The sequence below is a fragment of the Sphingomonas sp. JUb134 genome (genome assembly GCF_004341505.2).
Classification (GTDB): domain Bacteria; phylum Pseudomonadota; class Alphaproteobacteria; order Sphingomonadales; family Sphingomonadaceae; genus Sphingomonas.
Window position 1 is genome coordinate 57,672 of record NZ_SLYP02000003.1, and the last position, 55,820, is coordinate 113,491.

General features: G+C 66.8%; 57 protein-coding genes (2 of these 57 cut by a window edge). 36 read left to right on the top strand and 21 right to left on the bottom strand.

The window, feature by feature from the left end; genetic code table 11:
* A protein-coding gene (locus tag EDF69_RS18535; RefSeq protein WP_132883653.1) for a tryptophan halogenase family protein crosses the window boundary here: on the top strand, positions 1-921 show its 3' portion. It extends 606 nt beyond the left edge of the window; 921 of the gene's 1,527 nt are visible here — the last part of the coding sequence; its start codon lies off the left edge, out of view; it ends in the stop codon at positions 919-921.
* Here the strand turns inward: EDF69_RS18535 and EDF69_RS18540 are convergent.
* The 10 genes from EDF69_RS18540 to aroQ all read right to left on the bottom strand — a co-directional run bounded on the left by EDF69_RS18540 (position 918) and on the right by aroQ (position 12,010).
* Positions 918-2,378, bottom strand: coding sequence for a carboxylesterase/lipase family protein (locus EDF69_RS18540; protein ID WP_132883652.1), 1,461 nt, complete (start codon positions 2,376-2,378; stop codon positions 918-920). The two genes, EDF69_RS18535 and EDF69_RS18540, sit on opposite strands and share 4 nt — an antisense overlap.
* Complete coding sequence (locus tag EDF69_RS18545) at positions 2,375-5,785, bottom strand: glycosyl hydrolase 2 galactose-binding domain-containing protein (protein ID WP_132883651.1); 3,411 nt, start codon at positions 5,783-5,785, stop codon at positions 2,375-2,377. Before EDF69_RS18545 ends, EDF69_RS18540 begins: the two co-directional genes overlap by 4 nt.
* 211 nt (positions 5,786-5,996) lie before the next feature.
* Entirely contained in the window at positions 5,997-6,437 is a 441-nt protein-coding gene (locus tag EDF69_RS18550; RefSeq protein ID WP_339539007.1) for a YbaN family protein, read from the bottom strand.
* 70 nt (positions 6,438-6,507) lie between these two features.
* Positions 6,508-7,206 (bottom strand): LrgB family protein, encoded by a 699-nt coding sequence (locus EDF69_RS18555; RefSeq protein WP_132883649.1) that lies wholly within the window; start codon positions 7,204-7,206, stop codon positions 6,508-6,510.
* Positions 7,203-7,553, bottom strand: coding sequence for a CidA/LrgA family protein (locus tag EDF69_RS18560; protein ID WP_132883648.1), 351 nt, complete (start codon positions 7,551-7,553; stop codon positions 7,203-7,205). The genes EDF69_RS18555 and EDF69_RS18560 overlap by 4 nt, the downstream gene beginning before the upstream one ends.
* Before the next feature lie 113 nt (positions 7,554-7,666).
* Positions 7,667-9,235: a phospholipase D-like domain-containing protein gene (locus EDF69_RS18565; protein WP_132883647.1), complete on the bottom strand. Its 1,569-nt coding sequence runs from the start codon at positions 9,233-9,235 to the stop codon at positions 7,667-7,669.
* 3 nt (positions 9,236-9,238) lie between these two features.
* Positions 9,239-9,583 (bottom strand): arsenate reductase (glutaredoxin), encoded by a 345-nt coding sequence (gene arsC / locus EDF69_RS18570; protein ID WP_132883646.1) that lies wholly within the window; start codon positions 9,581-9,583, stop codon positions 9,239-9,241.
* Between the two features lie 86 nt (positions 9,584-9,669).
* Positions 9,670-11,025 carry an acetyl-CoA carboxylase biotin carboxylase subunit gene (gene accC / locus EDF69_RS18575; protein WP_132883645.1) on the bottom strand — a complete coding sequence of 452 codons (1,356 nt, stop codon included), beginning with the start codon at positions 11,023-11,025 and terminating at the stop codon, positions 9,670-9,672.
* A 4-nt stretch (positions 11,026-11,029) separates the two neighbouring features.
* Positions 11,030-11,533, bottom strand: coding sequence for an acetyl-CoA carboxylase biotin carboxyl carrier protein (accB, locus tag EDF69_RS18580; RefSeq protein ID WP_132883644.1), 504 nt, complete (start codon positions 11,531-11,533; stop codon positions 11,030-11,032).
* Between the two features lie 30 nt (positions 11,534-11,563).
* The gene (aroQ, locus tag EDF69_RS18585; protein ID WP_132883643.1) at positions 11,564-12,010 is read right to left on the bottom strand and encodes a type II 3-dehydroquinate dehydratase; all 447 of its coding nucleotides are present in this window, start codon (positions 12,008-12,010) and stop codon (positions 11,564-11,566) included.
* A 116-nt stretch (positions 12,011-12,126) separates the two neighbouring features.
* Between aroQ and thiS the strand changes: the two genes are divergently transcribed.
* Together thiS and EDF69_RS18595 are read left to right on the top strand one after the other, a co-directional pair.
* Positions 12,127-13,131 carry a sulfur carrier protein ThiS gene (gene thiS / locus EDF69_RS18590; protein WP_132883642.1) on the top strand — a complete coding sequence of 335 codons (1,005 nt, stop codon included), beginning with the start codon at positions 12,127-12,129 and terminating at the stop codon, positions 13,129-13,131.
* Positions 13,132-13,242: 111 nt separating this feature from the next.
* On the top strand, positions 13,243-13,413 hold the full coding sequence (locus tag EDF69_RS18595; protein ID WP_125961144.1) for a CsbD family protein: 171 nt from the start codon (positions 13,243-13,245) through the stop codon (positions 13,411-13,413).
* 73 nt (positions 13,414-13,486) lie between these two features.
* On the opposite strand, the gene EDF69_RS18600 is transcribed toward EDF69_RS18595, so the two are convergent.
* Entirely contained in the window at positions 13,487-15,298 is a 1,812-nt protein-coding gene (locus EDF69_RS18600) for a sensor domain-containing diguanylate cyclase (protein ID WP_132883641.1), read from the bottom strand.
* A gap of 140 nt (positions 15,299-15,438) precedes the next feature.
* On the opposite strand from EDF69_RS18600, the gene EDF69_RS18605 reads away from it, so the two are divergent.
* From EDF69_RS18605 to EDF69_RS18650, 11 genes are all read left to right on the top strand, one after another.
* A complete protein-coding gene (locus EDF69_RS18605; protein WP_125961142.1) occupies positions 15,439-16,146 on the top strand; it encodes a CoA transferase subunit A in 708 nt (235 codons plus the stop codon).
* Complete coding sequence (locus tag EDF69_RS18610; protein ID WP_239556270.1) at positions 16,143-17,285, top strand: HAD family acid phosphatase; 1,143 nt, start codon at positions 16,143-16,145, stop codon at positions 17,283-17,285. Before EDF69_RS18605 ends, EDF69_RS18610 begins: the two co-directional genes overlap by 4 nt.
* 4 nt (positions 17,286-17,289) lie before the next feature.
* Positions 17,290-17,925, top strand: coding sequence for a CoA transferase subunit B (locus tag EDF69_RS18615; protein WP_132883640.1), 636 nt, complete (start codon positions 17,290-17,292; stop codon positions 17,923-17,925).
* Positions 17,926-18,083: 158 nt separating this feature from the next.
* Positions 18,084-19,520, top strand: coding sequence for a 3-isopropylmalate dehydratase large subunit (leuC, locus tag EDF69_RS18620; RefSeq protein WP_132883639.1), 1,437 nt, complete (start codon positions 18,084-18,086; stop codon positions 19,518-19,520).
* A 3-nt stretch (positions 19,521-19,523) separates the two neighbouring features.
* On the top strand, positions 19,524-19,652 hold the full coding sequence (locus tag EDF69_RS19845; RefSeq protein ID WP_260154230.1) for a hypothetical protein: 129 nt from the start codon (positions 19,524-19,526) through the stop codon (positions 19,650-19,652).
* A gap of 25 nt (positions 19,653-19,677) precedes the next feature.
* Positions 19,678-20,298, top strand: a complete 621-nt coding sequence (leuD, locus tag EDF69_RS18625) for a 3-isopropylmalate dehydratase small subunit (RefSeq protein ID WP_132883638.1) — start codon at positions 19,678-19,680, stop codon at positions 20,296-20,298.
* 173 nt (positions 20,299-20,471) lie between these two features.
* Positions 20,472-20,795 carry a DUF1476 domain-containing protein gene (locus EDF69_RS18630; RefSeq protein ID WP_125961138.1) on the top strand — a complete coding sequence of 108 codons (324 nt, stop codon included), beginning with the start codon at positions 20,472-20,474 and terminating at the stop codon, positions 20,793-20,795.
* A 3-nt stretch (positions 20,796-20,798) separates the two neighbouring features.
* Positions 20,799-21,038, top strand: a complete 240-nt coding sequence (locus EDF69_RS18635) for a BolA/IbaG family iron-sulfur metabolism protein (protein WP_132883637.1) — start codon at positions 20,799-20,801, stop codon at positions 21,036-21,038.
* A 5-nt stretch (positions 21,039-21,043) separates the two neighbouring features.
* A complete protein-coding gene (grxD, locus tag EDF69_RS18640) occupies positions 21,044-21,373 on the top strand; it encodes a Grx4 family monothiol glutaredoxin (RefSeq protein ID WP_132883636.1) in 330 nt (109 codons plus the stop codon).
* A gap of 570 nt (positions 21,374-21,943) precedes the next feature.
* A complete protein-coding gene (locus EDF69_RS18645) occupies positions 21,944-22,312 on the top strand; it encodes a BlaI/MecI/CopY family transcriptional regulator (protein ID WP_132883635.1) in 369 nt (122 codons plus the stop codon).
* On the top strand, positions 22,309-23,820 hold the full coding sequence (locus tag EDF69_RS18650; RefSeq protein WP_132883634.1) for a M56 family metallopeptidase: 1,512 nt from the start codon (positions 22,309-22,311) through the stop codon (positions 23,818-23,820). Before EDF69_RS18645 ends, EDF69_RS18650 begins: the two co-directional genes overlap by 4 nt.
* A 186-nt stretch (positions 23,821-24,006) precedes the next feature.
* Here EDF69_RS18650 and EDF69_RS18655 read toward each other — a convergent pair whose 3' ends face one another.
* Positions 24,007-24,840 carry a phytanoyl-CoA dioxygenase family protein gene (locus EDF69_RS18655; RefSeq protein WP_204991469.1) on the bottom strand — a complete coding sequence of 278 codons (834 nt, stop codon included), beginning with the start codon at positions 24,838-24,840 and terminating at the stop codon, positions 24,007-24,009.
* A gap of 169 nt (positions 24,841-25,009) precedes the next feature.
* Here EDF69_RS18655 and EDF69_RS18660 point away from each other — a divergent pair, with 169 nt between their 5' ends.
* The 9 genes from EDF69_RS18660 to EDF69_RS18700 all read left to right on the top strand — a co-directional run bounded on the left by EDF69_RS18660 (position 25,010) and on the right by EDF69_RS18700 (position 35,463).
* Positions 25,010-25,864: an MBL fold metallo-hydrolase gene (locus EDF69_RS18660; protein ID WP_132883632.1), complete on the top strand. Its 855-nt coding sequence runs from the start codon at positions 25,010-25,012 to the stop codon at positions 25,862-25,864.
* The gene (locus EDF69_RS18665) at positions 25,849-26,562 is read left to right on the top strand and encodes a DUF4230 domain-containing protein (protein ID WP_132883631.1); all 714 of its coding nucleotides are present in this window, start codon (positions 25,849-25,851) and stop codon (positions 26,560-26,562) included. The genes EDF69_RS18660 and EDF69_RS18665 overlap by 16 nt, the downstream gene beginning before the upstream one ends.
* 153 nt (positions 26,563-26,715) lie before the next feature.
* Positions 26,716-27,579: a TorF family putative porin gene (locus tag EDF69_RS18670; RefSeq protein ID WP_132883630.1), complete on the top strand. Its 864-nt coding sequence runs from the start codon at positions 26,716-26,718 to the stop codon at positions 27,577-27,579.
* 106 nt (positions 27,580-27,685) lie between these two features.
* Positions 27,686-27,775 carry a K(+)-transporting ATPase subunit F gene (gene kdpF, locus EDF69_RS18675; protein WP_125961129.1) on the top strand — a complete coding sequence of 30 codons (90 nt, stop codon included), beginning with the start codon at positions 27,686-27,688 and terminating at the stop codon, positions 27,773-27,775.
* A 14-nt stretch (positions 27,776-27,789) separates the two neighbouring features.
* Positions 27,790-29,493 carry a potassium-transporting ATPase subunit KdpA gene (kdpA, locus tag EDF69_RS18680; protein WP_132883629.1) on the top strand — a complete coding sequence of 568 codons (1,704 nt, stop codon included), beginning with the start codon at positions 27,790-27,792 and terminating at the stop codon, positions 29,491-29,493.
* Positions 29,494-29,507: 14 nt separating this feature from the next.
* Entirely contained in the window at positions 29,508-31,541 is a 2,034-nt protein-coding gene (gene kdpB, locus EDF69_RS18685; RefSeq protein ID WP_132883628.1) for a potassium-transporting ATPase subunit KdpB, read from the top strand.
* 12 nt (positions 31,542-31,553) lie between these two features.
* Positions 31,554-32,129, top strand: a complete 576-nt coding sequence (gene kdpC, locus EDF69_RS18690; RefSeq protein WP_132883627.1) for a potassium-transporting ATPase subunit KdpC — start codon at positions 31,554-31,556, stop codon at positions 32,127-32,129.
* Positions 32,129-34,819, top strand: a complete 2,691-nt coding sequence (locus EDF69_RS18695; RefSeq protein ID WP_132883626.1) for a DUF4118 domain-containing protein — start codon at positions 32,129-32,131, stop codon at positions 34,817-34,819. Before kdpC ends, EDF69_RS18695 begins: the two co-directional genes overlap by 1 nt.
* A complete protein-coding gene (locus tag EDF69_RS18700; RefSeq protein WP_132883625.1) occupies positions 34,819-35,463 on the top strand; it encodes a response regulator transcription factor in 645 nt (214 codons plus the stop codon). The genes EDF69_RS18695 and EDF69_RS18700 overlap by 1 nt, the downstream gene beginning before the upstream one ends.
* Before the next feature lie 403 nt (positions 35,464-35,866).
* On the opposite strand, the gene EDF69_RS18705 is transcribed toward EDF69_RS18700, so the two are convergent.
* Positions 35,867-36,424, bottom strand: coding sequence for a hypothetical protein (locus tag EDF69_RS18705; RefSeq protein WP_004213004.1), 558 nt, complete (start codon positions 36,422-36,424; stop codon positions 35,867-35,869).
* Positions 36,421-37,050, bottom strand: a complete 630-nt coding sequence (locus EDF69_RS18710; protein ID WP_004213007.1) for a recombinase family protein — start codon at positions 37,048-37,050, stop codon at positions 36,421-36,423. Before EDF69_RS18710 ends, EDF69_RS18705 begins: the two co-directional genes overlap by 4 nt.
* Positions 37,051-37,145: 95 nt before the next feature.
* On the opposite strand from EDF69_RS18710, the gene EDF69_RS18715 reads away from it, so the two are divergent.
* From EDF69_RS18715 to EDF69_RS18735, 5 genes are all read left to right on the top strand, one after another.
* Entirely contained in the window at positions 37,146-40,043 is a 2,898-nt protein-coding gene (locus EDF69_RS18715) for a Tn3 family transposase (protein WP_132884621.1), read from the top strand.
* Positions 39,986-40,522 carry a type IV toxin-antitoxin system AbiEi family antitoxin domain-containing protein gene (locus EDF69_RS18720; RefSeq protein ID WP_274611284.1) on the top strand — a complete coding sequence of 179 codons (537 nt, stop codon included), beginning with the start codon at positions 39,986-39,988 and terminating at the stop codon, positions 40,520-40,522. The genes EDF69_RS18715 and EDF69_RS18720 overlap by 58 nt, the downstream gene beginning before the upstream one ends.
* Positions 40,512-41,438 (top strand): nucleotidyl transferase AbiEii/AbiGii toxin family protein, encoded by a 927-nt coding sequence (locus tag EDF69_RS18725; protein WP_100239920.1) that lies wholly within the window; start codon positions 40,512-40,514, stop codon positions 41,436-41,438. Before EDF69_RS18720 ends, EDF69_RS18725 begins: the two co-directional genes overlap by 11 nt.
* Positions 41,439-41,570: 132 nt before the next feature.
* The gene (locus EDF69_RS18730; protein WP_132884467.1) at positions 41,571-42,152 is read left to right on the top strand and encodes a hypothetical protein; all 582 of its coding nucleotides are present in this window, start codon (positions 41,571-41,573) and stop codon (positions 42,150-42,152) included.
* 30 nt (positions 42,153-42,182) lie between these two features.
* Positions 42,183-42,746, top strand: coding sequence for an RES family NAD+ phosphorylase (locus EDF69_RS18735; protein WP_237364581.1), 564 nt, complete (start codon positions 42,183-42,185; stop codon positions 42,744-42,746).
* Positions 42,747-42,769: 23 nt separating this feature from the next.
* On the opposite strand, the gene EDF69_RS18740 is transcribed toward EDF69_RS18735, so the two are convergent.
* The 6 genes from EDF69_RS18740 to EDF69_RS18765 all read right to left on the bottom strand — a co-directional run bounded on the left by EDF69_RS18740 (position 42,770) and on the right by EDF69_RS18765 (position 48,295).
* The gene (locus tag EDF69_RS18740) at positions 42,770-43,453 is read right to left on the bottom strand and encodes a Fic family protein (protein ID WP_237364580.1); all 684 of its coding nucleotides are present in this window, start codon (positions 43,451-43,453) and stop codon (positions 42,770-42,772) included.
* Complete coding sequence (locus tag EDF69_RS18745) at positions 43,450-44,451, bottom strand: site-specific integrase (RefSeq protein WP_100239917.1); 1,002 nt, start codon at positions 44,449-44,451, stop codon at positions 43,450-43,452. The genes EDF69_RS18740 and EDF69_RS18745 overlap by 4 nt, the downstream gene beginning before the upstream one ends.
* A 230-nt stretch (positions 44,452-44,681) precedes the next feature.
* Positions 44,682-46,085, bottom strand: coding sequence for a hypothetical protein (locus EDF69_RS18750; protein WP_204991470.1), 1,404 nt, complete (start codon positions 46,083-46,085; stop codon positions 44,682-44,684).
* Positions 46,086-46,212: 127 nt separating this feature from the next.
* Positions 46,213-47,607, bottom strand: coding sequence for a toll/interleukin-1 receptor domain-containing protein (locus EDF69_RS18755; RefSeq protein WP_132884465.1), 1,395 nt, complete (start codon positions 47,605-47,607; stop codon positions 46,213-46,215).
* 51 nt (positions 47,608-47,658) lie between these two features.
* Positions 47,659-48,054, bottom strand: a complete 396-nt coding sequence (locus EDF69_RS18760) for a type II toxin-antitoxin system VapC family toxin (RefSeq protein WP_046408755.1) — start codon at positions 48,052-48,054, stop codon at positions 47,659-47,661.
* On the bottom strand, positions 48,047-48,295 hold the full coding sequence (locus EDF69_RS18765; protein WP_046408754.1) for an AbrB/MazE/SpoVT family DNA-binding domain-containing protein: 249 nt from the start codon (positions 48,293-48,295) through the stop codon (positions 48,047-48,049). The genes EDF69_RS18760 and EDF69_RS18765 overlap by 8 nt, the downstream gene beginning before the upstream one ends.
* A 249-nt stretch (positions 48,296-48,544) precedes the next feature.
* On the opposite strand from EDF69_RS18765, the gene EDF69_RS18770 reads away from it, so the two are divergent.
* The gene (locus tag EDF69_RS18770) at positions 48,545-49,198 is read left to right on the top strand and encodes a recombinase family protein (protein WP_165890084.1); all 654 of its coding nucleotides are present in this window, start codon (positions 48,545-48,547) and stop codon (positions 49,196-49,198) included.
* Positions 49,199-49,322: 124 nt separating this feature from the next.
* Here EDF69_RS18770 and EDF69_RS18775 read toward each other — a convergent pair whose 3' ends face one another.
* The gene (locus tag EDF69_RS18775) at positions 49,323-49,874 is read right to left on the bottom strand and encodes a hypothetical protein (RefSeq protein WP_425336700.1); all 552 of its coding nucleotides are present in this window, start codon (positions 49,872-49,874) and stop codon (positions 49,323-49,325) included.
* Between EDF69_RS18775 and EDF69_RS19750 the strand changes: the two genes are divergently transcribed.
* The 7 genes from EDF69_RS19750 to EDF69_RS18805 form a co-directional block, all read left to right on the top strand.
* Entirely contained in the window at positions 49,806-49,964 is a 159-nt protein-coding gene (locus tag EDF69_RS19750; protein ID WP_239556280.1) for a hypothetical protein, read from the top strand. The two genes, EDF69_RS18775 and EDF69_RS19750, sit on opposite strands and share 69 nt — an antisense overlap.
* Before the next feature lie 53 nt (positions 49,965-50,017).
* Positions 50,018-50,434, top strand: coding sequence for an acyl-CoA thioesterase (locus EDF69_RS18780; RefSeq protein WP_132884463.1), 417 nt, complete (start codon positions 50,018-50,020; stop codon positions 50,432-50,434).
* Positions 50,431-51,927 carry a TolC family protein gene (locus EDF69_RS18785; RefSeq protein ID WP_239556283.1) on the top strand — a complete coding sequence of 499 codons (1,497 nt, stop codon included), beginning with the start codon at positions 50,431-50,433 and terminating at the stop codon, positions 51,925-51,927. Before EDF69_RS18780 ends, EDF69_RS18785 begins: the two co-directional genes overlap by 4 nt.
* Entirely contained in the window at positions 51,924-52,928 is a 1,005-nt protein-coding gene (locus EDF69_RS18790) for an HlyD family secretion protein (RefSeq protein ID WP_339539020.1), read from the top strand. Before EDF69_RS18785 ends, EDF69_RS18790 begins: the two co-directional genes overlap by 4 nt.
* Positions 52,925-54,058 carry an ABC transporter permease gene (locus tag EDF69_RS18795; RefSeq protein WP_132884462.1) on the top strand — a complete coding sequence of 378 codons (1,134 nt, stop codon included), beginning with the start codon at positions 52,925-52,927 and terminating at the stop codon, positions 54,056-54,058. Before EDF69_RS18790 ends, EDF69_RS18795 begins: the two co-directional genes overlap by 4 nt.
* Entirely contained in the window at positions 54,055-55,179 is a 1,125-nt protein-coding gene (locus EDF69_RS18800; protein ID WP_132884461.1) for an ABC transporter permease, read from the top strand. Before EDF69_RS18795 ends, EDF69_RS18800 begins: the two co-directional genes overlap by 4 nt.
* Before the next feature lie 416 nt (positions 55,180-55,595).
* Positions 55,596-55,820, top strand: the 5' end (the start) of a protein-coding gene (locus EDF69_RS18805; RefSeq protein ID WP_239556286.1) for a PAS domain-containing protein. The gene runs 1,539 nt beyond the window's last position; 225 of the gene's 1,764 nt are visible here — the first part of the coding sequence; the start codon lies at positions 55,596-55,598; its stop codon lies beyond the right edge, outside the window.

Sequence of the window (55,820 nt, forward strand, 5' to 3'; positions counted from 1 at the left end):
GAGGATGGGCGACGGATCGGGGGGGATCTCTGGATCGATTGCTCGGGCTTTCGCAGCCTGTTGCTGGGGGAGGCGCTGGAGGTCCCCTATGTCGACTGGCGCCGCTGGCTGCCGGTCGACCGCGCGATTGCCATTCCCTGCCGCCCGCGGGATGCCGCGCAAGAGCCATTCACCGTCGCCACCGCGCGCCGCGCCGGCTGGCAGTGGCGCATCCCGCTACGCCACCGCATCGGCAACGGACATGTCTATTGCTCGGACTTCCTCGACGATGGGTCCGCGGAAACGATGCTGCTGGAGCAGTTGGAGGGAGAACCGCTGGGACAGCCGAACCGCCTACGCTTCACCACCGGACATCGGGCACGCTTCTGGGAGCGCAATGTCGTCGGACTGGGGCTCGCCTCGGGCTTCCTTGAGCCGCTGGAATCGACCAGCATTTCGCTGATCCAGACGGGCCTGGAGCGGCTGGTGCGCTTCCTTCCGGACCGCGCCTGTGATCCCCGCCTGGCTGCGATCTACAACTATCAATCCGTGCTGGAGTTCGAGCGGCTCCGCGACTTCCTGCTGCTGCATTATTGGGCGAACGGTCGCCACGGCGAGCCGTTCTGGGACCGAATGCGGGCGATGCCGCCGACCGAGGGGCTGCAGCTCAAGCTCGATACCTGGCGCGCGAGTGGCGAGTTCGTCCGTCGCGAGTGGGAGACCTTTCAAGACCCCAGCTGGCTGAGCCTCTACGCCGGGTTCGAGGATCTGCCCGAGCATTCGTCACCGCTGGCTGACCGGTTCAGCATCGCCGAGCTCACCGACACCTTCGCGCGGATGCGCGCGGCGATCGCCGCAACGGTAGCACAGGCCGAACCGCACGCCGCCTTTCTGGCCCGGACGGTCGGTGGTGATGGCGGAGGGCGCGCAGCCGCCCGCTAAATCTCGTTCCTCAGCGCGCAGATTTCCATCCGCAGCTTCTCCGCAGCCTCCACGCCCTTCGGCGTGATCGCGAGATAGCGACGCGTGTCCGCGGAAAAGGCCGGCCAGCGCGGGAGAGCGCCGCCGTTCGGATCGCCGCGTAGCGCGAAATTCACCCAATAGTCCTGAAGCGACGCTCCGTCACCGATCGGCCGCGCGTCCATTACATAGGGAATTTCGATCGCATGGCTGGTGAGGCCGCCATCGGGTGCAAGGTCGAACTCGTAGCTCCACACGGGCCAGCCCTGACGGGCGAGCTGGGTGGCGAGCGTGATGGCGGGGCAGCGAAACACCCAGTCGCTCTCGATTTCCAGCGCCGGGTGGCCGAGCCGCGGATCGCGCCCGGGCGTGCCGAAAGCATACAGCCGCTGTGCCTCTGCCGCGCGCGGACCGTAGACGCGTTGCAGCGTCTCGGTGATGTCCGTCGCGCCGTCCTTGGGCCCGAACTCGGCGCGGTTCGTCCCGATGATCACGGGTTTACGAGGCGCCTTAGCGAGCAGGCGCCGCGGGGACTCCGGCAGCACACGACCGTCGATCGTCGTCTTGAGCCACAGGAAGCCGTTGGTGTGCAGCGACGGGTCGGACAGTTTGGTGTCGATCTCGAGCAGCTGCTTCACCGGCGCCGCACGGAGCCCGGCAAGGCCTGCTCCCCCGGCCAGCCGTTCCGCCTGGTCGGCGATCGCGAAGGCGTCCCGCAGGGGACGGAAAGGCTGGCCGAAGCCCGGCGTGCCGCTCTGCAGGATGGCGCGCTTGAACAGATCCCGTGCGTCCGGCGCAGCCAGCATCAGCGAGACGTCCTGCGACCCCGCCGACTCGCCGAACAGCGTCACCTGGTCCGCGTCGCCGCCGAAGCGGGCGATGTTCGCGCGCACCCAGCGCAGTGCTGCGATCTGGTCCATCAGCCCGTAGTTACCCGCGGTGCCGTTGACCGCCGCCTGCCGGGGGGCGAGGAAGCCGAGCACACCCAGGCGATACTGGATGGCCACCAGCACGACGCCCTTTCGGGTGATGCGGGACGCCACCATGCCGCCGGCCGATCCCGCGCGATTGCTGCCGCCGTGGATCCACACCATCACCGGCCGCTTGCCCGTGAGGCCGGGCGTGCGGATGTCGAGCGTCAGGCAATCTTCGCTGTAGTGCGCGGCGTCGGTGCGGTTCCAGCCATCGTCGTTCTGTGGGCAGGCAGGCGCCCGAACCTTGGCTGGGCGCACGCCCTGCCAGGCGCGCACCGGCTGGGGCGCGGCCCAGCGCAACTGGGCAAGCGGTGGTGCGGCGTAGGGGATGCCCTGGAAGACCAAGGCGCCATCCTCCGCACTGGCGCCCTCCACCGTCCCGCCGGGAACCGTGACGCGTGGCGGAGCCGGAGCTGCACCCAGGAGCAGCAGCGCTGCGATCGACGCGAGGAGGCGTGCGCTCATTTCGCGACCGCCACCGGCTGCTGGGCGACGTTCCACCCGCGCAAGGTGAGCGACGGCGTGGCCGAAATGCTCGCCGGATAGCGGACCTCGATGCGCTTGCGCTCGCCGGGCAGCAGCGCGACGTAGTTGTCGCTGTAATAGGCCGGCAGGATGCGCTCGCCGTGCGCGTCCACCAGCGTCAGCTTGGCGTTGAGCACCGGCACCTGGCCTGGGTTGGCCAACGTCACCGCGATCATCCGGTCCTCGCCGTCCGCGACGGGTGCCGCAGCGGTGGCATCGAGCGACACCTGCGCCAGGTCGTTCAGCGCCCGATAGGAAGCGGGGTCACGGCCGCGCCAATAGAAGTTCTCCGCGACCACGCGGTTCTGCCCGTCCAGCAGCTGGAGGCTCACCAGCACCATCGGGGCCTGCGCAAAGATGCGGTCGAGCGGGACTGGCTCCAGCTTCATCGCCTGGTTCGCGGCGGCGTCCACCCGATCGGTCCTCGTGAACAGCTCGCGATTGTCGAGGCTCACCACGCGCGTCCGCGCCGTGAGGCCGGGTACCGCCGCTTGCGTGGTGTTGAGCACGACCAGCTCGTTGCCGGGCAGGTTCAGCTGCACGTGCAGCGGCTCGGCGGCCTTCTTCGCCCCATAATAAGCGGCGTGGGTGTCATAGTCCCAGCTGTAGATCTGCCACGCGTTCGACGGCCAGGCGGGGTGCGTCATCCACAGCAGCCGGCCGGAATTCTTGGTCCACAGATGCCCCAGAAACCCCTCGTACATCGCCTTGTGCGTCTCGAGGTTCATCATCTGCGCCTTGCGCTCGAAGTCGGGGAAGCTGCTGGCCCCGCCGAACATCGTGCCCAGCGTCTGCATGAACGTCTTGGTGTCCCCGTTCCCTGCGAAGTGCCAGTCATGATAGGCGAGTGTGTCGCTAAGCGGCCACAGCTCGCTCTCCGGCACCGACGCCTTCACCGACTCCAGCGTGGAAAGCGACGGGGTACCCGTCTCGACGGAGAAGCCGGTGGCGAGATCGGTGAAATAGCCGACCGGCGGGCGATAGTTGTACGGGCCCGACCCCTGCAGGTTCACCACGTTGGAGCTGCCGGTGAACCAGCGCGTGCCGTCATGTTCGGCGATCACGTCGTCCAGCCCCTCGTTCAAGGCAGGGTAGGGCACGCCCTCGTTGCGGCCGAACCAGAGGATGATCGACGGGTGATTGCGATAGCGCTTCACCGTGTCCACCGCATTGGCGAGGAACAGCTGCGGATCCTGGGGCTCGACCTGGAAATTCTGGGTCGATTGCCAGAAGTCGTTCAGGATCATCATGCCGTTCTCGTCGGCAAGCTCGAAGAACTCCTCCTCGTTGTTGTTGCCCATCCAGTTGCGGATGACGTTCATGTGTGCCTCCTTCTGGAGGCGGAAATAGGGGGCGAGGCGCTCGCGGCTGACCTGCTTCATCGCATCGTCCATGCCCCAGTTGCCGCCGCGCGCGGCGATCGGCACGCCGTTCACGCGGATCGTGAGGTGGGGCTCCGGCATCTGCTGCGGCACAGGCGTAACGGCGGGGGACCGCTCGCCGGCCGCTGTCAGCGACTCCGCCCAGCCGCGCGGGCTCTGCTTGATCCCCTCATGCGTCACGTCGATCAGCTTCGTGCCGGAAAGCTTGCCGTCGGTGGTCTGCACGTTGACGCGGCGCAGCGCCCCCGCGCTGTCGAACAGCGACAGGTCGTAGCTCACCTCGCGAATCCCGAAGCGCTGGGTCTTGGTGTCCGAAAGCTGCCCGTCAGCGAGCGCCTCCAGCGAAAGCTGATAGAGGGCCGCCGCGCCATAACCGTTCGGCCACCACAGGCGCGGGTTGCGCACCCGCAGCGCCGGGAACTCGGCCGGCGTGAAGACGACCCGGCTCTCCCCCGGCGGCGCCGACACGGTCTTTTCCACCCGCACGTCGCCAAAGGCTGCGCGCACCGTCACCTGCCGCGGGACGGTGCCGCCGTTCTCCACCGGCACGGTCACATGGACATCGGCGACGTCGGTACGGGGCAGCGGCAGGTCGGTGATCACCTGCGGGTCGAGGATCCGGACGTCGCCGTGCGCCAACAGTTCGACCGGACGCCACAGGCCCGTGTTGCGATCGCGAATGCCGGGGATCCAGTCCCACCCCTCGGTCGCGATGAAGGTCGGACCGTCGATGGCGAGCTGACCGCCGTTTTCACCGACGCCGGCCGCAATGGACTGTTCGTGCGGAATGCCGGGATGCGGGGGCGGAGACACCCGGATCGCCAGCCGGTTCTCACCCGCGACCGGGACGAAGTCGACCTGGCCACGGATGAACGCGCCCTTGGTGGTTCCGAGCCGTTGACCGTTGGCCCAGATCTCCGACGCATAGTTGATGCCGCCGAAGATCAGCGTCAGCCGCTTGCCCGCCGCCTCGGGCGGCACGGTGAAGCTGGTGCGGTACCAATAATCCTGGCGCGCCAGCTTCTCGGGGATCGCGAGGTTGTTGAGCCCGTAATAGGGGTGCGGATAGACGCCGCGATCGACCAGCGTGGTCAGCACGGTGCCGGGTACCGTCGCCGCATGCCAGGTGCCGCTTGCCCGCGTCGATCGCGACAGGGCGGCCCCATCCTCCTTTACCTCGGGGGCGGCTGCCAGCTGCCAACCGTGGATCGTCCACCGCCCGTCGGCATTGCGAGCGAGCGGCCCGGTCCGTTCCGCGGGCCGTGCTCTGGGTGCGGTGATCGCCTTGCCGCGTGCCTGGGGCAGGGTCCACGGGTCCTGCTGGCGCCAAAGCCCGGTGTTCGCCTGCTTCTGCCACTCCCAGCCAACGCCTACGCGCCAGATCTGCACCAGGTCGAAGTCGGGGCGGTCGCGGACCGCAGTCGCGACCCGCTCCGGGGTGAGTGCCGTGCCGGTGAAGGCGGCGTGTACGAGCGTGCCACCGAAGTGACGCCCATCGACGACCGGGGCGATCCCCAGCCGCGGGGCGACGGCAGTGGAAGGCGCGGCCCCCCGCCCGACGCGCCGGCCGTCGACATAGAGGGTGAGGGTACGCCCGTCCGACACAGCCGCCAGATGCGTCCACTTGCCTGGCGCAAGAACAACGCGGCCCGAGACCGTCTGCCCGCCATCGACTGCTTCTGGCCTGCCCTCACGCAATTGCAGTCTTCGAGTTTCGCCTCCCGGATCGCCGACCGCCACTAGCGTGGCGTCTGCCCGGGCTTTGTCCGGCCGCACCCAGGTCGAGATCGACCAGGGTGCGCCTGCCGCCAGTGCCGCATCGCTGCCTTGCAACGGGCGCTCGATGCCGATCCCGCCCTTCAGGAATGCCGCATTGTAGGGGCCTGTGTTGCCGGGAGCCTGCGCCATGGTCGAGGTGGCCGTGCTCGCAAGCAACAGCATGGCGGCAAAGGACAGCGCACGCATTCAGATCTCCCCCCGGATAGACGCGACTCCTGCTGTGCCGCTGTCGACAGTTGACGTGTGCGATTTGTTACATCAATTTCTGTTTGGCGATAGCTCCCGAAAGCACGCGCCGAACAATTCGCGTCCTCTGCGAAGTCGAGACAACTTCGGCGCTAGGCGACGCAACCACCGGCGTCGCGCGCCCTCTCGGGCACGCAGCGTGGCGCAGACGCTAGGAAGGACGCCGCAGCACCCATGTGCCGCAAGCGACCAGCACCGCCGCGACCATCAGTGCGACGATCCAGCCCGGCTGCACGGCCCAGCAGAACAGTCCGAACCCGATGACCATGCCCAGGCAGGAGGCGAGTTTGGCATGCCGGGGCACCGCGCCTCGTTCACGCCAGGCGAGCAGGGCCGGGCCAAACCGCGGGTGCCGCAGCAGCCATAGCTCCAGCCGCGGTGACGAGCGCGCAAAACAAGGCAGCGCCAGGATGAGGAAATCGGTCGTCGGCAGCAGCGGCACGAACATGCCCACGAAGCCGATCCCCACCAGCAGGAGGCCGAGGCACAGCCATGCCAGCCGGGCGCTTCGCCCCCGCCGCAGAAGTGCCGCCTCAGGGGTCGGCGCTTGTTCAGCCATCGATCCTGCCGGCTCGCCGCGGGCTTGTTTCATGCGGCTGTCCTCCAGCGACGTGTCGTGCCGGTGCTAACCGGTACCGAATGGCCGGGAAAGCGTGGTGCCTTCAAAGCAGCGCCACGACCGACAGCAGCAGGGCAGTCATCGCCGCGTTCAGTGCCATGGCCATGCCCGCGAAGGTGCCGGCGGTCTCGCTTACCTGGAACGCGCGGGCGGTGCCGAGGCCGTGGGCGGTGACGCCGATCGCAAAGCCGCGCGCTCGAGGATCGGTGATCCCCAGCCGGTTGAGCAGCGGCGTCGCCACCATTGCGCCGAGGATGCCGGTCGTCAGGATCGTCACCGCGGCCAGCGCAGCTATGCCGCCGATGCTCTCGGCGATCGCCATGCCGACCGGCGTTGTCGCCGAATGCGTCGCCAGCGTCGCCAGCACCTCGGGCGAGGCGCCCAGCGCCCAGCCGATCGCGACCGCGCTCAGGATCGCCGTCAGCGACCCGGCGAGCAGGGCTGCGAGCACCGCCTTGCCCGACCGGCGCACCAGCGGCCAGTTGCGCCACAGCGGCACGGCCAGCGCCACCGTCGCCGGCCCCAGCAGGAAGGTCAGCGTCGCTGTGCCTTGCGCATAGGTCCTATAGGGCGTGCCGGTTGCGAACAGGATCGCCGCCAGCACCGGAACGGACATCAGCACCGGATGCGCGAGCGGATGGCGGTTGCTCCGGCGGGAGATGGTGTCGGCGCCCTCGAACACCAGCAGGGTGACGGCGATCCACAGCAGCGGCGTGTGGAGGAGCGAGCCGAGCGCGGTCATGCGGCGGTTTCGTCCCGATCGGAGACCCAGCGAAACACGAGCGCCGTTACCGCGATCGTCAGCAGCGTGGCGCCCACACAGGCGACGAGGATGGCGATGCCGTCGCGCGCCAGCGCCGGTCCTTCGTCGATCAGGCCCATGGTTGCCGGCACGAACAGCACGGCGAAGTGGCCGATCAGCCAGGTCGCCACCGCCTTCAGCTCGACCCGCTCGGCGGGGCGGATCTTCAGCCAGACGAACAGGAGGAACATGCCCAGCACGGGACCGGGGAGCGGGATGCCTGCGCCGCGGTTCAGGGCTTCGCCGATCAGTTGGCAGAACAGCAGTTGGGCGATAGCGGCGATCATCGTGCGTCCAGGTTAAAGCGGGACCGGCCGGAGGTGAAGCAGCGTGAAGGGGGGCACCCTCGGTTCCCGCCTGCTCGGAACCGCTCGCCGGAGGAGGCGCCGGCCCGAAGAACTTACCCGCCCTTCCTCCGGCGTCGCCACAGCGCCGCACCGATCGTGCCGCCGACTGCGGCAAGCGTCACCGCGCCCGCTGCATAGAGCGACTTGGGCACCGGCGCCGCATGTCCCGGCCGCAGGCGGCGCAGCAGGCCGGCGCGGTTCGACAGCGCCTCGAACATCTCCTCCGGCCCCTCCGGATCGAGCACCTCATTGTCGGCGAGCCACTTTTCGACGCTGGAGAGGTCCGGCTCCTCATAGGCGCGCAGACGCCGCCCGCTGGTCGGGCTCAGCGCGTCGATCGCCGCGATCAGCGAGCCGGTGTCGGCCATGTGGCGTGCGACGGTTCCAGGCTCCGTGCCGCAATGCTCGGCGATCAGCGCATGGGCGACATTGGCGATCGCCGGTGCCGCATGGGCGTTCGCGGGTCGGGTCGCGTCGATCGTCACGTCGCATTCGGTGTCGAGCCGCATGGATCGGTTGTTGAAGTTGGACGATCCCACCCGCAGGATCTCGCCGTCGATCACCGTCACCTTGGCATGGATGTAGATCGGCTCGCCCGCCTCGTTTTCGGCATGATAGACGCGGAACCGTCCGTGCTTGTCGCGCCGGCGCAGCGCCTCGACCAGCCGCGCGCGCGCCGTGTCCATCGCAATCGGCTCCAGCCACCCTTGCGCGCTCACCGGGTTGACGATCACGATCTCTGGCCCGTCCGGCTCGTCGAGCCGGCGGGCGATGGCCTCGGCGATCTTGCGCGACGCGAAATACTGGCTCTCGGCATAGATCCAGCGTTCGGCGCGCGCGATCAGGTCCAGGTACAGCGCTTCGATCTCGCGCACCGGCGGCTGGTCCGGCATCTCGGGCGAGGAGCGCGAGATCGCGACCTCGACGTCGGTGAAGGTCGCGTCCAGTCCCTCCGGCCAGGGCGGGGTCGCATCCTCGCTCGGCACCGGCAGAGGCTGCCCGCCCGCCAGTTCCCAGCGCGTCCGGCAGAGTTCGCCCAGTGCCTTTGCGACTGGCCCTGCGAGTGCGGTGGTGGCGTCGTGCCAGGGGCCATAAGGGGTGCCGTTCGGCTCCACGCGCGCCGGCTCGTCGCTGCGGTGCTCGCGCGTGTCCCAACGGTCGGCCGTCATGTCGATACCGCCGCAAAAGGCGAGGCAGTCGTCGATCACCACGATCTTCTGGTGGTGTGACGCTGCGGGGGGGTGGAAGGCGTCGAGCTTCGCGGTGATGCGCGGGTGCGCCTTCCAGCGCAGCAGCGTCAGGATGGTGGTGCCGCGAAACATCGACTTCACCGCGCCGGTGTCCCAGCGCAGGATGTGGACGTGCAGTCGCTTGCGTGCGCCCACCAGCCATTCGAGGAATGCGCCGACGCGCGCCGGCGCGTCGTCCTCGTCGTTCTGCACCAGCTTGATGCGGCCGTCGAAGTCCCAGCCGATCAGCAGCAGCTGTTGCTCCGCCCTCCGCATCGCGGCGCGGGCGAGCCGGAAATAGGCGTCGGCATCGATGATGACGGCGGCGCGACTCGCCGGTTCGATCCGCCAGCAGTTGCGGCCGGGCTCGAGCGGGGGCTTGGTCTTGGCCATGGTTCAGAGGATTTCGCGGATCGTCTCGGGCGGACGACCGAGCCGTACCCCTTTTTCGGTCTCGACCAGCGGTCGCTCGATCAGGATCGGGTGCGCGGCCATGGCGTCGAGGATCGCGTTGTCGGAGGCAGCCCCCAGTCCCTGCTCCTTGGCGATCGTCTCGCTTCGACGAAGGCCCTGGGCGGGTGTCATGCCGGCACGCGCGTAGAGCGCCGCCAACTCTGCGCGGGAAGGCGGCAGCTTCTGATAGTCGCGAACCGTCACCTCCACGCCGGGTGTCGCCTCCAGGATGGCCAGCGCTTCACGGGATTTCGAACAGCGGGGATTGTGCCAGATGGTCGCCTTCAACGCGTTCTTCCCTGCTGTTTGGTGGAGGAGGTGGAGGAAAGCGGGAGCGGCGCGCGGCGTGTCGCATGCGCCGATCCCGCCTGCACTCAGGCCGCCGGCTGCCTTGCCAGCCACTCCTCCAGCCACTTGATCGTGTACGCTCCCTCGCGGAACTCGGGGTCGTCGAGCAGCGCCTGGTGGAGCGGGATCGTGGTCTTCATCCCCTCGATCACGAACTCGTCGAGCGCGCGCTGCAGGCGCAGGAGGCAGCCCTCGCGCGTGCGGCCATAGACGATCAGCTTGGCGATCATGCTGTCATAATAGGGCGGCACCTTGTAGCCGGCATAGAGGCCGCTATCGACGCGGACATGCATGCCGCCCGGCACGTGATAGGCCGCGACCTTGCCGGGCGACGGCGTGAAGGTGCGCGGATCCTCGGCATTGATGCGGCACTCGATCGCGTGGCCACGGAACTCGATTTCGTCCTGCTGGACCGACAGCGGATGCCCTTCGGCGACGCGGATCTGCTCACGCACCAGGTCGACGCCAGTGATCATCTCCGTCACCGGATGCTCCACCTGCAGGCGGGTGTTCATCTCGATGAAGTAGAACTCGCCGTCTTCCCACAGGAACTCGATCGTGCCCGCACCGCGATAGCCCATGTCGGCCATCGCCTTGGCGACGATGCCGCCCATGCGATCGCGCTCGGCGGTGGACAGGATCGGGGAGGGGGCTTCCTCCAGCACCTTCTGGTGGCGGCGCTGGAGCGAGCAGTCGCGCTCGCCGAGATGGATGGCGTTGCCGTTGCCGTCGCCGAACACCTGGAACTCGATGTGCCGGGGATTGCCCAGGTACTTTTCCATGTAGACGGTCGCGTCGCCGAACGCGGCCTTCGCCTCGGTGCCGGCCTGCTGCATCAGCGTTTCGAGCTGGTCGGGGCTGGTGCACACCTTCATGCCGCGGCCGCCGCCGCCGGATGCCGCCTTGATGATGACCGGATAGCCGATCCGCTCGGCCAGCGCCTTGGCCTCGGCCAAGTCGCTGATCGCGCCGTCGGAGCCCGGCACCAGCGGCAGCCCCAGGGCGCCCGCGGTACGCTTGGCCTCGACCTTGTCGCCCATCGTCCGGATGTGCTCGGGCTTGGGCCCGACGAAGATCAGATTATGTGATTCGACGATCTCGGCGAACTTGGCGTTCTCCGAGAGGAAGCCATAGCCCGGATGGATCGCGTCGGCGCCCGTCACCTCTGCGGCCGAGATGATGTTCGGGATGTTGAGGTAGCTCTCGGTCGCCGACGGCGGCCCGATGCACACCGCCTCGTCCGCCAGCCGCACGTGCATCGCATCGGCGTCGGCGGTCGAATGGACCGCCACCGTTTTGATGCCCATCTCATGGCAGGCGCGATGGATGCGGAGCGCGATTTCGCCGCGGTTCGCGATCAGGAGCTTCTTGATTTCGGGCACGGGCTTACTCGACGACGACGAGCGGCTGGTCGAACTCGACCGGCTGGCCGTTGGAGACGAGCACTGCGGTGACGGTTCCGGCCGCAGTCGCCTGGATCGGGTTCATCACCTTCATCGCCTCGATGATGACCAGCGTGTCGCCGGCCGCGACCTTCTGGCCGACCGAGACGAACGGCTTCGCACCCGGCTCTGCGGCCAGATAGACGGTGCCGACCATCGGCGACTTGACCGCGTCCGCGGTTGCCGTCGGTGCCGAACCGCCGGCCTCGGCCGGGGCTGCTGCGGGCGAGGCCGGTGCGCCGGCCATCGGGGCGGGCTGCGGCGCATAGGCCTGCGGCATCGCCATCGGCACCTGCGCGACTGGCGCCGCCTTGCGCGCCACGCGAACCTTGCGGCTGCCGTCCTCGACCTCGATCTCGGTCAGCTGCGTCTGGTCCAGGACTTCCGCCAGCTGGCGTACCAGCTCGATGTCGATCGCCATGGTGGCGGGTTGCGTATCTTCTGCCATGAGACCCCCAGGGGAAAAACCGCGCTCCTGTCAGATGCGCGCGGCGGCTTCAAGCGCCAGCAGATAGGAAAGCGCGCCGAATCCGGCGATGGTTCCCTTGGCCGCCTGTCCGATCAGGCTGGTATGGCGGAAAGCCTCGCGCCGGTGCGGGTTGGACAGATGCACCTCGATCACCGGCGTCTTCACCGATTTGATCGCGTCGTGGAGCGCCACCGACGTATGGGTGAAGCCGCCTGCGTTCAGCAGCACGGCGCGCGCGCGCTGCGCCTGCGCCTCGTGCAGCCAGTCGATCAGATGGCCTTCGTGGTTCGACTGGCGCAGGTCGATCTCCAGGTCGAGCTCGCGGGCGCGGTCCTCCAGCATGCCGGCGATGTCGTCCAGCGTGTCGGAGCCGTAGATCTCGGGCTCACGCAGTCCCAGCAGGTTTAGGTTGGGGCCGTTGAGGACGTAGACGGTTGCTGGGACGGTGTCCGCCATGCGCTGCCTTTCGGTTGCGGGCCGGGTCGCCGGCACCCTATATGCGCCGGCCATAGCCCCGAGCGTCGGACGAAGTCGAGACGCGCCGCGGACGACGACAGGCAAGGCGAACCCGAATGCACAACGACGGCACCATCACGATCATCGTCAACGGCGAGCACAAGCGCGTTCGCGCCGGCCAGACCATCGCCGAACTTGCGGCGGAGATCGGCCTGGTGCCGGAAAAGGTCGCGGTCGAGCGCAACCTGGAGGTGGTGCCCCGCTCGACGCTGCACGAAGCGAAACTCCATGACGGCGATGAGCTGGAGATCGTGCATTTCGTCGGCGGCGGCGACCATGCGGCGGTGGTGGACGAAGACCGCTGGGAGGTCGCGGGCAAGCGTTTCCGCTCGCGCCTGATCGTCGGCACCGGCAAGTACAAGGACATGGCGCAGAACGCCGCTGCGGTCGAAGCCTCGGGCGCGGAGATCGTCACCGTCGCCGTGCGCCGGGTGAACGTCACCGATCCCAAGGCGCCGATGCTCACGGATTTCATCGACCCCAAGAAGATCACCTATCTTCCCAACACAGCCGGCTGCTTCACGGCAGAGGACGCGATCCGCACGCTGCGCCTGGCACGCGAGGCGGGCGGCTGGGAGCTGGTGAAGCTGGAGGTGCTGGGCGAGGCGCGCACCCTCTATCCCGACATGGTCGAGACGCTGCGCGCGACCGAGATCCTGGCCAAGGAAGGGTTCAAGCCGATGGTCTATTGCGTCGACGATCCCATAGCCGCCAAGCGGCTGGAGGATGTCGGCGCCGTCGCGATCATGCCGCTGGGGGCGCCGATCGGCTCCGGCCTTGGCATTCAGAACAAGGTGACGATCCGCCTGATCGTGGAGGGTGCCAAGGTGCCGGTGCTGGTCGACGCGGGCGTCGGCACCGCTTCGGACGCGGCCGCTGCGATGGAGCTCGGCTGCGATGGCGTGCTGATGAACACCGCGATCGCCGAGGCCAAGGACCCGATGCTGATGGCGCAGGCCATGCGCGCGGCGGTGGAGGCGGGGCGGCTCGCCTATCGCGCCGGTCGCATGGGCAAGCGCCGCTATGCGGACCCGTCGAGCCCGCTTGCCGGACTGATCTAAAGCAAGTCGGGATACCGGATCGTGGAACCGCGATCCGTGCCACCCGTTCTTCTTCCGATGGCTGAACGGCGCGCTTCCCGCTGCTGCCGCGGCCACCGAGAGGAGACGATCATGGGTGAACTCACCGACAAGATCAAAGGCAACGTCAACGAAGCGCTCGGCAAGGCGAAGCAGCAGAGCAACAACCCTGCCACCCGCGACGAAGGCGCGGTGCAAGAAGGCAAGGGCAAGGTGCAGCAGTTCGCCGGCAAGGTGAAGGGCGCCCTCGGCGACGACATCTGAGCCGATACGAGTTCCGCGAGAGCGGAGGCATGGGGCCGCTCCGGGAGACCGGAGCGGCCTTTTGCATGCCCTGCTAGTCTGCGACCTGGACGCAGTTCCGGCCTGACGCCTTGGCGCGGTACAGCGCTTCGTCGGCACGGTTGAGAATGGTGGCCGGATCGCTCGCCGGATCCACCGCGGTCAGGCCGATGCTGGCGGTGATCCTCGGGCTCTCGATCTCGAGCATCCCGCTGGGTAGTTCCACCTTCAACTGCTCGACCGCCTCGCGCAGCCGCTCGCATGTCGCCTCCGCCTCCTTCGGATTGATTCCCACGAGCAGGATGGCGAATTCCTCTCCGCCGATGCGCGCGAGACAGTGCCTCCGGTCGATCGTCGCGGCGGCGATGCGCGCGAACGCCTGCAGCGCCAGATCGCCGACCGCATGGCCGAACCGGTCGTTGACCGACTTGAAGTGATCGAGATCGACAAGCGCGACGCTGCCTTGGCTGCTGCCGACCCGGCAATGCTCGATCTGATTGCGCAACCGCTGGAGGAAGCTCCGCCGATTGACGAGGCCGGTCAGCGGATCGGTACTCGCCGCGATCTCGAGCGCCAGTTCCGTCGCCTTGCGCGCGGAGATGTCGCGCAGGATCACGATCAGCCCTTGCCCGGCGCTGCCCCCCAGGCCACGTAGCGCGGCCTCGAACCAGGTCGGCTCCGCGGTTTCGCGTGGGCTACGGAACTGGGCGATGTGGGCAATGTCGGGATTGGCGAGCGCCTGGCGATGCGCGCGCCACAGAACATGCTGGTCCTCGGGATGTACCAGGGTGAAGCCGTGCTGCCCCAGATAATAGGCCGGCGGCTGTCCCGCGACCTGCGCGACGGACGGGGAGGCGTGCAGGATCGTGCCGTCGGGCGCTACCTCCAAGATGACATCCGCCGAGCGGTCCGACAGCAGGCGGAACCGCGCTTCGCTTTGGGAGAGGTCGCGGATCGCCTGGCGGTGCTGCTTGATCAGTGCCGCCACGGGCAGCACCAGCAGCGCCGCGCACCCGACGTAGAATTGGAAGAAGAGGATGCGGTTCAGCGGCGGGGTCGGCAATGCGTGAACCGGCCCGTGGCCGCTCAGCGAAAGCAGGCCGCCGATCGCCACCAGCAGGAGGATCGAGCCCGCGGCACCGATGCGCACGTACAGCATCGTGGCTGCCAGCATCGGCAACATGGGGAGGAACAGCAGCGGGACGCCGTCCTGGAGAAATACCCCGGTTACCACTGCCGCCACCAGTCCCAGCACGGCGAACGGACCCATCTGCGCACGCAGTGGCCCCTGGAACCAGCGCCCGACGTCGCCCCGCAAGAGCAGCATGATCAGCGGCGTGAAGGTGATGGTGCCGAGGCCGTGGCTCGTGAACCACCGAATCGCCGTTCGCTGCCAGCTCGCGTCGGTAAGCAGGGAAATCGCGCTTGCGGCGATCACCGCGCCGATGAGAGGCCCAATGATCCCCGCGATCAGCAGGAACATGACGACGCCGGTAACCCGGTCGAAAAACCGTCCCTCCCAGCGACGCAGCAGCCACGCCGGAAGCGTCGCTTCGGTCATGGTGGCGGCCAGGAGCGGGGCGGCCGCAGCCATGCCCATGCCGAAGCAGGCGGTAGCGGCGAACATGGCGACGCCGAACGCCGGTAGGAGCCATCGCCACTGGTCCCGGGGCCGCAGCGACAAGGCGGCGATCACCAGCCCCGTATTCCCCCAGATGAAGGCAATGTTCCCGTCGAATCGGGTCAGCAACAGGCTTGCCGCCGAAAGCACCAGCGACGCCAGCCCGAGGCGGGCGACGCTGCCGATCATGCTGGGGGCGGGAAGAGCAGCGATCACGGAGTTGGGATGGCGTCCGAAGGTTAACAACGCCTTAGGTTCGCGCGGCAAAGCGGTTCGCGCAAGCTGTCGCGTGTTGCTCAGGCGCGATGCCACTGGTGCACCTCCGCGGGGTGCGCTTGACCGTGCCGCCCGGCTCGACCTATCGACCGCACGGAAGAGAGGTGCCGATGAACAAGCTCTACCCCGATGCTGCCTCGGCGCTCGACGGACTGCTGCGCGACGACATGCTGATCTGTGCGGGCGGCTTCGGCCTGTGCGGGATTCCGGAACGGCTGATCGACGCGATCGAGGCTTCGGGCGTCTCCGGCCTGACGATCGCCAGCAACAATGCCGGCATCGATGGCGTGGGGCTGGGCAAGCTGTTGCGCTCGCGCCAGGTGAAGAAGATGATCTCCTCCTATGTGGGCGAGAACAAGGAGTTCGAGCGCCAGTATCTGTCCGGCGAGCTTGAGGTCGAGTTCTGCCCCCAGGGTACACTTGCCGAGCGCTGCCGCGCGGGTGGAGCGGGCATTCCCGGCTTCTACACCAAGACCGGCGTAGGCACGCAGGTGGCCGAGGGCAAGGAAGTAAAGGTCTTCGACGGCGAGGAGTATATCCTCGAGCGCGGCATCCGCGCCGACCTGTCGATCATCAAGGGGTGGAAGGCCGACGAGGCCGGCAACCTCGTGTTTCGCAAGACGGCGCGCAACTTCAACCAGCCGATGGCGACCGCGGGTCGCATCTGCGTCGCCGAGGTCGAGGAAGTGGTGCCGGTCGGCAGCCTCGATCCCGACGGCATCCACCTGCCCGGCATCTATGTGAAGCGCATGATCGTGGGCGCGCCCTACGACAAGAAGATCGAGTTCCGCACCGTGCGGGAGCGTCCCGCGGCATGATGACGTTACGGACTGGGCAGCGGCTCGCCTTTGCGGGCATTTCGGCGACCGCGCTGCTGCTGCCAGGCTGTGTGGCGGCCGTGCCGGTCGGTGCTGCCGCCGTGATCGGCAAGAACGTCGTCTTTCCCGGCGGCGGCGAGGACGAGAAGGCGGAGGACGCCGAAAAGGCTGCCCGCAAACAGGCGCGCGAGCTGGAGCGCGAACAGCGCCGTCAGGCGAAGCGCGAAGCCAAGCGCCGCGAACAGGCGGAGGAGGAAGCTATTCCCCCCGCGCTTCAGGCGACGGGGGCGCCCACCCGGCCCGCCATGGCAGCCGCAGGCGCTGTCCCCGCCGGCATGCAGTATCTCTATGGCTCGGGCGAGGCGGCGGCGCTTTCATCCCAGGCCTATCGCGCTCTTGCCCAGCACGTCCGCGCAAGCGCCGACTATCGCCAGGCCGGCATCGAAGTCGCGTCGGTGGTGCTCGCTCCGGGATCCTCGCTTGCCAGCCCGCATTTCGTCGAATGCGGTGCCAAGCCGCTGGCGATCGTGCTCGACATTGACGAGACCGTGCTCCTCAACCTCGGCTACGAAGCCGATGAGGCGGCGCGCGGCCTTTCGTACGACGACGCGCGCTGGCGCCGCTGGGAAGCGACCGGCGCCGGCAAGGTCGATCCGGTGCCCGGCGCGGTCGAGGCGATCAGCGCTGCGCGCAGGGCGGGCGTCGCAGTCGTCTACATCTCCAATCGCACCGCCGCCAATGCACCCGCAACCGCGCGCGCGCTGGAAGGGGCAGGGCTCGGCAAGGCGGTTCCGGGCGAGACGCTGCTCCTGAAGGAAGAGGGCGCGGGCAGCGGCAAGGATGCGCGCCGGGCTCAGGTGGCGGAAACCCATTGCGTGGTGGCGCTGGTCGGCGACCAGCTCGGCGACTTCAGCGACCTGTTCTCCGGCCCCGGCATGACGCCGGCGGCTCGTCGTGCCGCTGCCGACGGCGTGCAGATCGAGCCGCTATGGGGTGCAGGCTGGTTCATGCTCCCCAATCCCGTCTATGGCACGGGGCTGAAGGGCGGGATCGCCGACGTGTTTCCCGCCAATCGCCGCTGGACCGATCCCGGTGCCGCTGCAGCAGCCGGCGTCCCCGCCGCCACCCCCAAGGAGTAGCCCCATGCCCTGGACCCGCGACGAGATGGCCGCCCGCGCCGCCCGCGAGCTGCAAGACGGCTTCTACGTGAACCTCGGCATCGGCATCCCGACGCTGGTGGCCAATCACATTCCCGAAGGGGTGGAGGTCACCCTCCAGTCCGAAAACGGGATGCTCGGCATCGGCCCGTTCCCCTATGCGGGGGAGGAGGATCCCGACCTCATCAACGCCGGCAAGCAGACCATCTCCGAACTGCCGCAGTCGGCCTATTTTGGCTCGGACCAGAGCTTCGCGATGATCCGCGGCGGCCACATCGACCTGACGGTGCTGGGCGCGATGGAGGTCAGCCAGGACGGCGACATCGCCAACTGGATGATCCCGGGCAAGATGATCAAGGGCATGGGTGGTGCCATGGATCTGGTCGCCGGCGTGAAGAAGATCATCGTCGTCATGGAGCACACGTCCAAGAACGGCGATCCCAAGTTCATCCCGGCCTGTACCCTGCCGCTCACCGGCAAGAACGTGGTCGACATGATCATCACCGACCTGGCCGTCTTTCAGCGCCCAGACCACCAGAGCCCATTCCGCCTGATCGAATGCGCTCCTGGCGTGACGGCGGAGGAAGTGCGGACGAAGACCACCGCCGCCTACGAGGGGTAGCGCTTAATTCCGGCTGCGGGGGTGCGTGCCCGCCGAAGCTCGCACCCGCCCGCGATGCGGTTCCGGTACTTCCCGTCCTGCCGGGAACAAACCGCGCGTCACGGCACGATCCTTGCTGAAACCCTTGCGTTCGCGCAAGAAAGCGCTACTCGCCCCGCATGGCTAGTCGTCCTCTCACCCTGTACGAAAAGATCTGGGCCGATCACGTCGTGGAGCGCCGCGACGACGGCACCTGCCTGATTTACATCGACCGCCACCTCGTTCATGAAGTGACGAGCCCGCAGGCATTCGCGGGGCTGCGGGCCGCAGGGCGCCCGGTGCGCCGTCCCGATCTCACCCTCGCGGTGCCGGACCACAACCTGCCCACCACCGCGCGCGTGGACGCGGACGGCAACCGCCTGCCGATCGCCGACCCCGCCGGGGCGAGCCAGCTTGCCGCCCTGGAGCGCAACGCTCCCGAGTTCGGCATTCGCTACATCGACGCGGTCGCCGCCGAACAGGGCATCGTCCATGTCGTTGGCCCGGAACAGGGTTTCACGCTGCCGGGCACGACGCTGGTGTGCGGTGACAGCCATACCTCGGCGCACGGGGCGCTCGGCGCGCTCGCCTTCGGCATCGGCACCAGCGAGGTCGAGCACGTGCTCGCGACCCAGACGCTGCTGCTGAAACAGTCGAAGACGATGGAAGTGCGCGTCGAAGGCACGCTCGGCTTCGGCGTGGGACCCAAGGACGTGGCGCTCGCGATCGTCGGCCGGTTGGGGGCCGCGGGCGGCACCGGCTACGTTCTCGAATATACCGGCAGCGTCATTCGCGACATGTCCATCGAGGGTCGCCTGACGGTCGCCAACATGTCGATCGAGGCGGGGGCACGCTCCGGCCTGATCGCGCCGGACGACAAGACCTTGGCCTATCTTCAGGGGAGGCCGATGGCCCCCACGGGTGCCGATTGGGACAAGGCCGTCGCCTATTGGCGCAGCCTCGCGACCGATCCCGGTGCCCGGTACGACGTGACGGTCGTCATTGACGCGGCCGACATCTCGCCCTCGCTCACCTGGGGAACGAGCCCGGAGGACGTGGTCTCGATCACCGGCGCCGTGCCCGATCCCGACAGCTTCGCAGATCCGGCCAAGCGCACGGCGGCGAGGAAGTCGCTCGACTATATGGGCCTCGAACCCGGCACGCGGATGGAGGACATCCCGGTCGAGAACATCTTCATCGGCAGCTGCACCAACAGCCGCATCGAAGACCTGCGCGCCGCGGCCGAAGTGCTGCGCGGCCGCCGGATCGCAGCCGGTGTGCGGCAGGCGTTGGTCGTACCCGGATCGGGCCTGGTCAAGCGCCAGGCGGAGGCCGAGGGGCTCGACAGGGTTTTCACCGAGGCTGGATTCGAGTGGCGCGAGCCCGGCTGTTCGATGTGCCTGGGTATGAATCCGGATCGGGTACCGGCCGGCGAGCGTTGTGCCTCCACGTCCAACCGCAATTTTGTGGGACGACAGGGGCCCGGCGCGCGTACGCATCTGGTATCGCCAGTAATGGCGGCGGCGGCGGCGGTGACGGGACGCTTGACCGATGTACGAAGCTTGATGGGGAAATAACGGATGAAGCGAGCATTGTTGGCGCTGGTGGCTGGCGCGATCCTGAGCGGCCTCGCCGCCGCCTATGCCGCGAGCGCCGAGCGTTCGCCCTCGAAGCGCGCCGCCCCCTCGGGCAACGCCGCGACGCGCTGATCCGCGGTCCGGACGAAGGCTTACCATGGAACCCGTTACCCGCGTCGAAGGGCGCGCCTACCCCTGGGGCGCGAAGAACATCGACACCGACATCATCATCCCGGCGCGCTGGCTGAAGACCACCACGCGGGAGGGGCTCGGGCAGGGCGCGTTCGAGTCCGTGCGCGCCGAACCCGGCAATGTCTTCGATGATCCGCGCTATGCAGGCGCGCCGCTGTTGATTGCGGGCGAGAACTTCGGTTGCGGCTCCAGCCGCGAACACGCTGCCTGGGCGCTCGGCGACATGGGCGTGAAGGCGGTGATCGCGCCGAGCTTCTCCGACATCTTCTCGGGCAATGCGTTCAAGAACGGCATCGTCGCCGTCGTGCTGCCACAGGAGGCGATCGATCGGCTGGTCGAGGTTGCGCGTGACAATCTCGTCACCGTCGACCTGGAAACGATGACCGTCACCACGCCCTTCCAGGACCGTTTCCCCTTCGATATGGACCCGTTCCGCCGCGACTGCCTGATGCAGGGCGTGGACGAGATCGGCATCACCCTGGCGCGGGACGAAGCGATCGCCGGCTACGAAGGCAATGTGGCGCAGGCGCGTCCCTGGCTCAGCGCCATGGCGAGCAACGCGCCAGGGCGCGCTGCTGCGGCTTAGCTTTCGACCCTGGCAACCGCGGTGCTCATGCGAAAGCAGGAGCACGAGTTCCGAATAGAGCGGCCCTGGCTCTGCCGAACCCGATCCCGGCCGCGCGGGGGTGCAGGTGAACCCGCCCGTTGCCTTGCCGCGGCCTGCATCCTATCTGCGGAGCAATAGATTAGGGGACCAGCATGACGACCTTCGACGACCGCGAGCGCGCGTTCGAATCCAAATTCGCACGCGACGAGGAAATGACCTTCCGCGTGACCGCGCGTCGCAATCGCCTGCTCGGGCAGTGGGCGGCCGCGAAGATGAAGCTGACGCCCGAAGAGACCGACGCCTACGCCAAGGCGGTCGTGCAGGCCGATTTTGAGGAAGCCGGTGACGGGGACGTGATCCGCAAGCTGGTGGGCGATCTGACGGCCGCCGGCGTCGCGACCGACGAGGCGACCGTGCGCAAGGCGCTCGACGAACTGACCGTCGAAGCACGCCGCCAGTTGATCGAGGCGCGCTGATCCATGGCGATGGCTGCGGCTGACATCGAGGCGCTGATCCGCGCCGGCATTCCCGATGCGGTGGTCGAGATCACCGATCTCGCCGGCGACGGCGATCACTACGCCGCGCGCGTCGTCTCCGAGAGCTTTCGCGGAATCCCGCGCGTGCGCCAGCATCAGGCCGTCTATGCCGCGCTTGGTGGTCGCATGGGGGGCGTGCTGCACGCCCTGCAATTGACTACGGGCGTGCCCGTACAGGAGTAAGAGAAATGAGCGAAGACACCAACGCCCGCATCGACCAGCTCGTGAAGGGCAATGACGTGGTGCTGTTCATGAAGGGCAGCCCGCTGTTCCCGCAGTGCGGCTTCTCCAGCCGCGCCGTCGCGATCCTCAACCACCTTGGGGTCGAGTTCGAGAGCGTCGACGTCTTGCAGGATCAGGGCATCCGCCAAGGCATCAAGGCCTATTCCGACTGGCCGACGATCCCGCAGCTCTACGTGCGTGGGGAGTTCGTCGGCGGTTCCGACATCATGATGGAAATGTACGAGAGCGGCGAACTCGCCCAGCTCTTCGGCGGCGAACAGCCGACCGCCGCCTGACAATATGCGACGCTCGCTTCCAAGGGGAAGCGGGCGTCGTGGCCACACGCGCTCGGCCGCTTCCGCGCAATCGCGGACTTGTTGTCGAAGCAGCACCTGTCGGCCCCTGGCGTCGGTGATGACGCCCCCCGTTTCACGATAACTGGTGTCGACGCGGGGCATTCACACTCGCCGGCCTGTGACCTCTCGAACCCGCGCGCACCGCTGCGAACACCGACGCGAGACGCGGCGTCCTCCCCTGGGTCTTTCCTTCAGTCCTGCAGGAAGAGGTACCGGGTGGGCGAACCGACGCCAGTGGAGTGCGCCGGCTCGCCCGTTGAAGCGCGCGATCGCGCGGTACGATCAAGAACATGCAGGCGGCGTGCCAGACGCGCTGAACCCGCGCAGATCCGCGGAAGGCGAGGGTTAATGGCGCTCGCTGCGCGAGCACGTCTGTAAAGAGGACCGACGCCGCGGATGGCGGCTCGTCTCTCTCACCCGCGCCTAAACGCACGATCCGCCGGAGCGATCCCGCCCCTATTGACTACAGGTGTAAATGGGCAGACTACATGCGTAGTCAGGAGTCGCGTAATGCCCGAACGGATCAGTGATGCCGAACATGTCGTGATGGAGGTGCTGTGGGACGAAAGCCCGCTCACCGCTCAGGAGGTGGTCGAACGCGTGCCGGAAGGTCGCGCCTGGAGCGCGAACACCGTGAAGACGCTCCTCGGCCGCCTGCTCGCGAAGGAAGCCGTCGCGCACGAAGAGGACGGTCGCCGCTATCGCTACCGACCGCTCGTGGCCCGCGAGGACTATGTGGTGGGTGAGTCGCAGCGGCTGATCGACCGTCTGTTCGGCGGCAGCCTTACGCCCCTGGTGGCGCACCTCGCGCGTCGCGATCAGCTCAGCAGCCGCGAAATCGAGGAGATCGAGTCCTTACTCAAGGAGCTCAAGCAATGATTGGATGGGCGGTAGAGACGCTGATCGCGTCGACGTTGCTGATGCTGCTGGTGCTGGCGCTGCGCGCGCCCACCCGCCGCGCCTTTGGCCCGAGTGTCGCCTATGCGCTGTGGCTGTTGCCCGCGCTCCGCATGGCCCTGCCACCGCTGCCTTCCCCATTGCGACTGGTGGAGACCAGCCCCATCGGCGCGCCGATCCCGCCGGGAACCCTGATGCTGATGCAGCCGGTGGCGACGATCCCCGCAGTGCCGCAGGGCTGGGGCATGGCAGATGTGCCGGGCCTGGCCGTGCTGTTCTGGTTCGCCGGGGCTGCCTTCTTCTTCTGCTGGCACGTCGTGCGCCATGCCCAGTTCTGCCGACGCGTGCTCGCCTCCGGGCGCGGCTATGACGTCGCACAGGGCAAGGTGCGGGTATTCGAGACGGACGCCGCCTCGGGCCCGCTCGCCTTCGGCGTGTGGCGCCGCTACGTCGCTTTCCCCCGCGACTTCGCCGAACGCTACGACGACCAGGAGCGCACGCTCGCGCTTGCGCATGAGCTGGGCCACCACGCCCGCGGTGACCTGCTGGCGAACTGGATCGCGCTCGCGGTGCTCGCCTGCCACTGGTTCAATCCGATCGCCTGGCGCGCCTTTCGTGCCTTTCGCGCCGACCAGGAGATGGCCTGCGATGCGATGGTCCTCGCCCGCGCCCGCCCAGGCGTCCGCTACGCCTATGGTCGCGCGATCGTGAAGTCTGCGCACGGCGGCGCCGTCTCGGCTGCCTGCCACCTCCACACCGTCAACGAGATCAAGGGGAGACTGAAGATGTTGTCCAAGCACCGCAGCGTTTCGCCGTTCCGTCGCGTGGCAGGCTCCGTTGGGATCGCCGGCGTCGCGATGGGCGCGCTGGGTCTCACCGCCTCGGGGACCCACGCCGCAGAGACGCTGCGCACCCGCGTGAGCCATACGACGGGAATCGACATCACCCGCATCGAGCTTCCCGCGCCGCACCTCCTCCAGACGGTGGTCCCGGCCGCGCCGCCAGCCCCCGCTGCACCGGCTGGCGCCCCAGGTGCGCCGATGCCTCCGGCCCCGCCCGCAGCGCCCGTTCCCCCGCAAGCGCCCATCGTCGTGACCGCCCTCCGGGGTGTCCACATGGACGAGCCGGTGACGCAGGAGAATTGCGGCAGCGAGGGGCAGCCCGGCGCCTATGTGATCAATCGTCGTCAGGGCGATCACACGGTGATGGTGGTGTGCAGCGACCGCATCAACGCCACGGTACAGGCCGCCACGGCAAGCGCGGCACAGGCCAGCGCCGCGGCCGCCTCCGCTCAAACCGCGGCCAGCATCGACGTCGCCGCGATCCAGCGCACGGCACTCACCAGCGCGCTGGTGGGGCTACGCGGCACCCGCGCCACCCTTGCCAGCAATCCCAGCCTATCGGGGGAAGACCGCAGAGAAGCGCTCGCCGATATCGACGAGAGCATTGCGGAGTTGGAGCACCAGATCGCCCACCCAGACGCCGACTGACCTTCAACGCCCAGCGACGGGACTGCGGAGCTGGCGCGCAGACCGGGAGGCGACCAGGGACCCGGTACGCATGAATTCGCGCGGCGTACCGGCACCCGTCGCCTCAGCAGCGGCGGGCGTCGCTTGATCCTCGCCGCGAAGGCATGAGCGGCGATCCAGTCCCGACGCAGGGCAGCGACCACGGGTCTATTCCAGGCGGGTGCTCTCCCCTGTCAGTGGCACTGGGAGCGCGCCCGCCAGTCGTTTCACGGCGAGCCTGGCGCTGCCAAGCGGCCCGTACTGGATGATCCACGCCTTGCGCGGAAGCGGGCTTTCGTTGCGGCCGGCGCGATGCAGGGTCGTCGGCGTGTGGATCGTCAGGCCGCCGACCGGCAAGGCACAGGAGATGCTGCCCGCGGGGTCGGGCGTGGCCTCCTGACCCGGCTGCCCGGACGAGCGAAGCACCCTGCGGTGGCGGACCAGCGGCCCCAGGTGGCTTCCTGCAAGGAAGGTCATGCAACCGCTTTCCGGCGTCACGTCTTGCAGGGGGATCCAGAAGTGCAGCTGCCGGGGACGCGATGCGCGCCACAGCGCAAAGGCGGCGTCCTGGTGCCAGGGCGTCGCCGTATGGTTGCGCGCGCCCTTGTAGATCACGTGATCGAAGGATCGGGAGACCCGCCCCGCCAGCGTGCACGCCAATGCCGTGCAGCCCCGGAACACCGCCGTCTCCAATAGCGCCGGGACCAAGGCGGCGGCATGGTTCAGCTCGATCTGGTCCCATCCGCCCAATCCCCGGCCGGATCCTGCATCCTCCGCGGGCTCGCCTCTTCGGGGATACCGCACCAGAAATGGCAGTGCGGCGGGGGTATGCTCCGCCTCCAAGAGGGCCCGGTCGAGCAGGCGCTCCACCTCGCGCACCTCGTCGCGGGAGAACAAGCCCGGGACGGCGGCAAAGCCGTCGCGCCTGAGCGCCACGGCCGTCGCTCGGAAGGCGTCCTCATCGAGGGCGATGCTGTCGGAGCGCCGGGGCGGACTAGGCAACACCATCGCAGCTCCTGGGCGAAGAACAGGGCGCAAGGCTAGGCGCAGGCGTACCCCCCGCCCACCCGAGATGGGTCAGAAACGGATTCGTCTCGTTGCGGGTGACGCCATCCCGGCCGAGATCCGCACGAAGCTTGTGCTGCCGGGCCCGAGTGGCCATGTCGAAGCGATGATGCATCCCCCAACGGGTATTCCGATCGCGCTGGAACCCCTGGTGCTGCGCGTCCTCGCCCCCAACGCTTCTCCCTATACCTACACCGGCACGCAGAGCTATGTGGTGGGCGGAACGACGGACGCCGCCGTGATCGATCCCGGGCCTGTCGACGCTTCGCACCTCGATGCGTTGCTGGCCGCCGTCGGCACCCGACGGCTCGTCGCGGTCCTGTGCACCCATACCCATCGCGACCATAGCCCCGGCGCGCGGGCGCTTGCCGATCGTACCGGCGCACCGATCGTTGGCTGCGGGCCGCTGACGATGGACGATGCCGGCCCGCGCGCCGATGCCGCTTTCGATACGACCTATGCCCCCGACAGGGTGTTGGCGGAAGGGGAGGGAGTGTCGGGTACCGGCTGGTCGTTGCTCGCGGTCGAGACGCCCGGCCACACCTCCAACCATCTCGCCTTCGCACTTCCGGAAAGCGGCGCCCTGTTCAGCGGCGACCATGTCATGGGCTGGTCGACGACCATCGTCTCGCCGCCGGATGGCGACATGGCCGCCTATATGGCGAGCCTCGAGAAGCTGATGGGACGCTCGGACCGCATCTACTACCCAGGGCACGGCGAGGCGGTGGAGAACCCGCAGCGCTTCGTCCGCGGCCTGCTCGGCCACCGCAGGGCACGCGAGGGCCAGATCCTGCGCCTGCTGGGCGAGGGCATCGGCGCGGTGCCGGCGATGGTGGCGCGCATGTATGTCGGGCTCGACGCGAAGCTGCTGCCGGCGGCGGAACGCTCGGTTCTCGCGCATCTGCTCGACTTGAAAGGTCGCGGGCTGGCGGTGGAGGCAGGCGAATGGCGACGCAGCTGAGGCCGGGCGTAGTGCGCACGCTGGTGGCGCTGCTGATCGGCGCGGCGGTGACGCTTGGTGCAGTGCTGGTCTACCAGCGCTACACCGAGAATTATGTCGTGACGCAGGAGGAGGACGGCACCGCCGTCACCCGTCTCATCACCGCACGCCTGTCTGGCGCCTCCAGCCTGAAGGTCGCCGAACTCTCCGGCACGCTTCAAAGCACCGCCACCGACGTGCGGGGCTATGGCATGCTGAAGTCGAACCAGGTCATCAAGGTGCCGTTCTCGGTCGACTATTTCGTGGATGTGTCGCGGATCGGCTCCGGTGACATCCAGTGGTCCGAGGCGACCCGCACGCTGATCGTGGACGCACCCGACGTCACCGTCGCCAAGGCCAACGTCGACGAGTCGCAGCGCACCCTGGTGCGGACCCAGGGTGTGTTCGTCACCCGCGCGGCCGGCGAGAACCTCGCCCGCCGCACCTCCCAAGCCGCCCAGAGCAAGGCCGGAGCCGAGGCCCGCTCGCCCGAGCGGATGGCCCAGGCCCGCGAAAAGGCCCGCGCCGCGCTCGGCCGCCTGCTCGGTGCGCCGCTCGAGAGCATGGGCTATGGCGACGCGCGCGTGCTGGTGACCTTCCCCAATGAACGCCGCTCGAAGGATCCCGAGCGCTGGGACGTGACCGCTCCAATCGATGAGGTGCTCGCCAACCGCCGCTGACCCCCTCCGGCGCTGCCCGGCCATCGCGCGCAGCTATATGCGCGCACTATGCGAAAGCGGGGAATCGATCTCGAATTCCTACGCGGCGCGGACCTAATCCCCACGGCCTTGGCGCCCCGGCTGTCGGCGGTCGCCACACCCTTGGGGGCATGCATGAACTATTTTCGCCGGGTCGCCGTCGTGGCCCTTCTTACGCTGCCGTGCGCTGCTCAGGCCCAGTCGGGCGGGAGCACGGAAGCGCCCGGAACGACACCGTCTGTCACCGTCAGCGGTTCGGCGGCGATCGCCTCGGACTATCGCTTCCGCGGCGTGTCGCAAACGGACCAGGAACTGGCGGTGCAGGGTGGCATCACCGTGGGCCACGACAGCGGCCTCTACGTCGGGCTTTGGGGTTCGAACCTCGCCGGTTGGGGCACCTTCGGCGGCGCCAACATGGAGCTCGACCTGATCGGCGGCTACAAGGCGCAGCTTTCCGACAGCGCAACGCTGGACGTAGGGCTCACCTGGTACCTGTATCCAGGCGGCGCCGACGAGACCGACTTCGCCGAGCCTTATGTCAAGCTGACCGGCACCACCGGCCCGGCGACCCTGACGGCGGGCGCCGCCTATGCGCCCAAGCAGCAGGCGATCGGCAAATGGTACGACGACGGCGCGGCCGCGGCAGCAGGGCTCTACGATCATCCGGGCGCGAAGGACGACAATCTCTACCTCTGGGGTGACGCGGCGGTCGCCCTTGCCGGCACTCCGGTGACCGCAAAGGCGCACATCGGCCACAGCTGGGGGCAGGACGGGCTGGGCCCCAATGCCACTGCCGTCGCCCCGACCGGCGGATATTGGGATTGGTCGCTGGGCGCCGATGCGACCTGGCGCAACCTGACCTTCAACGTCTCGTACATCGATACTGACATTTCGAGCCGCGAGGCGGGCTATCTGCGGCCGAGCTTCAGCAAGGGCCAGGACGGCACCGGCAACATCGCCGGCGGCACGGTGCTGGCCTCGTTGACCGCGGCCTTCTGAAGGAGACGGACCGATGCAGGACCTGCTCTGGATCCTCGTCATGGTCGGGCTGCTGGCGGCGACGCTCGCCTATGCCCGACTGTGCGACCATGCGTGAGGTGACGCCATGACGCTCGACCTCTGGCTCGCGGCTCTGACCGCGGTTGCCCTTCTCGTCTATCTGGTGGCGGTGCTGATCCGCCCCGAACGCTTCTAGAAGGAGGCGGAACCATGACCATCCAGGGATGGATCCTGATCCTCGGCTTCGTCGGCATCCTGCTGGCGCTCACCAAGCCGATCGGCATGTGGCTGTTCGCGCTATACGAAGGCCGCCGCACCCCGCTGCACCTCGTGCTCGGACCTGTCGAGCACGGCTTTTACAAGCTTGCCGGCATTGACCCCACGCAGGAGCAGGGCTGGCGCCGCTATGCGCTGCACATGCTGGTGTTCAACTTCGTGCTGATGGCGTTCACCTATGCGGTGCTGCGCCTGCAGGGCGTGCTGCCCGGCAATCCGCAGGGACTGGCGGGCCTCTCTCCACACCTCGCCTTCAACACGGCGATCAGCTTCACGACCAACACCAACTGGCAAAGCTATGGCGGGGAGTCGACCATGTCGAACCTCAGCCAGATGCTCGGGCTGACGATCCACAACTTCCTGTCGTCGGCCACCGGCATCGCGCTCGCCTTTGCGCTGTTCCGCGGCTTCGCGCGGCGAGAGGCAAAGGCGATCGGCAATTTCTGGGCCGATTGCACCCGCGTGACGCTCTATCTGCTGCTGCCGCTCTGCGTCGTGATCGCGCTGTTCTACATCGCGAGCGGCGTGCCGCAGACGCTCGCCGGCGTAATCGGCATCGACACGCTGGAAGGCGCGCGCCAGTCGATCCTGCTCGGCCCGGTCGCCAGCCAGGAAGCGATCAAGATGCTGGGCACCAATGGCGGCGGCTTCTTCAACGCCAACTCCGCGCATCCGTTCGAGAACCCGACCGCGATCACCAACCTGGTCCAGATGCTGTCGATCTTCGCGATCGGCGTGGGGCTGACCTGGTGCTTCGGCAAGGCGGTCGGCAATACCCGGCAGGGCTGGGCGATCCTGGCCGCGATGATGATCCTGTTCCTGGCGGGTGTCACCGTCACCTACTGGCAGGAAGCGGCGGGCAATCCGGTGCTCCACCAGCTCGGCGTCGCGGGCGGCAACATGGAGGGCAAGGAGGCCCGCTTCGGCATCGCCGCCTCGGCACTGTTCGCGGTCGTCACCACCGCCGCCTCGTGCGGCGCGGTCAATGCGATGCACGACAGCTTTACCGCGCTGGGCGGCATGATCCCGCTGTTCAACATGCAGCTGGGCGAGGTCGTGATCGGAGGCGTCGGCGCCGGCATCTACGGCTTCCTGCTGTTCGCCATCCTCGCAGTGTTCGTGGCCGGGCTGATGGTCGGCCGCACGCCCGAATATGTCGGTAAGAAGATCGAGGCCCGCGAGGTGAAGCTCGCGGTGCTCGCGATCGCCGTCCTGCCTCTGATGATCCTGGGCCTGACCGCCTTGTCGAGCGTGATGGAGCAGGGTCTCGCCGGGCCGCTCAACAAGGGACCGCACGGGTTCAGCGAAATCCTCTACGCCTTCACAAGCGCTGTCGCGAACAACGGCTCGGCCTTCGCCGGCCTGACGGCGAATACACCCTGGTACAACGGGCTGCTCGGCGTCGCGATGTGGGTAGGCCGCTTCTTCATCATCGTGCCGATGCTGGCGATCGCCGGCAGCCTCGCCGCCAAGAAGCACACGCCGGAAAGTGCGGGCTCGTTCCCGACCACCGGCGGCCTGTGGGTCGGCTTGCTCGTCGGCATCGTGCTGATCGTCGGCGGCCTCACCTTCCTGCCGAGCCTCGCGCTCGGTCCCATCGCCGATCATCTCGCGATGATCCGCGGCCAACTGTTCTGATCGAGGGCGCCACCATGGCCCAGAAAAGCCAGACCAAGAGCCTGTTCACGGCCGACCTCGTCGTGCCCGCGATCCAGGCGTCGTTCGTGAAGCTCAATCCAAGAGAGCTGATCCGCAACCCCGTCATGTTCGTCACCGCCGCGGTCGCGGCGCTGATGACGGTCCTGCTCGTCGTCGGGCAGGACGATCTCACCACCGGCTTCAAGCTCCAGCTCGTCGTGTGGCTGTGGTTGACCGTGCTGTTCGGCACCTTCGCCGAGGCGCTGGCCGAGGGCCGCGGCAAGGCACAGGCGGCCTCGCTGCGCGCCACCAAGGCCGAACTCACCGCCAAGCGGCTCAAGAACGGGCGCACCGAACAGGTCCCCGCCAGCCAGCTTCGAGCCGGCGACCTGGTGCTGGTCGAGACCAACGACCTGATTCCGGCCGATGGCGAGGTGGTGGAAGGCGTCGCCTCGGTCAACGAAGCGGCCATCACGGGCGAAAGCGCGCCCGTCATCCGCGAGGCAGGCGGCGACCGCTCTGCGGTGACGGCAGGTACTCGCGTGATCTCGGACCAGGTCACCGTCCGGGTGACCGTGGATCCGGGCCAGGGCTTTCTCGACCGCATGATCGCGCTGGTCGAGGGCGCCGAGCGGCAGAAGACCCCGAACGAGATCGCGCTCACCCTGCTGCTGGTCGGCCTCACGATTATCTTCCTGATCGCGGTCGGCACCATCCCGGGCTTCGCCACCTATGCGGGCGGGAGCATCCCCGTGGCGATCCTGTCGGCCCTGCTGATCACCCTGATCCCGACCACGATCGCCGCCCTGCTGTCGGCGATCGGCATCGCGGGCATGGACCGACTGGTGCGCTTCAACGTGCTCGCCAAGTCGGGCCGGGCGGTGGAGGCCGCTGGCGACGTCGACGTGCTGCTGCTCGACAAGACCGGCACCATCACCATCGGCGACCGGCAGGCGAGCGAGTTCCGCCCCGTCGGCGGCGCCAGCGATGCCGAACTCGCCGAAGCGGCACTGCTCGCGAGCCTTGCCGACGAGACCCCCGAGGGCCGCTCGATCGTGGTGCTCGCCCGCGACAAGTTCGGGGTCCACACCGCCGCGCTGCCGGCGGGGGCAGAAGTGATCCCCTTCACCGCCCAGACCCGCATCTCGGGCGTGCGGACCGGCGACTCGCTGATCCAAAAGGGTGCGGTGGATTCGGTGCTCCGGGCCAATCCGGGCGTCGGCGAGACCGCCGCAGCCACCGAGCTGCGGCGCGTGACGGACGAGATCGCCCGCGCGGGCGGCACGCCGCTGGCAGTCGCCAAGAACGGGCGGCTGCTGGGCGCCATCTTCCTGAAGGACGTGGTGAAGGCCGGCATCCGAGAGCGTTTCGGCGAACTGCGCGCGATGGGTATCCGCACGGTGATGATCACCGGCGACAATCCCCTGACCGCGGCGGCGATCGCCGCTGAAGCCGGGGTGGACGACTTCCTCGCCCAGGCGACGCCGGAGGACAAGCTCGCGCTGATCCGCAAGGAGCAGCAGGGCGGGCGGCTGGTCGCGATGTGCGGCGACGGCACCAACGACGCGCCCGCGCTCGCGCAGGCCGATGTCGGCGTCGCCATGAACACCGGCACCCAGGCCGCGCGCGAGGCCGGCAACATGGTGGACCTCGACAGCGACCCGACCAAGCTCATCGAGGTGGTCGGTCTCGGCAAGCAGCTGCTGATGACGCGCGGCGCGCTCACGACCTTTTCGGTCGCGAACGACGTGGCGAAGTATTTCGCGATCATCCCGGCGATGTTCGTGGCGCTCTATCCGGGGCTTGGCGTCCTCAACGTCATGGGGCTCGCCACGCCGGAGAGCGCAATCCTATCGGCGATCATCTTCAACGCGATCATCATCCCGCTGCTGGTGCCGCTGGCGCTCAAGGGCGTGGCGTACCGGCCGATGTCCGCCGGGCCGCTCCTCGCGCGCAATCTCGCCGTCTACGGCCTGGGCGGGCTCCTTGCCCCCTTCGTCGGGATCAAGATCATCGACCTGGTCGTCAACGGCCTGGGCCTCGCCTGAGGAGCATCTCGCATGGGCAACGACCTTTCCACTTCGCTGCGGCCTGCGATCGTCCTGACGATCCTGTTCGCGATCCTGCTCGGGATCCTCTATCCTCTGGCGATGACGGGTATCGGCCAGGCACTTTTTCCCTTCCAGGCGAATGGCAGCCTGGTGCGCGACGGAAGCGGCCGCGTGATCGGCTCGGCCGTGGTGGGCCAGGCCTTCACCTCCGACCGCTACTTGCAGACGCGCCCCTCGGCCGCCGGCCAGGGCTATGACGGCCTCGCGTCCTCGGGCTCCAACCTCGGCCCCGCCGCCCAGGCACTCACCGACCGCGTGAAGCCCGACGTCGCCAAGCGTCAGGCGGAGGGCGTCACCGGCCCGCTTCCGGCGGACCTGGTGACTGCCAGCGGTTCCGGCCTCGATCCCGATCTCTCGCCCGAGGCGGCACTGGCCCAGGCGCCTCGGATCGCCGCGGTACGGGGACTCCCGGTCGAGCGCGTCCGCGCGCTCGTCAGGGAGCGCACGGAAGGCGGCGCGGTGCTCGGCGCCCCGCACGTGAACGTCCTGGCGATCAACCGCGCGCTGGACGCCCTTCCGCGCTGATGCCGCTATCCGGGGACGACCGACCGGATCCGGACGCCCTTCTGCGCCAGGCGGCGCAGGAGGGCCGTGGCCGTTTGAAGATCTTCCTCGGCGCCGCCCCCGGCGTCGGCAAGACGTACGAGATGCTGTCGGAGGGCGCGGCACGGCGCCGCGATGGTGTCGACGTGGTGGTCGCAGTGGTGGAAACCCACGGCCGCGCAGAGACCGAAGCGCTGGTCCGCGGGCACGAGGTGATCCCCCGACGCGACGTCCCCTACGAGGGGCGAACACTGCACGAGATGGATCTGGACGCGGTCCTCGCCCGCGCGCCGCGGCTGGCGCTGGTCGACGAGCTCGCCCACACCAATGCGCCGGGCAGCCGGCACCCCAAACGCTATCAGGATGTCGAGGAGCTGCTGGCGGCCGGGATCGACGTCTACTCCACCATCAACATCCAGCACGTAGAGAGCCTGAACGACGTCGTCGCGTCCTTCACTCGCGTCCGTGTGCGGGAAACGGTGCCCGACCGTATCCTGGAGATGGCGGAGGTCGAAGTCGTCGACATTCCGCCCGACGAACTCATCGAGCGGCTGAAAGCAGGCAAGGTCTATCTGCCGCACGAAGCGACGCGTGCGCTGAACCACTTCTTCTCCAAGTCCAACCTCTCGGCCCTTCGGGAACTTGCGCTGCGGCGCGCCGCGCAAGCCGTCGACGCCCAGATGCTGGAGCATGTCCGCGCGATCGGCGTCGGCGGCACCTGGGCGGGCAGCGAGCGGATCGTGGTCGCGGTGAGCGAACTGCCCGGCGCCGATGGCCTGGTCCGCGCCGCCAAGCGTCTTTCCGACGCGCTCAAGGCGCCCTGGACCGCACTGTTCATCGAGACTCCGCGCGCGGCCCAGTTCAGCGACCCCCAGCACGAGCGGATCGCCGCGACCATGTCGCTCGCGACCCAGCTCGGCGGTGCGATCGCAACCGTACCGGCTCCCTCGGCACTCGAAGGCATCCAGGCCTTCGTGGCGGACGCGCGTGCCACCCAGCTGGTCGTCGGCAAGTCGAAGCGGTCGCGCTGGTTCGAACTTCGCTATGGCTCCGTGGTCGACCGGCTGGTGCGCGGGACGCCGGGCGTGACGGTGCACGTGCTCCCGGTGGAAGAGGTGCCGGGGCAGGGGGGAAGCGCGCCCACGCAGGCGGGTCGCACGCGCGGTCGCGGCTGGGGATCGCCTGCGGGCTATGGCCTGACGCTGCTCGGTGTGGCGGCCGTGACCGCGCTTGCGAGCACGCTGTTCCACGTCCTGAACCTCGGCAACGTCGCGCTGCTCTACCTGCTTCCCGTCATGGCGGCCGCCAGCCTCTATGGTCTTCGCACCGGCCTGTTCGCGGGGCTGGCGTCGAGCCTGTGCTACAATTTCTTCTTCCTGCCGCCGACCGGCACGCTGACCGTCAACAATCCGGAGAACATCGTATCGGTCTTCGTCCTGCTCGGCGTCGCCGTCGCCACCAGCCAGTTGACCGCACGCGTGCGTGCGCAGGCGGATATTGCGGCGGCAAGCGCACGCACCAACGCCACGCTTGCGGGCTTCCTCCACCAGTTGAGCGGCGTCAGCGAACAGGCAGAGGCGGCGCGGGTGATCTGCAACGACGTCGGACGCCTGTTCGACGTCCAGGCCGTGTTGCTGGCGCCTTCCCCTGGTGCGGGCCTTGGCGTGCTGGCGGCGACCAACCCCGACTATCGCCTCGACACCATGGACCTGGCTGCCGCCAACTGGGCGTTTGACACGGGCGGAGCCGCGGGGAAGGGGTCGGGGACGCTCGCGGCATCCGAATGGCTGTTCCAGCCGCTGAAGTCGGGCGCAGGCACGCTCGCGGTGTTGGGCCTCGCGCGCGAGAACGGGAGCGAGCCGGTCCGTGCCGATCAGCTCCCGCTCCTCACCAGCCTTGTGAATCAGGCTGCGCTCGTGATCGAGCGGCTGCGCCTTCAGGCGGAGATCCGCGACGTGGATGCGGTCCGCACCCGCGACCGGCTGCGCGCGGCGCTGCTGTCGTCGGTCAGCCACGACCTGCGCACGCCGCTTACGGCCGTGCTCGCCGCCGCCGACGCCCTCGACCATGGCGCCACCCCGGAGCTGATCGGCACCATCAAGAGCGAGGCGTCACGGCTCAACCGCTTCGTCGCCAATCTCCTCGACATGACCCGCGTGGAGGCGGGCGCGCTGAAGCTCAGCGTCGAGGCGGTGGATCTGAGCGATGCCGTGGCCGGCGCCGCGCACGACGCGCGCCGGGCGCTGGAGGGCCATCCGGTGCGCCTTGACGTCCCTCCCGATCTGCCGCTCGTGCGCGCCGACCCGCAACTGCTCCACCATTGCCTGCTGAACCTGCTCGACAACGCAGGCCGCTATGGCGACCCCGGCACCGAGATCGTCATCGAGGGCCGGCATCGCTATGGCCAGCTTCGGCTCGCCGTGCTGGACCACGGACCCGGGCTGCCGCCAGGCCGTGAGACCGAGGTGTTCGAGACCTTCCGCCGGCTCGAGGGCTCGGATCGTGCGACCGGGGGCACCGGCCTCGGCCTCGCCATCGTCAAGGCATTTGCCGAAGCGATGGGGTTGGGCGTCGAGGCGGGCAACCGGGAAGACGGCAGCGGCGCCGCCTTTGCGATCCTCTTCCCACCTTCCCTCATCGTGCGCGACGTCGCGCAGGAAAGCATCTCCTGATGGCTGCCAGAATCCTGATCGTGGACGACGAAGTCGCCATCCGCCGCCTGCTGCGCAACACGCTGGAGCGCGCGGGCTATACCGTGGCGGAAGCGATGAACGGACGCGAGGCTCTGGTGCAGGCGAGCGCACACGAGCCGGATGCGATCCTCCTCGACCTGGGACTGCCCGACCGCGACGGTCTCACCCTGATCCCGATGCTGCGCAAACAGGCGAAGGGCGTGATCCTGGTGGTGTCTGCACGCGAAGCGACGGAAGAGAAGGTGGCGGCGCTGGACCTTGGCGCCGACGACTATGTGACCAAGCCCTTCGACACGGACGAGTTGCTTGCCCGGCTGCGTGTCGCGCTGCGCCATCACGGCGGCTCCGGTGCGACGCCCAAACTGGTGCGCCGCGGAGACATCACCATCGACCTCGACCGGCGCCTCGTCTGCAGGGCCGGCGAGGAACTGCATCTGACCCGCAAGGAGCACGACGTGCTGGCGGTGCTCGCCCGTCACATCGGCAGGGTCGTCACGCACGAGCGCATCATCGCCGCCGCCTGGAGCGGGGAAGAGGATCCCAGGGTGGAATATCTGAGGATCGTGATCCGCAATCTCCGCCAGAAGGGGTCGGTTCCGGCTGAGGGCGAAATGACACCCTAAGCGAAACGGCAAGAAGGGGTGGGGAGCGGACATCGCGCCCCCGCCTTGCGTCATCCTGAACTTGTTTCAGGATCCATCGGGCGATTGGTGCCGGAGCGTGGTGGCTCGTGCCGCCATCTCGGTTGGCCGATCATAAACTGGGCTTTCGGATTGATGGACCCTGAAACAAGTTCAGGGTGACGGCTGATTTGGGGTGGGGCGCGGTCATCCGTCATCCCGGCGCATGCCGGGACCGTGGGCAAGTCTTGAGGCGATAGCTATCGCCAGGGCGCCCGGACGTGAGGCTGCTTCTAAAGACAGCCCACGGTCCCGGCATGCGCCGGGATGACGACCATTGGGAACGTCTGCAACGGGGCGGATGCTGCCCTTCACCATTCCGCCGGATGGATGTCGATCAAATGGATCAAATGTCAGTGAGATCCTCAGGGTACATCCCACCGCGCTGGCAGAAGAGAGCCCATGTTTCCTTCCCCTGTGCGGTTACGATCATGCGAACCGGTAAATCGACTGCGAGCGCGATAAGGCCGAGGCGGACAAGCGGGCCAATGCTCCTATCGCTGATCACCCTGTCAGGGGTGTACCCTCCTGCCACGAGTGTCCATCCGGGCGTTCCGCGTTCGGTAATAGCCGGAGCGAGATGGCCGTCACGTGGGAGATCGGTATCGCGGCCCAGGGTGTATAGGCAGATACTCCAGAAGGCATCTCGCGGTCGTGGTGGGATCAACGCCCATTCCAGCGGGCCGGCATCATCCTGTTCGGGCGCTTGAACGGCTGCGGCCGGGTCGTCCCGGACTCCATCGCGGTACGCGCGCTCTAGCGCCTGCGCGATGGCGCCAGCAGTGTCGACGGCGATCCCGTACTTCCGATTGTAGCGATCCTTGGCGACAATGCCTCGGGCGATTTCGCGAAACCGCGCCTTGCGCCGGGGATCGGGACGCAGCCGTCCAGACGCCCCGGTCATGTCGTCACCGTGACATCAGGGCTCACGTTACCCCGTGCGCGAGCCACGATCCCGGCGACCGTGTTCTTGCTGAGTCCCAGGTCGCGAGCGATCCAGCGATAGCTCCGCCCCTCGGCGATATGCGCCAACACTTTGGGCGCGAGGCGGTCCGACTTGGGTCGCTCCCCCAGTTGCCGGCCGAGTTTGCGGCCACGTGCCCGCGCTGCAGCAAGGCCAGAGCGGACCCGCTCGCTCAGCATGTCGCGCTCAAACTGGGCTATACCTGCGAGCATCGTCGCCATCATCCGCCCATGCGGCGTATCGACCTCGAACGTCATGCCGCTCATCGCGACCACCGACACGCGCCAGCCCGACAGCCGGTTGAGTGTATCGAGCAGGTCCTGGGTCGAACGCCCCCAGCGACTGAGTTCGGTAACGAGGATCGCATCGATATGGCGTGCCTGCGCCAGCTTCATCACCTCAGCCCGCGCCGAACGGTTTGCCTTCATGCCCGACGCGGTTTCGCGGAAGACCTCGACCACTTCATAGCCGCCACGCTCGGCAAAGCCGGCCAGGTCGCGGAGCTGCCGTTCGCACGACTGGTCGGCTGTCGAAACCCTGGCGTAGATGGCGGCGCGCTGTCCCAATTGAACCCTTCTGGAATTAGGCCTCGAAAAGCCTTGATTTGCGTGGGGTCAGTGTTGTCCAAAACAGACTTCTGTTCAATGGGGACAAGCCGTGCATGCCGAGACGCCATATCCTCAGCGCCCGACAGCGTTCGGCCCTACTCGACCTACCGACTGACGAAGCGGCGCTGCTGCGCCATTATCTTCTGGCAGACGATGACCTGATTCATATCGACCGGCGTCGCCGACCGGAGAACCGCATCGGGTTCGCCCTGCAGTTGTGCGCGCTGCGATATCCAGGCCGGACCCTTGCTCCCGGCGAACTGATCCCACACACTGTATCTGCCTTTCTAGGCGCCCAGCTTGGCATCGCTGGCGAGACGCTCGCGGCCTATGCCGTTCGACGCCAAACCCGCCACCAGCACATGGAGGCGCTGCGCCGTATCTACGGATACAGAATGTTCCCCGGACGGGGACCGTATGCCAGGGCTTTCCGCGATTGGCTTCTCGCCGAAGCCGAGCAGGCACGCTCAAACGACGACCTTGCCCGGCGCTTCATTGCCCGCTGCCGTGAAACCATGACCATCCTGCCGGCGATCACGACAATCGAGCGTTTGTGCGCGGACGCGCTCGTCGCCGCCGAACGTCGGATCGAGAAGCGGATCGCGGCCCGTCTCGATCCCGTCGCCTGTGATGGGCTCGACCGACTGACTACCGAGATGCTGCCGGGGGCGATCAGCCGCTTCATCTGGCTGCGCCGGATTGAGCCGGGCAACAACTCCGCCGCGGCGAACCGGCTGCTCGACCGGCTCGAGTTCCTGCGCGCGATGAACCTCAATGATGGTATACTTGCCGGTGTTCCACCGCATCGCGTCGCCCGGCTACGCCGGCAGGGCGAGCGCTACTTCGCCGATGGCCTGCGCGACCTCGGCGCCGATCGGCGCCGCGCTATCATGGCGGTCTGCGTCATTGAATGGGCCACGGCGACTGCGGATGCGGTGATCGAAACACATGACCGGATCGTTGGCCGCACCTGGCGCGACGCGAAGCAACTGCATGACGCGCGGGTCGTAGAAACCAGAGGCGCTACCACTGCGACTTTGAACGGCTTCACTGCACTCGGTCAATCATTGCTCGAAGCGCATGGCGACGGCGCGTCGCTGGAAGATGCGGTCGCGGGCGGGGCGGGATGGGAACGGCTCACCAGCCTCGTCGCTACGGCCAAGACGTTGACGGACACCTTGGGCGATGATCCGCTGGCCTATGTTGATCAGGGGTATCACCGCTTCCGTCGGTATGCCCCGCGCATGCTGCGATGCCTCGACCTCAAAGCTGCGGCGGTTGCACGGCCTTTGCTGGACGCGGCTACCGTCATCGCTACCAAGGGCGCAGTTCCGGCGGCCGACGATTTCTTGCGCCCGCATTCCAAATGGCGGCGACAGTTGCGGGCGAAGGGCGATGATGATGCCCGCCTCCGGGAAGTCGCGGTCATGTTTCACCTGCGCGACGCGCTGCGCTCGGGCGACATATGGCTCGACCGCTCGCATCGATATGGTGACCTGCGCCACGTCCTCGTGCCGATGGCGGTCGCGCATGCCGCGAAGCTGGCGGTCCCGTCCGACCCGCATGTCTGGCTGGCTGACCGCAAAGTGCGTCTCGCTGATGGCCTTGCCCGGCTCGGTCGCGCCGTGCGCAGCGGTACAATTCCGAAAGGCAGCATCGAGGACGGCACGCTGCGCATTGATCGGCTCACCGCTGACGCGCCGGATGGGATCGAGGATCTGGTGCTTGATCTGTATCGCCGGCTGCCGCCCGTCCGCATCACCGATCTGCTGCTCGAAGTCGATACCGCGCTGGGTTTCACTGATGCCTTCACGCATCTGCGCACCGGCGTGCCATGCGGCGACCGAATCGGCCTGCTCAACGTCCTGCTTGCCGAGGGCCTGAATTTGGGTCTGCGTAAGATGGCAGAGGCTTCCAACACTCACGACTATTGGCAACTCTCCCGTCTCGCTCGCTGGCACGTCGAAAGCGAGGCGATCGACCAGGCGCTGGCCAACGTGGTCGCGGCGCAAGGGGCGCTGCCGATGGCCCAGGTCTGGGGTATGGGCAGATCCGCATCGGCCGATGGCCAGTTCTTCCCCGCCGCACGGCAGGGCGAAGCGATGAATACGATCAACGCCCGCTACGGCAACGATCCCGGCATCAAGGCCTATACCCACGTCAACGACCGCTTCGCGCCGTTTGCATCGCGGACCATTCCAGCCACGGTCAGCGAAGCACCTTATCTACTCGACGGGCTGACGATGAATGAGGCAGGGCGACGGATCGAAGAGCAGTACGCCGACACTGGCGGGTTCACCGATCATCTGTTCGGGATCAGCGCGATGCTCGGCTGCCGCCTTGTACTGCGCATCCGCGACCTCCCATCCAAACGACTGTACGTGTTCGACCCTGCCGCGACGCCGAGCGAATTGCGCCCGCTGGTGGGCGGCAAGGCGCGTGAGGCGCTGATCGTTTCCAACTGGCCCGATCTGTTCCGCTGCGCCGCCACCATGAGCGCTGGACAGGTCGCGCCGAGCAGCATCTTGCGCAAGCTCGCCTCCTATCCGCGCCAGAACGATCTTGCCTCCGCGCTGCGCGAGGTGGGCCGGATCGAGCGGACGCTGTTCATCATCGAATGGATACTCGACGTCGGCATGCAGCGCCGTGCACAGGTCGGCCTCAACAAAGGCGAGGCACATCATGCGCTGAAAAATGCCCTGCGCATCGGCCGTCAGGGCGAAATCCGCGACCGCACGACGGAGGGTCAGCATTACCGGATCGCCGGCCTCAACCTGCTCACCGCCATCATCGTCTACTGGAACACCCTGCACCTTGGCCATGCCGTTGAGGCCCGGCGCCGCGAAGGGCTCGATACCCCCGACCATCTTCTCGCCCATATTTCGCCGCTCGGATGGGCACACATCCTCCTCACTGGCGAGTACCTTTGGCCCAAGGACGCCGGCGCTTAGGGTGTCATTCCGCCCTCAGCCGGAACCGACCCCTGGTTCTGCCGGCATGGTTTCAGAAGCATTGGGGGGGGGAGGTCCGTCATATGCAAACCAAGCTCCTGCCGAACGATATCGGGCTCACCGAGCACCGAACCCCGGAAGGCTATCCATTGACAGCCGCTACGCCCGAGCGGGCGATACTGGAGCTGCTGCATCTCGCGCCAAAGGAATTCGATCTCGTCGAGGCCTGCCAGATCGTGGAGGGCATGACGTCGCTTCGCCCCAAGCTCATGCAGTCCCTGCTCGAGGCCTGCACATCGGTGAAGGTCCGGCGGCTGTTCCTCTACCTTGCGGAACGGGCGGACCTACCGGTCATGCGGCACGTGAAGGTGGACCAGATAGATCTGGGCTCCGGCGATCGCAGCCTTGCGAAAATGGGGCGGTACGTCCCGAAATACAGACTGCTCCTCCCCAGGGAGCTTGTGTCGAGTGGCAACTGACCAATATCGTGACCAGGTTCGCCTGCTGTTGGACGTCCTGCCTTTGGTCATGGCGGAGCCGGCCTTCGCATTGAAAGGCGGCACGGCGATCAACCTGTTCGAGTGGGACCTCCCGCGGCTCTCGGTCGATATCGATCTAACCTACCTTCCCCTCCAAGACCGGGCGGCCTCTCTGCAGGCGATCGGCGAGGCGCTTGCCCGGATCAAGGTAGAAATCGAACGCCGCCTCCCGCCAACCCGCGTGACCCAGACACGCCAGGGCCAAGAAGGTATGGAGGTCAAGCTCAACTGTCAGCGCGGCAAGACCCAGATCAAGGTCGAAGTGAATCCCACCCTGCGCGGCCATCTCCTTCCTCTCCGCGATCTTCCCTGCTCCGACCGTGTGCAGGAGAGATTTGAGGCTTTCGTCGAAGCGCGCTGTCTCTCGCACGGCGAGCTCTTTGGCGGCAAGATTTGTGCCGCGCTGGACCGGCAACATCCGCGCGATCTGTTCGACGTGAAGCGTCTGCTGGACGTAGAGGGCGTCGTCGATGAGGTTCGTCACGGTTTCGTCGCGGCGCTTGTAAGCCACGGGCGCCCGATCGCTGAACTGATCAGCCCGAGCCGAAAGGACCAGAGCGGAGCGTTCAAGGCCCAATTCGAAGGCATGCCCTTCGAGCCGTTCGCCTATGAGGATCATGTTCATACGTTCGGTCGCCTCGTGGCGGCGATCCATAGGTCCCTCGGCGCTGATGATCGGAGGTTCTTAGAGAGTTTTGAGGCCGGAGACCCGGAATGGGACGCCTTCCCATTGCCAGCGCTTCGAGAGCTGCCCGCTCCTCAATTCAAGTTGGTAAACATCCGCAAATTTCGAAAGGCGCAGCCGGAACGACACGCAGCGGGTCTCATCGCGCTGGAAGCAGCTCTCGAGAAATAGCACGCGGTAATGCGCATCGCGGGAGAGCGCCCGATTGCTTCGTGGGTCCGGGCTGAGAGATTCGAATTCATCCACGAGTTGAAATCGTGTTGGTTTTGGAGTATATGAAACTGACTCAACAGGAATGATCGAATGGTTCGCCCAGCAAATATCGGTTTCGTTGATGCGGATCGCATCCTCCACGACCGCATTGTGGCGAGCACCGACCGCATCATCAAGATGATGCCGGCGGCGGCAAAGGCGGCGGCGATAAGCAGCGTCGACGTGCCGAGCCTTGTCTTCCATCTCGCGCTTGGCATCCCGGCGGTCGAAACGGATAATCCGGAAGCCGCGGAAAGAATTACGAACGCCATCGCCTTCAAACGGCGGATGATCGACGCCGCAGGCGGCGCGCTGACGGCGGAGAAGGTGCGCACGCTGTTGGGGCACAAGACGATCCAGGCCGTCTACAAGGCAGTCAAGGATCGCCGACTGCTGATGGTCGAGGATAACGGGACACAACTCTTCCCGGCATTTCAGTTCGACGGCAATGCGATTCTCCCCGGGATTGCAAAGGTTCTCGGTGCCACGCCGAATACAACGGGCTGGGCCGTCCTGCAGTTCCTCGTCAGCGGCGATGAGGGGCTCGACGGAACGAGCCCGATCGCATTGCTGAAGGGCAGCAATGCGGAAGTTGAGCGCCTAGTGCGTTTCGCCCGTACGCTCGAAGATTGACGCAATATGGGAGCGAAAGGCGGGATACCCGTGGCGACGATCGCGACGGGGCGAGTGCTTCATCGCGTGCACGCCGCGACGGTCGCGGCCAAATGGTATGGCCGCAAGGACGCGACCTGGCGTTGGGACGATCCGGACGGCAAATTCGGTGTGCTCTATTTGGGCAAGACGCTCGTCGGCCCCTTTGCGGAGACCTTGCTGAGGAGGCCGACGGACCGGGATGTCCTTTGGGATCAGGTCGCCAGGAGACGCGCTGCAAGCTTCTCCGCAACGCGACCGATCCGGCTGGCGAAGGTCCACGGACCGGGTCTCGGCTGGTTTAGAACGACCACCGCCGGAGTCTCGGCCGACTTCGATCCGGTGGATAATCCTGGCGCGTATGCGGTGCCGCAGCGGATCTCAGCGGAAATCTACAGCACCACCAGCCTCGATGGTATCCAGTACCGATCGCGGTTCGACAACGATGAGCTTTGCATCGCGCTGTTCGATCGGGCCGACGCGGCAATCTCCTTGGACACGGAGGGTGTCGCCATCGCCAAGGACTGGACCCGGACTGTGCTCGGCGATCGCGGCTATACGCTGATCGAACTCTAAAACTTCGAAGCTGCCCGGGCCGCTTACGGCGCGATGCCGCTCGCAGGCCGGTCAAATGGTCCGGCCAACCAAGAGCTCAGATATTCGGCGACCATCGCGAGAAAATGCTCGCGCTGATCAGGCTTGGCGATCGTGAACCTCTCCAGCGGCCAAGCCAGAAGCCGGTCGAACGGGCGCGGATGGATAGCGAATCGCGAGGCGAGCGGAACTTCCAGCTCGGCCGCCGCCGCGGCGAACAGGGCCCGCTGGACGTGGCCATTGCCGTCGAGAAAGGGGTGGATCTTCCCAAACCAGCAGAAGAGGTGGGTCAAGGTCAGGAGCTGAACATAAGGCGTGGCAGCTCGTGCCGGGACCAGTTCGCGCCGAACCTCGGAAAGCATGAAATCGAGCGCGGCAGTGACCTTCTGAGGTTCCTCGAATGCGAAGCTCTTCTTGAGATCGAAAATTTGCGGGGCGCCCATGCGCCGTCCCTCGAGCGAGGTGCCGACCGTGCCCCGATAGGTGCCAGCATATTCGGTGTAACCGGACGGCGTGAACTCGGCAAACAAGGCTCGATGCAGGTCACGCGGGTCGGTCAGAATGGACATCCGATAGGTGGGGTCGGCGAGGATACGCTGCTGAAGCTCGGCGCATGCCCGCGTCATTGCCGCATCATAGTCCGGCATGGCGTAGGCCTGCCATTCTGGCGCCACGCCGCTCGGCGTCATAAGAACTCCTCGCCGGCATGATCGTCGAAGATCGCCGCATCGCGGACATAGCCCGCGACTGTGTCGAGCGACTTGTGCCGCGAATGGTCCTTCATCTTGAACAGGTTCGCACGCTTGGCGGCCGCCTCGGTCAGGAACCCCGCGCGCAGCGAATGTCCGGAGAAAAGGGTCGGATCTAGCCCGGCCGTCGACGCGCAGACTTTGACAAGACGGGCCACGGTCTTGTCAGTGATCGGGTCCACTGTGAGCGCGTCACCCCGTGTCAGCCGACGGAACACGGGGCCAGTCCGCGGCTTGCCGGTCGAGGGATCTAGACCCTGCAGATCGGCAGCCTGAAGCCAGTCGGTGAGAAGAGCCACGGGCCGGATGCGGCGGCCCTCGGGGATCGCGATCTCCTGGCCTTCAGCCTCCTGATCGCCTTTCGAGCGGGGGATGGTGATCCGCACGCCGGACGTCTCGAAGGCGAGATCGGGGAGTTGCATCGCCGCGATCTCGGAGCGGCGGAACGCGCCTGCCATGCCGACCGCGAGAATCGCCCGGTCGCGCCTTGCCCGCAGGCCTGTGCCCTGGATCGTCGCGAGCATGGCGGTGAGCACGTCCGCCGCCGCCGGCGTCTTCTGGTCCTTCTTCCGGGAATATTTGCGGCGCACGCCTGCCATCATCTGGGCGATGACGCCGGCGGCGTCCCGCGCGCTGGGCGACGCGAGACCTGCCTCCTTGTGATGATGGTTGATCGCTGCGATCCGTCGGCCGATCGTGACCGGAGCAATGCCGGCGTCGGCCTCGACATGCGCGAACAGGGCAACGATGTCGGGGTGCGCGGGCAGCGCTTCGACATTGCGCGCGTCGCAGAAGTCGCAGAACCGCTCCCAATCCGAGGCATAGGCTTTCTGGGTCGAACCGGCCTTGGCCGTGGCAAGCGTATCGCGCGCGCCTTCGATCTCGGCGAGCAGGTCGGCCGGCAGGTTGGTCGAGATCGGAAGCAGGTCGCGGGCCATCGCGTGAAGCCTAGCGGCGCCCTCTCCCGAAGCCAATTCCTATGTCCGAGAATCGCGTTTATCGGACATAGCGCTTCTTGCGATGGCCATGTGTAGGTTTTCCTGAAATGGTGGACGGCATCTGCCCGGCGGCACGCTCCCGAAATAGCGGATTTGCATCTAAATTGGTGGACGTCAGAGTCTTCGCCTTACGCTCGACCTGCCATCGGCATCAGTCGGCGCTCATGGGATCAGATGTAGTGCCGGAACGGCAGCGGCGGTGCGGTAACGGTATGAGGCGACGCCATCAGGATCTCACCCACCCGGTCGGCGAACTTGAGCGTCACGGGTAGGGCGCTCGCAAAATCGCAGGCGTTATAGTTTACCTTGGTGAGCGCAAGGATGTCGCCGAGCACCTCTACAATGTCCCCTTCGCCATGCGTCACGTCGACGGTGAGCGGCTTGGGTGTCTCGAACCCTTGATACCCTGCCAGCCGCGGCACGAACCCCCGCGCCCAAAGGTAACCTGACCAGTCACCCACGGTAAGGGCTGTGCCGCGCAGGACCGGTGTCGACGCAGAGGGGCGGAACAGCCGAACATCATCGAGCTGCTTGATCCTGACTCCTACCAGCTGTGTTTCAGTGGGCACTGCGCTGCAAAAGCCGTCCCACTCATCGTGGGAAAAGCGGTGACGGCCATGGATGAACAGCTGGTTCGGTGGCTTGCCGTGCTTGAGCTTATAGCCCTCGACCACCGAGGTCATCAAATTCGCCGCCGCGCTCCTCGACAGGTGATATTCCTTGCACTCGTCAGAGTACCAGGGGCCAAGGGCGCCGCGAAATACGAGACCGTCGCCTGAGTTGAGGAACATCTGCGCGGCGCAACAGGCCTCGCCCGTTGCCGCAGGCGTGTCGTCGTTCTTAAACACCAGTCCGACGTAGCAAACGCCAGGGCGGACATGGGCCAGCGCCCACGGCTTGGCGTCCATCTTGAAGTAGAGCGTGGTGCAGAAGTTCCAGGCAACCGTGGCCTCGTCCTGGAGGCCGCGCCGGCGGTCGTTGGTGATGTTGAGGTTGCGGTCGACCAGCGTGCTTTCGAGGATCAGCTGGAGGACGACGCCGTCCTGCAGCAACTCGGCTTTCAACTGGTGGTGGAAATTGCTCGAGAACAGGTAGGTTTCGGCATCCCGCACCGTGTCTGGGAACAGGTCGCCGCCCATCTGGAAGAAGCGTTTGGCGTCCTTGAAGCTCGTGATGTCAGAGGGAGTGCGCTCGTCTCTGGGCGGTGGTGCTACCTGGGGACGTCCGTAGCGATAGACGACGTCCGGAACGACAACGAGCCAGACGTCGGGACGGCGCTCCTCGGCGCGGATGTGCGCGCGGATCGCGTCGGCGAACAGCAGCACCGTGGATCGGACCGCGTCGGCGCGATTGTTCTTCTTGATGCAATGATCGATGTCGCCGCTCTTGAGCGCTAGCTCGACCATGCCGCGGGTTGGCAGCGCGATGCCGAAGCAGGCCTCGAAGCCTGGCCATGCGGGTGCCCATAGAACGGGCTTGCCCTTCGCATCGACCTTGCCGGGGATATGTAGGCTGATCCGCTCTAACCAGCGGCGGGATAGGCCGACGCCGCTCTCCGTCCCGATGACGCCCAAGCGCACCTGGGAGCGGCCATCGGGGCCTTCGAGCGGCCCGAAGAGGAAGAGCCCATCTTTGGCGCTTCCATCTGCTGCCCGTGACCGAACTCGAGCAAAGGTTCGGCGATGCGATGCGTGAGAATGCTCATGCGTCGGCCTCCTCCGGCATCTCATCCCGGTCGAAAGCCGTTTCGAAGTCCTCTGACAGGGTTATCTGGCCGGATTCGTCTTCCTCGACTCGGCGGTCCTCTTCCGCGGCGAAGCTGACTGGGAAGTCGAAGCTCATCGGTAGGCTGGCAACCGCAAGGCGCTCACCGGACGCGGCAATGTCTAGGGTCGGATCACCTTCGGCAAGCCACCCCATCGCGGCGAGCAGCATGTCGCGCCATTTGTCGTTGAACCAAGACCGCGTGAGGCGCAACCGGATACGCTGCAGCTGTTCACCCGGGAGCGGGGTTCGGCCATCGGTCGTCACCGCGACATTGGCATGGACCCGGAAGAGAGCATCCGGCCAGAGCTTGGGTTGAGCGACAAGGCACAGATGCCAGCGCCGATCCTTGAACTTGCCGCTCAGGACCCGGTCGACCCGATGTCCGTCGCTCAGCGTCAGCTTCACTCTTCCGTCGATGAGTCCGTCGGGGAAGAAGCGGCCGCGGGCGCCCGAGGCGAAATCGACAGGAAGTAGCCCGAGACGATGCATGGCCAGGTCCCAGTGCTGACGCATCAAATTGACGGCGATCCGCCGTGCATTGGAACGCTCACCGAAGTGGCGGCTATAGGTACCGTCGATCACGCCGTTGAATGGCAAGCTGGCGCGCGCCTTCAAAGGCGGAGCGCCGTTGTCGAGACGCTCGATAGCATCGGGTCCGCAGAAGGCGATCGCGCCTCCATCGTGCAGTACATGGGGAACACGTGTGAACTGGCTCCAGGCTTCCAGCTGCGCAGTCGTTCCCTTCGCCTCCAGGATCCAGACGTCAGGCCTCGCCCGGAGTTCGAACCAGTTGCTGTAGAGCGTCTCGGGACTTGAAGTGACCAGCTTTCGACCGTCCTCTTGGGCAGCGACGATCATCGCAAGCTGCTCGGCGTCCGGATGCTCGACCTTTGGCACACGTGAGGAGTCGAGCGTTTCGAACAGGGGCTGAAGGCAGGCAGCCCAGTTAGGGAACGCATTGTGTGCGTTCTGGCGGAGGATCTCCGTCGGGAAATCGCCGAAATCCACGTCGGCGATTCGGATCGGAATCATAAATTCCGCATCGCCGAGCTTGCGACGCATGACGTCGCCGAGGGCGAGTTCCTTCTTTACGCCTTGCTTGCCGATGTGCTCGGACACGACGACGATCTGCTTGATCGCCTCGTGCCGCAGCACGTGCTCGATCTTGTCCCAGAAATCGTCGCCACCCCGAAGCGCGCGAACGTCGACCCAGACCTTGTACCCGGCAGTGGTCAAGCGACCTGCGAGCCACCGCGCGAACCGGTTATCCTCGGGGTTGGCGTGCGTGATCAGAATGGTGTCGCGCACCAGTGTCGGAACGGTTGTCATGCGTGTCCCCGTCTGCAGCGTACCGTACCCAAAAGCACGAATATGGGCCTACTACGCCAGAGGGCGCACGTTGGTGATGGTAATGCCGACATCCGCGCTCGCCAGCGGGCCGTCCGTCGTGAACATCTGCGCTTGCAGATCGATCGCCAAAGCAAGGCATGCCCGGTCGCCAAGCGAAAGACCAAGTGCCTTCGTCGACGGCCGGAGGTCGCCTATGATGAGCGCCTGGGCAGGGGAGAGCGGCCGAACATCGAGGTGCAACCCGCCGAGCGCCTCACGCACCTCGTCCAGCGACAGGCCACGCTCCCGCAGCTTGGACACGACCTCGGCCAGGTTTGCCGTTCCGATGACACTGCGGGTCAGCACGTCGACTACCCGATCAGCCCCGGGCTCGTCGTTCAGAAGGCAGAGCAGGGCGGAGGCGTCGAGTACGACCTTGCTACTCACGCTCCGCCTCACGCCGGCGTTCGGCAATCAGCTCGTCAGCCAGGCCGACGCCTTCGGGCACATACTTGCGAAGGATCGCGCGAGCCCGCTCTAACGCTCTCGGTACGGACCGTACCCGCAACTCGCCATCGTCCACATCGACGAGAACGGTGTCACCTGTGGTGATCCCGAGCTCACGGCGCATTGCCGCCGGGATCACGAGCTTGCCACCATCCACGATCTTGACCCTCTGTGCTTCCATCTGCACTGAACTCGCTTGGCTGACCCAATCACCAGACCTTACCGGATGTCGGCGCTGACGGATAGCGCAAAGCAGGACCCTTCAACGGGTTTAGTGATTGGTGGCCGTTCATATCTGCGCGTGGTAGCTACTTAGGCCTGACTAGCTGAGCTAGGCTCGACAGGATCGGCGCTTGCTATTCCGAGCCGGATGCCGCAGCGGTGGCTCACATGGGTATACCCAAGTGCGCCGGGCGGGAGTAGGGAGCAGATGGCAGGCAGCGAGGTGAGGGCAGCGCGGGTGTACCTCCGTGTGAGCACGGATGAGCAGGACCTGACGCGGCAGGAGAGCATCGTGGCCGGCGCGCGGGCGGCCGGCTTCTACATCGCAGCGGTGTACCGGGAGAAGGCGTCGGGTGCGCGGCCCGACCGTCCGGAGCTGCTGCGAATGGTGGCGGATTTGCAGCCGGGCGAGGTCGTGGTGGCGGAGAAGATAGACCGCATCAGCCGCCTGCCGCTGCCGGAAGCGGAGCTGCTGGTTGAGACGATCCGCGGCCGGGGAGCTCGGCTGGCAGTGCCGGGCATCGTGGATCTCAGCGACTTAGTGGCCGACAGCGCGGGTGTCGCGCGCATTGTGCTGGAAGCGGTGCAGGACATGCTGCTGCGCGTGGCATTGCAGACGGCGCGCGACGATTACGAGACCAGGCGCGAGCGGCAACGCGAGGGGATTGAGATCGCCAGGCGGGCGGGGCGCTACACCGGCCGCAAGCCGGACCTCGCCCACCATCGCCGCATCGTGAGCCTACGCGAGGCCGGCATGAGCATCGCAAAGACGGCCGAACTTGCCGGGTGCAGCATTGCCCACGTCAAGCGGGTGACCGCCCTGCACCGCGCCAGGAAGGCTCTGGCGGTGCCGACCTCGTGAACGAGCCGAGCTTGTCCGCATCGCGCAACCTTCCTTGCTGATGGCCTTGCAATCATCGGTATGGGAAGAATTCCGATAGATCGGGAAGGCGACTAGGTCGGTTGCCATCGGTGGAAACGTGGGGCTACCCGCTGGACGAACCTTTCAACTCGATACCCCGGATCGCGCGCTGGGCGGCAAGATGACGGACTACCCGTTCGCGGGTGTGGAATGGTTCGAGGTCAAGCGCTTGCAGAAGCTCTGCGCCGATCAGGGAGGCGCTCAGCGCCGGCGTAACGACGCTCTCGATGATGGTGGGCAACTCCGACTCGGTGAACGCCGAGCCTTCCTGCTGGTCGGCCGCGATCTCGCGGGAGAGACGTGCTAATCGCTCGAATAGTGGCCGCAGAAGCGTACTGCCAGAGGCCGAGAGGAAACCGATAAGTCTGCCGACGCCGGTTTCCTCGAACACATCGAACACGAGATCGACCAGATCTGCCTCGTCGATCGTCCCGGCCTTCAACGCACATGTGCCGTTTCGCACGCCGAACAGCAGCTGCTCGATCAGCACGTCCGCCACCGCCGCCTGAAGGTTGGCGGCGGTGCCGAAGTGATGGGTCATGCTTCCGTGCGCCATGCCAAGCGCTGCGGCTACGGCCTGGAGCGTGATCGCGGCGGGTCCATCCTCGACGAGGATCTTCCGGGCTGCAGCGATCGCCTCGGCGCGACGCTCGTCCGGATGTCGCCGACGACGTCGCGGGGAGGTCATCCCTATTGTCATGAATGACAATATGCGCTAGGGTTTGATCCTTGTCAACGATGCCGTGGGGGACGGATCAGATGCCCGACGGCGGCAAAGGCCACTTCTGCACATTCCAGGTGGTCGCCTCGGACATCGATCACATGGGGCACGTGAACAACACGGTCTATCTGCGGTGGGTCCAGGACGCGGTGACGGCCTTCTGGACGCAGAACGCTCCTGGCGATCTGGTGCACTCGGTCGCATGGATCGCCCTGAAGCACGAGATCAGTTATCGTTGCCCTGCCTTTCTCGAGGAGCGTGTCGACGTTCAGATGCTTCTGGAACGCGTCGTCGGCGCAAAGGCGTTCTTCGATGCCACGGTACGACGTGGCGAGACCGTGCTGGCCGAGGTCAGGAGCGTGTGGTGCAGCGTCGATGTCACCTCGCTTCGGCCGGTTCGGCTCGCTCGGAGCGCGCGCAATCTGTTCTTGAGCGGATCGGAGGCGACCGCATGATGCGTCGCCCTGCATGGCAAACTGCCCCAATCGCTGCTCTGCTTTGCGCCACGACGGCGCATGCCCAGAACCAAAGCGAGAAGGCCACGCAGGAACTGAGCTTCGATGCTGCCCTGGCGCGGATCGATGACTCCTCGCCTGGGCTGTCGGGCGAGGATCATGCCGTCCGGGCAAGCGAGTTGATCGCCGGGGCCACCCGAAGCCTGAACCGTCCGGTGGTCACCACGTCGGCAAGCGTCATCGAGTACCAGAAGACCTTGTCGCTCGACCTGACCGGACCGAAGGACAATGCCGCAGCCGCCGCGATGAACTTCCTGTCGCAATTGCCCGGCGAGTTCCCCGCGGGATTGCAGCAGGTGGTCGGTGAGGTGAGCCAGCGGTTGGGTGCCGCCCTGCCGACGATCTTCGGCGCGATCCCGGACACGCTCCAGTATCAGGCACGCGACACCGTCTTCCGGCCGGCGATCACCGCTGCCATGCCGCTCTACACGGGCGGTGCAATCCCGGCGATCCAGGCGGGTGCGGACGGCGCGGTGGAGGTGGCCCGCGCCAGGCGGGCGGGTGGTCGCGACCTGTCTCGCGTCGGGTTGGTCCGCACCTATTTCGGTCAGCAGGTGGCCGCCCAGCTAACCCGGTCGACGCGCGAGACGCTCGCGGGGTTCGATCGGCATCTGTCGGATGCCGTGAAGCTCGAGCAGAACGGGGTCATTCCCCATGCGCGCGTCCTCCAGGTCCAGGTCGCCCGCGACGCCGCCGAACGCGCCTTCATTCGCGCGCAACTCGAGGAAGCGACTGCTGCCGACGCGCTGTCGCGGTTGCTGGACCGACCCGCCGGCGTCAGCGCATCGACGCCGCTGTTCGTCAACTCGCAGCCACTGCCTCCCGTCGGCACATTCCTGGAGGGCATAGACGCGACGCCCCGGGCCCGCGGCGCCGACGCAGCGCGTGACATCGCCAGCGCGGGGGTCGGCCTGGCGAAATCGCGCTACCGCCCGCAAGCCTTCGCGTTCGGCAGCTACAACGCCAATCGCGACAATGCGCTGCCCACGGAACCGGACTGGGTCGCAGGGGTCACCCTGCGCTACACCCTGCTGTCCAACTTTGACCGCAGGAAGTCGCTCGACGCGGCGCGTGAACGGGAGCGAGCGGCGGCAGATGCGGCAGCCCAGGCGCGCAAGGATGTCGCAGGCGAGATCGTCCGGGCCTGGAACCTGGTCGAGACGGCTCGCCGATCCTTTCTGCTGCTCGACAGCAATCTGGCGGCAGCGCGGGAGAACCTCAGGGTTCAGCGCATCTCCTTCAGAGAGGGCGAGACGCCATCCTCCTCGCTGGTCGATGCCGAGGCCACGCTTGCGACCACGCAGACCCAGCGGATCGCGGCAGCCTATGAATATGATCTGGCCCTCGCCGGGTTGCTCGCGGCCAGTCACCGCGTTGACGACTTCACCACCTATCTGGCCCGCGCCGATAGACGTCTGGGGGATGATAAGTGAGCGAGGGATCAGCCACCCGGACGAAGCGACGCGCGCGACCGATCGCGATCCTCGTCGCTATGGTCGTCGTCGCCGTCGTCGCGGCGGGCCTCTGGCTGGCGAGCCGTCCGGCACCTGAGCAGCTGCAGGGTATGGTCGATGCGGACGAGGTCAATGTCGGCACCAAGGCGCTGGCGCGCGTCGAGCGTCTGATTGCGGAGGAAGGCCAGCGCGTGCAAGCGGGCACGCTGCTTGCCACCCTGTCCAGCCCGGAGATCGCCGGCAGCCAGGCGCAGGCGCAGGGCGCTCTCGACGCCGCGCGCGCGGTCGCGTCTGAAACCAATGAGGGCGCGCGGACCGAGGATGTCGCGACGCTGCGTTCGACATGGCAGGCCGCTCAGGCGGCAGCGGATCTTGCTGCCGTCACGAGCCGTCGCACCGCCAACCTCTACGCCGAAGGCGTGGTCGCTGCCCAACGCCGGGACGAGGCGGCTGCGGCGCGAGACAGCAGCGCGCGCAATGCCGAAGCCGCCCGCCAGCAGTATCTGAAGGCGTTGGCAGGCGCGCGTCCGCAGAACAAGCAGGCCGTCAACGCTCAGGTCCGGATCGCCGAGGCCGGGCTGCGAACCGCCACGGCACTTGAGCAGGAAACGCGGCTGGTCTCACCGATCGCCGGCGAGGTGGCGCGCAAGCTGGTCCAGCCCGGCGAGGTCGTCAGTCCCGTCATCCCGGCCTATCAGGTCATCGACATCGACCACCCGTGGATCGCGCTCAACCTGCGGGAGGATCACTATCGCGGCCTCAGTGTCGGCACGATACTGCACGGCCATATTCCAGCGCTGGGGCGCGATGCCGACTTCAAGGTCTACCTCATCGCGCCAAGGGGGGACTTTGCGACCTGGCGCGCGACGCGCGAGGCATCAGGCTATGACGTGCGCACCTTCGAGGTCCGGCTGCATCCGGTTACGCCGATTGCAAAGTTGCGCCCGGGAATGAGCGTCCTGTTCGACTGGCCGCAATGAGCGCGTTCCGGCAGGCTCTCACGCTTGAGCTGCGTCATCTGCGTCACGACCACTGGGACTTGGCGGGGCTGACGCTGGTGCCCGGCATCCTGATCTTCATCGTCGCCGCCATTTTTTGGCAGGGGCCGATGCGTCAGCTGCCGCTGGCCGTTGTGGATAGTGACGGCAGCACCGCTAGCCGGGCCATCATCCGCGCGCTCGACGCATCACCGCTCGTTCATCTCACGGCGCTCTATCCGGGCGAGGTCGAGGCCGTTCGTGCGGTCCGCGCGGGCAACGTCATGGGTTTCGTGCATATTCCCGCTGGTCTTGGCGAGAGCGTCGCGCGTCATCGCGAACCGGTCATCCGCATCCTGTACAACGGCAGCTTCCTGAGCGCCGGTGGACAGGTGTCCCGTGCCGCCGCCGAAGCAGTCCGCGAGGCCATCCCGGAGATTGCCGCGAACCAACTCATGAACCATGCCGTGCCGGCCAGCCGTGTCCGTCGGCTCGCCGTCGAGGCGACGCCGCTCGGCAACGCGCCGTCCAGTTTCGAATGGTTCCTGGGCCTGCTGATCTTCCCGGCGGTTCTCCACCTCGTGGCCGCCTGCGTCTGTGCGATGGCGATCGGCCGCGAGTTGCGGGACGGGTCGCTGTCCGACTGGGCATCAGCCAGCGGCAGGGTTGCGCCGGCTCTGGCGGGCAAGATGCTGCCCTATGTCGCCGCCGTCAGCCTGTGGGGGGTCGTCTGGCTCCTTTATCTCACTCTGGCGCGCGGATGGCGCATCGAGGGAAGCGTGCCGCTGATCGCATTCGGGCAGACGCTGTTCTACGCGGCGACCGCGGCGATTGCGGCCCTGCTCGTCGCGGTGACACGCGAAACCGCGACCGCTCTGTCGGCGAGCGCCGTCTATGCCGGTTCGGCGCTTGCCTATTCGGGCGCGACGTTGCCGCTGAACGGCGCCAACGCCTTTGCCCACATCTGGAGCAACGTGCTGCCGCTGACCCATTATGTCGCTCTCCAGATGGGTGAGGTCAATGGCCAGTCGGTTGCGGCAATGGTCGCTCCGGCCATGACGCTGGCAGCCTATGTCGTCATCGCCTGGGCCGGATCGGTCGCTCTGATCATGGCGAGGTCGCGCGGGGCATGAGCTTCGATTCCGCCTTCCTCACGACGTGGCGCACCATTCTGACGTCGCGCACGCTGCTCAGCACGACGCTGCTCGCCGTCGTCCTCTACGCATTCTACTATCCTGCGCCCTACGCGCACGAAGCTGCCCAGAAGCTGCCCGTCGTCGTGGTTGACCAGGATGACAGCGCCCTCAGTCGAGCGATGATCGTCGACCTGGACGCCACGCGCGCCATCCGGGTTGCCGAGGTCGTCCCGAACGTGACCACGGCCAGGCAGATCATGCGAACCGGCAAGGCTGACGGGATCATCCTCATCTCCGATGATCTGGAGCGTCAGCTTCGCACCGGAACGCCCGGCTCCGGCGTCGCCTTGTGGGTCAATGCAACCTACCTCCTGCGCGCCAGCACCATCGGCGAAGCAGTAACGGCTGTCATCCAGAACATCGCCACGTCACGGCTGATCTCCGGGAACCAACTCAGTCGCAGCGGGCTGCCCGTCGCGGTCACCACCGAACCGTTGTTCAATCGGACAGGTGGTTACAAGGGCTATGTCTTTCCGGCGGTGGCGGTGATCATCGTTCAACAAACGCTGCTCTTCGGCGCCGCTACCTTCATGGGCGGACGACGCCGCTCGGGCGCATGGCGGATGGGTGTCGCGGAGTTCTGGGGAACGCTGGCGGCGTTCACGTCGGTGGGCATCCTGGGATGCTATTTCCTGTTCGGGTTCATCTTCTGGCTCCAGGCTGTGCCCGTCGATGGCAACATTGCCGGCATGATGGTGATGGTCCCTCTCTTCGCCACGGCGGTTGCTGCCCTGGGGCTGCTCGTCGGTAGCGTGTTCGATTGCGCCGAACGGGCGACCTACATCCTGGCACCGACCTCGGTGCCGTTCTTCTTCCTTACCGGGACCGCCTATCCGCTCGATCAGATGCCGCGCTTCATCGCCGCTCTCTCTCACTTGATCCCGTCCACCGCCGGCGTCCACACGTTCGTCCCGTTGAACCAGATGCATGCGAGCCTGGGCGAGGTCACGATCCCGGCCCTGACCCTTGCAAGCCTCGCCATTGGCTATGCCATGCTAGCGTATTCACGCCTCGTCGGCTTCGGCGCGAGGGTCGGGACGTCTGGCGCCAATGCTTGACGGGAGGACATGATGGCCGATCGACCGCTGCGGCCAGCGTCTCCACAGTTCTTCATGACTACGGCGGCGCGCGGCTACCATATCCGGGCAGCCACTGCTCGTGTCGAGAGCACTGGAAAGCCAAGGGCCGCATCTCGGCCTGGGGAACCTCAGATAGAGGGCGCTGACGGCCTACGTGTCGGCTCTCAGCTACAAAACGATAGATGTGATGCAGCGGCCAGCACGATGTTGGATTGTTGGAACCGCTCTCCCGTTCCACACCCCCAAACGGTACAGTCGGCGCGAGAGAGGTCTTTCAACAGGTTCCGAGCGGTTATGACACCAATGTGGTCGGTCCCGACAGCAAACTGTCAGTATTATGAAGCTTGAAGGATCGGCGCGGGGCCTTGTCCAGGCTTTGGAGGCAGATGATACGGATGCACCCTGGCAGCTTCTTCGACCGGATCGTTGTCTGGTCATTCAATCGCCCGCTTCGGGCCCCGGCTCAATACCTGCTCGCCGCTGTGGCGATCATCGGTGTTGGCGTGGCACGCATCCTGTTCGTACCCGACACGCTGCCGTGGCTCCCATTTATTCCGGCGACGATTGCTATTGCCCTGATCCTCGGCAAGTGTCCGGGATTGTTCGCGGCTATTCTGTCG

What these genes read in the sequence shown, in the direction of transcription:
- thiS (WP_132883642.1), top strand. Translation starts at nt 12,127, where the DNA reads ATGCACAACGACGGCACCATCACGATCATCGTCAACGGCGAGCACAAG.
- EDF69_RS18645 (WP_132883635.1), top strand. Translation starts at nt 21,944, where the DNA reads ATGCCCGAACGGATCAGTGATGCCGAACATGTCGTGATGGAGGTGCTG.
- EDF69_RS18555 (WP_132883649.1), bottom strand. Translation starts at nt 7,206, where the DNA reads ATGACCGCGCTCGGCTCGCTCCTCCACACGCCGCTGCTGTGGATCGCC.
- EDF69_RS18595 (WP_125961144.1), top strand. Translation starts at nt 13,243, where the DNA reads ATGGGTGAACTCACCGACAAGATCAAAGGCAACGTCAACGAAGCGCTC.
- EDF69_RS18695 (WP_132883626.1), top strand. Translation starts at nt 32,129, where the DNA reads ATGCCGCTATCCGGGGACGACCGACCGGATCCGGACGCCCTTCTGCGC.
- EDF69_RS18740 (WP_237364580.1), bottom strand. Translation starts at nt 43,453, where the DNA reads ATGACGCCGAGCGGCGTGGCGCCAGAATGGCAGGCCTACGCCATGCCG.
- EDF69_RS19845 (WP_260154230.1), top strand. Translation starts at nt 19,524, where the DNA reads ATGAAGCGAGCATTGTTGGCGCTGGTGGCTGGCGCGATCCTGAGCGGC.
- EDF69_RS18800 (WP_132884461.1), top strand. Translation starts at nt 54,055, where the DNA reads ATGAGCTTCGATTCCGCCTTCCTCACGACGTGGCGCACCATTCTGACG.
- EDF69_RS18780 (WP_132884463.1), top strand. Translation starts at nt 50,018, where the DNA reads ATGCCCGACGGCGGCAAAGGCCACTTCTGCACATTCCAGGTGGTCGCC.
- EDF69_RS18565 (WP_132883647.1), bottom strand. Translation starts at nt 9,235, where the DNA reads ATGGCCAAGACCAAGCCCCCGCTCGAGCCCGGCCGCAACTGCTGGCGG.
- EDF69_RS18770 (WP_165890084.1), top strand. Translation starts at nt 48,545, where the DNA reads ATGGCAGGCAGCGAGGTGAGGGCAGCGCGGGTGTACCTCCGTGTGAGC.
- kdpB (WP_132883628.1), top strand. Translation starts at nt 29,508, where the DNA reads ATGGCCCAGAAAAGCCAGACCAAGAGCCTGTTCACGGCCGACCTCGTC.
- EDF69_RS18635 (WP_132883637.1), top strand. Translation starts at nt 20,799, where the DNA reads ATGGCGATGGCTGCGGCTGACATCGAGGCGCTGATCCGCGCCGGCATT.
- leuC (WP_132883639.1), top strand. Translation starts at nt 18,084, where the DNA reads ATGGCTAGTCGTCCTCTCACCCTGTACGAAAAGATCTGGGCCGATCAC.
- EDF69_RS18560 (WP_132883648.1), bottom strand. Translation starts at nt 7,553, where the DNA reads ATGATCGCCGCTATCGCCCAACTGCTGTTCTGCCAACTGATCGGCGAA.
- EDF69_RS18670 (WP_132883630.1), top strand. Translation starts at nt 26,716, where the DNA reads ATGAACTATTTTCGCCGGGTCGCCGTCGTGGCCCTTCTTACGCTGCCG.
- leuD (WP_132883638.1), top strand. Translation starts at nt 19,678, where the DNA reads ATGGAACCCGTTACCCGCGTCGAAGGGCGCGCCTACCCCTGGGGCGCG.
- EDF69_RS18715 (WP_132884621.1), top strand. Translation starts at nt 37,146, where the DNA reads ATGCCGAGACGCCATATCCTCAGCGCCCGACAGCGTTCGGCCCTACTC.
- EDF69_RS18605 (WP_125961142.1), top strand. Translation starts at nt 15,439, where the DNA reads ATGAACAAGCTCTACCCCGATGCTGCCTCGGCGCTCGACGGACTGCTG.
- EDF69_RS18660 (WP_132883632.1), top strand. Translation starts at nt 25,010, where the DNA reads ATGATGCATCCCCCAACGGGTATTCCGATCGCGCTGGAACCCCTGGTG.
- EDF69_RS18785 (WP_239556283.1), top strand. Translation starts at nt 50,431, where the DNA reads ATGATGCGTCGCCCTGCATGGCAAACTGCCCCAATCGCTGCTCTGCTT.
- accB (WP_132883644.1), bottom strand. Translation starts at nt 11,533, where the DNA reads ATGGCAGAAGATACGCAACCCGCCACCATGGCGATCGACATCGAGCTG.
- EDF69_RS18795 (WP_132884462.1), top strand. Translation starts at nt 52,925, where the DNA reads ATGAGCGCGTTCCGGCAGGCTCTCACGCTTGAGCTGCGTCATCTGCGT.
- EDF69_RS18610 (WP_239556270.1), top strand. Translation starts at nt 16,143, where the DNA reads ATGATGACGTTACGGACTGGGCAGCGGCTCGCCTTTGCGGGCATTTCG.
- EDF69_RS18755 (WP_132884465.1), bottom strand. Translation starts at nt 47,607, where the DNA reads ATGACAACCGTTCCGACACTGGTGCGCGACACCATTCTGATCACGCAC.
- kdpA (WP_132883629.1), top strand. Translation starts at nt 27,790, where the DNA reads ATGACCATCCAGGGATGGATCCTGATCCTCGGCTTCGTCGGCATCCTG.
- EDF69_RS18545 (WP_132883651.1), bottom strand. Translation starts at nt 5,785, where the DNA reads ATGCGTGCGCTGTCCTTTGCCGCCATGCTGTTGCTTGCGAGCACGGCC.
- aroQ (WP_132883643.1), bottom strand. Translation starts at nt 12,010, where the DNA reads ATGGCGGACACCGTCCCAGCAACCGTCTACGTCCTCAACGGCCCCAAC.
- EDF69_RS18665 (WP_132883631.1), top strand. Translation starts at nt 25,849, where the DNA reads ATGGCGACGCAGCTGAGGCCGGGCGTAGTGCGCACGCTGGTGGCGCTG.
- kdpC (WP_132883627.1), top strand. Translation starts at nt 31,554, where the DNA reads ATGGGCAACGACCTTTCCACTTCGCTGCGGCCTGCGATCGTCCTGACG.
- EDF69_RS18720 (WP_274611284.1), top strand. Translation starts at nt 39,986, where the DNA reads ATGGGCACACATCCTCCTCACTGGCGAGTACCTTTGGCCCAAGGACGC.
- EDF69_RS18540 (WP_132883652.1), bottom strand. Translation starts at nt 2,378, where the DNA reads ATGAGCGCACGCCTCCTCGCGTCGATCGCAGCGCTGCTGCTCCTGGGT.
- kdpF (WP_125961129.1), top strand. Translation starts at nt 27,686, where the DNA reads ATGACGCTCGACCTCTGGCTCGCGGCTCTGACCGCGGTTGCCCTTCTC.
- EDF69_RS18765 (WP_046408754.1), bottom strand. Translation starts at nt 48,295, where the DNA reads ATGGAAGCACAGAGGGTCAAGATCGTGGATGGTGGCAAGCTCGTGATC.
- EDF69_RS18550 (WP_339539007.1), bottom strand. Translation starts at nt 6,437, where the DNA reads ATGAAACAAGCCCGCGGCGAGCCGGCAGGATCGATGGCTGAACAAGCG.
- EDF69_RS18650 (WP_132883634.1), top strand. Translation starts at nt 22,309, where the DNA reads ATGATTGGATGGGCGGTAGAGACGCTGATCGCGTCGACGTTGCTGATG.
- EDF69_RS18615 (WP_132883640.1), top strand. Translation starts at nt 17,290, where the DNA reads ATGCCCTGGACCCGCGACGAGATGGCCGCCCGCGCCGCCCGCGAGCTG.
- EDF69_RS18745 (WP_100239917.1), bottom strand. Translation starts at nt 44,451, where the DNA reads ATGGCCCGCGACCTGCTTCCGATCTCGACCAACCTGCCGGCCGACCTG.
- EDF69_RS18700 (WP_132883625.1), top strand. Translation starts at nt 34,819, where the DNA reads ATGGCTGCCAGAATCCTGATCGTGGACGACGAAGTCGCCATCCGCCGC.
- EDF69_RS18630 (WP_125961138.1), top strand. Translation starts at nt 20,472, where the DNA reads ATGACGACCTTCGACGACCGCGAGCGCGCGTTCGAATCCAAATTCGCA.
- EDF69_RS18705 (WP_004213004.1), bottom strand. Translation starts at nt 36,424, where the DNA reads ATGACCGGGGCGTCTGGACGGCTGCGTCCCGATCCCCGGCGCAAGGCG.
- EDF69_RS18730 (WP_132884467.1), top strand. Translation starts at nt 41,571, where the DNA reads ATGGTTCGCCCAGCAAATATCGGTTTCGTTGATGCGGATCGCATCCTC.
- grxD (WP_132883636.1), top strand. Translation starts at nt 21,044, where the DNA reads ATGAGCGAAGACACCAACGCCCGCATCGACCAGCTCGTGAAGGGCAAT.